Here is a 57,671-nt window from a genome sequence, read left to right as displayed (position 1 = left end):
ACTATTTATAATAGGTAAAATTTTGTCCAAGTCTTCCCCAAAAGCATCTGAAACAAACTGTTTTTCCCTTGCTTTCATCCAGTTAATGTTTCCCAGAATTGTATTAATCTCGCCATTATGAATCAGGTAGCGATTAGGATGCGCCCTCTCCCATGATGGAAATGTATTTGTACTAAACCGTGAGTGAACCAGCGAAAAGGCAGAAACAAAGTCCTCGTCCTGTAAATCCAAATAAAATTTATAGACTTGATCCGATGTTAATAATCCCTTATATACAATAGTGCGACTGGATAAACTAGGGAAGTAAAAACGAATTCCCTGTTCGTTCGCCCAATTCTCTGATTGTTTACGAATAATATATAATTTTCGTTCAAACGCTAAATCATCCATACTATTATCTGATTTCGCGATAAAAACTTGTCGAATATTTGGTAAGGTTTCTATTGCACCTTTACCAATTGGCTGCGAGTTTACCGGAACATCCCGCCAACCTATTAATTTTTGACCAGCATCTGCAATAAATTGATTTATTTTTTCTACAGCTGTTTGCTGTTCCTGCTTATTTTGAGATAAAAATAACATCCCTACACCGTAGTTTCCTGCAGCTGGCAGTTGAAAGTCTTTACATTCTCTTCTAAAATATTTATCAGGGACCTGTACCATTAATCCAGATCCATCACCAGTAAGCGGGTCACTCCCCTGCCCGCCGCGGTGTTCTAATTTACATAACATATCTAAACCTTTGGTAACTATGTCATGTGTCTGTTTCCCTTTTATATGCGCATACAGGCCAATACCACATGCATCATGTTCAAAACTTGGATCATATAACCCTTGTGCGTTTGGCAAATCTTTATATGTCATATAATGTCGCCCCCATTCGTTCAATACTATTTAAAGTGTGTAATACTATTGTAAGTTTTCTTATTGATCTAAACAATATATAATAAGTATGAAATCATTCTAATTTCGATATATATATTAGGCGGTGGAATTTATGGAATTACGGCAACTGCGCTATTTTGTTGAAGTTGCGGAACGTGAACACGTGTCAGATGCAGCAGCAGAATTACACGTAGCACAATCTGCTATCAGTAGGCAAATAGCTAATTTAGAAGCAGAATTAGGTGTTGAACTGTTTGAAAGAGAAGGAAGAAATGTGCGGTTAACTCATATTGGCAGAATTTTTTTAACTCATACCAAAACGGCATTAAAAGCAATTGATCATGCCAAAAAGCAAATTGATGAATATATCGATCCAGAGCGTGGTTCAATAAAAATCGGTTTTCCGACAAGTCTGGCAAGTAATTTGCTGCCAACGGTGGTGTCAGAATTCAAAAAGAAACATCCGAAAATTGGGTTTCAATTAAGACAAGGATCTTACAACTTTTTAATCGAGTCAGTCGAAAACCGTGAAATTGATGTGGCATTTCTAGGGCCTGTTCCTACAGAACACCCTGATATTATTGGAGACATTCTGTTTACGGAGAGCTTTTATGCACTTGTCCCAAATACTCATCCTCTGGCAGAGCAAAGCATTGTTAATCTGCGTGACTTGCATAATGAAGATTTTGTTCTTTTCCCGGAAGGTTATGTATTACATCAATTAGTGATTGATGGATGTAAACAATCAGGTTTTACACCTAAAGTGTCATCACAAGGGGAGGATCTAGATGCGATCAAGGGGCTGGTAGCAGCTGGTATCGGGATAACATTATTACCGGAAAGCGCCTTTAATGATCTGAATCCTTACTACAGCGCAAAAGTAGCAATACAAAATCCTGAATTGAGACGAACTGTAGGAATTATTATACCTAAAAACCGGAAGCTTGCACCATCTGAACAAGTATTCTATGAATTTATTAAAGATTTTTTTACAATTCTGCAAAGATTTCAATAAAGGAAAAAGAGGCTTAAGCAAATGGTCAGCCGCTTAAGCCTCTTCTATTAAAATTGCTGTTTTGTGAACAAAAATAAGCTACGCAAGCTCTTTAGTGAGTTTCTTCAACCACCGGTCTGTATTATGAAACTCTAACTCTTCTTGTAGAAAACGGGTAATCTGCTCAAGATCATTTTTCCAGACAGCTGTATCAGCTGAAAATTCAATAGGTACCTCGGTTAATATCTCTGCAAGTTTTCTGGAAATTTCCAGTTCTTCCTCATATTGCTCCAGCTTCTTTTGCATTCCTTTAGTTAGTGATGACCTCTCTTCAAGCATTCGATCAATTGTTTCAAATTCCTTCAATAATTTGATTGCTGTTTTTTCACCGACCCCTTTTATCCCTGGGTAATTATCTGCACTATCTCCCATTAAACCTTTTAAATCGACAATTTGTTTGGGAGATAATTGTTTTTTCTCATAAAAGTTTTCATTTGAAAACACTTCATAGTTCCCTGTTCCTTTTTTCATAATGGCTACTTCGATTTGTTTGTCGACCAGTTGCAGTAAGTCCTGATCCCCGCTCACAATTGTAACTTTATACTCGTCCTGCAATTGTTTGGCTAATGTACCGATACAGTCATCCGCTTCATAGCCAACCACTCCCACATTCGGTACTTGAAAGGCACTTACCAATTCTTTTGCTAAATCAAATTGAGGAACCAGCTCTACTGGCGCTTCTCCACGATTAGCTTTATAACCTTCATACATTTCGTTGCGAAATGTTTTGCTTCCCATATCCCAGCAGCAAATTACATGAGAGGGCTGGAATGTGTGAATGGCATCAGTAAAGTAGTTAAGAAAACCAAACAATCCGTTGCGTGGCACACCTTTACTATTTAACATAAAATTACCGGTAAAAGATGTTGCAAAGAACCCCCTGAATAATAAAGCCATGCCATCAACAATTAACAATCTATTATCACTCATATTTTTTCACCTTCCTTGAATCTATCTATTTTACATCATAACATATTCAAGGTATATTTAAGTAGACAGTGACAGAAAAGAGGTATGCAACTTATGGGAAAACTAGAAAAAGCCACTTTTGCTGGCGGGTGTTTCTGGTGTATGGTAAAACCGTTTGACCAGTGGGATGGTGTAGATAGTGTAATATCAGGCTACACTGGCGGACAGCAGGAGCATCCAACATACGAACAAGTAAAAACAGGGAAAACAGGACATTATGAAGCTGTTCAAATAACATACGATCCTGATAAAATATCATATCAATTACTATTAGATTTATATTGGCCTCAAATAGATCCGACTGATAATGGAGGACAATTTCATGATAGAGGATCCCAATACCGGACAGCTATTTTTTATCATAATGAGGAACAGAAGAAACTCGCGACTGATTCCAAAGAGGCATTAATAAAATCTGAACGATTCCAAAAAGAGATCGTGACTGAAATTCTCCCTGCAGCTGTTTTTTATCCGGCGGAAGATTATCATCAGGATTTTTACAAAAAGAATATGAAAGAGTATGAAGAAGATCGCCGGGAATCAGGTAGAGATGAATTCATTCATAAAACTTGGAGCTAACGAGGTGAAAAGACTGCACTGTATACTAAAAAATTCCGCTCGAAGCGAATTGACAGTGTGATAACAAGATTTTTAACAATGCTAAAGGTTAGCTATTGCTCAGTTGGCTCTATCACCCTGCTGGGCAAAAGACTTATTTTATAGTTTTTGTTCCCTCCTTTTCGATGATGTCTATAATATGAAGTAAATCCGTTATTTCATAATCAGCTCTAACAGCACTCCAAAAACTATCCTTTATCCATATCCCTTTAATTCCGCACTTCTGAGCTGCTTCGATATCATTTAAAGGATGATCGCCAACAAACACACTTTCATAAGATTTAACTCGCAATTTGTCTAATGCAAGCTGAAAAATCATAGGATCGGGTTTTTTCAGCCCTGCTTCTTCGGAGATAATTATTTGATCAAAAAAATGGGATATGTTCAATGCTTCAATATTGCGCCTCTGAAAATCTGTTTTACCATTGGAAATCATGCCAATTTTTATATTACTGTTTTTTAAGATTTCGAGTGTCGTTAACAAATTTGGATATGGTACACAGCAATGATGAAACTGTTCGACATAGTCCTCTAATAATTCCTGCCAGGTTATATCTGTAAGATGAAATTCTCTTATTAATTGCTGATATACCTTATCTTTCCATACATATCCTTTATTATCCAAACTAATGAACCTATTGGCATATTGGAGCTTAGATATATGAGATAGTTTTCCAGAAAATCTATCATACTGGGTTTCAATAAACCTCTGAACGGATAGATCACGATTAAGTAATGTGCCATCTAAATCAAACAGTGCTGCTTTAATCATTATTCATGCACTCCTTAACGGAAAACCTTAATAATTTCCACAAAAATATATATAGAGGAAAAGGCAGCTCACCATCAAGAATGAAGCCACCTTCTCATAATCACATTTTACCATTTTTTTATTTCCTGCCGGTCACCTTTATTATTGCCTTTCTTCGCAAACCTGTTGGAAAGTTCCTGTTTGACATCTTCTAAAGTGACTCCCTGGTTTGCCATCATAACAAATGTATGATATAACAAGTCACTTACTTCTTTTGTTAATTCTTCATTATCCTCGTTCTTAGCGGCAATCACTACTTCGCCTGCTTCTTCAATTACCTTTTTGCCAATTTTGTCGACACCTTTTTCATATAAGTAGTTCGTATAAGAACCTTCTAAAACTTCTGTCTTACGCTCTTCCACTTCTTTCATCAAATGTTCGATGATGGAAGAGTCATAATTAGAATCTTTTTCAGCAACTTGGTTGAAGAAACAAGATATTTCACCGGTGTGGCATGCAGGTCCTTTAGGGATAACCTGGATTAAAAGTGTATCCTTGTCACAGTCCAGGTCAATTGACTGAACTTCCTGAATGTTTCCAGAGGTCGCTCCTTTATTCCACAATTCATCCCGTGACCTGGAGTAAAACCATGTTTGTTTTGTCTCTAAAGTTTTAATGTATGCTTCTTCGTTCATATATGCCAGCATCAGTACTTCCCTTGTATGAAAGTCTGTCACGATTGCCGGAACGAGTCCTTTTGTAAAATCAGGCTTCACGAATATTCACTCCTTGCTGTTTACATGCATCTTTAACTTCTTTAACAGTAAATGTATTCTCATGGAAAATTGATGCAGCCAATCCTGCTGATACGTCTGTTTCTTTAAATACTTCCGGAAAGTGTTCCGGTTTACCTACACCACCGGAAGCAATAACCGGAATACGCACAGTCGAAACTACCGCTTTTGTTAAGGCTAAGTCGAAGCCGCTTTTCACACCATCAGTATCCACACTAGTCAGTAGGATTTCACCTGCTCCCCGTGCTTCCACTTCTTTCGCCCACTCAATCGCATCAATGCCAGTATCCTTACTGCCTCCATGTGTCATAACATGCCATTTATCTCCAATTCGCTTTGCATCAATTGCTACAACAGTACATTGAGCACCAAAGCGTTCAGATGATTCTGTAATTAAACCAGGATTTGAAACGGCAGCAGAATTCATCCCAACCTTATCAGCACCAGCCTGTAATAAGCGATGGACATCCTCGATTGTTCGGACACCGCCACCTACTGTAAATGGCACAAAGACTTGCTCTGCAGTATGACGTACGATCTCAATCATTGTCTGTCTTCCTTCGTTCGTTGCAGATATATCGAGAAAGATAATTTCATCAGCTCCCGCTCTTGAATAATTGGAAGCCATTTCCACAGGGTCACCCAATTCTCTTAGGCCAACAAAGTTTGTGCCTTTTACTACTTTACCTTCTTTTACATCCAAACAAGGGATAATTCGTTTTGCAATCATTCCATTTGCCCCCCGACTGAAGCAGTTTCTTCTAGGAAAACTTTTAATAGTTCTATTCCTGTTTCTCCACTCTTTTCAGGATGAAATTGCATCCCATAAACATTTCCTTTTTGTACAATTGCTGGTATGGTCGTCCCATAATCGGCTGTCGCTACCAGATATTCTTTGTTTGTCCGCGCCTGAAAGGAATGGACAAAATATACATGTTTATCTTGAAATGTTGCAAAAGAAGGATTGTTATTCTCGATTTGCAGCTGATTCCAGCCTATATGCGGTAAAATGTACTCTGTTTCAATTATGTTCACTTCACCAGGAATTAAGGCTAAACCATTGGAGAGACCATTTTCGTACCCTCTCTCGAATAATAACTGCATCCCTAAACAAATACCGATAAAAGGTTTTTCATTAGCTAACTCCCGTAATGGTTCTAATAATCCCCGCTCGTTAATTTCTTCTACAGCTGCCTTAAAGGAACCGACACCTGGTAAAATAATATGTGTGGCCATTTTCAATCTTTCAACAGAATCGGTAATCTCCACTTCATAACCCAGATTTTGAAAAGCCGTTTTAACATTTGCTACATTTCCCATTCCATAGTCAACAATTGCGATCATTCGATTAGCCCCTTCGTAGAATTAACCCCTTTAATATCAGGATTAATTGTAATAGCTTGCGATAAAGAACGACCAAGTGCTTTAAAAATTGCCTCTATTTTATGGTGTGTATTGTCACCATATAATACTTTAACATGTAATGTAATTCCCGCCTGAAATGCGAAAGCCTGCAAAAACTCCTGAACGAGTTCGGTGTCAAAATTCCCTAGTTTCGGATTAGAAAAGTCAGCATCAAAAACTAAAAATGGTCTACCACTTATATCTAAGGCAACAAATCCAAGAGACTCATCCATTGGGACATAAGCACTTCCGTAACGATTAATTGATTTTTTATCACCTAATGCTTCTTTAATCAATTGTCCAAGCACAATTCCGACATCTTCTACCGTATGGTGACTGTCGATATGCAGATCACCGTCTGCTGTTACATCTAAACCAATTCGGCCATGTCGGGCGAATAACTCCAGCATATGGTCAAAGAAGCCAACCCCCGTATTTATCTTCACATTTTCCGGGTCATCTAAGTTTACCGACACATTAATTTTCGTTTCAAATGTTTCTCTGTTTTTACTAGCTGTTCTCATTGCTTTCCCTCCAAACGCTTTGCAACTGCTCGCCCATGTCCTTCCAGATCTTCTTCTTTTGCTATATTAATGACATGCTCACTCGCCTTTATTAATGCATCCTCAGAATAATATAAGAAAGTTGTTTTCTTTACAAAATCATCGACAGATAAACCTGATGAGAAACGTGCTGTACCAGAGGTGGGTAAAACATGGTTGGGGCCTGCATAATAATCACCCAATGCCTCCGGAGTATAATGACCTAAAAAGACAGACCCAGCATTCTTTACTTTCGATAAATAGGATAGCGGGTCATTCACTTGGATTTCTAAATGTTCAGGAGCCAGTCTATTTGCTATTTCAAATGCAGCATCCAGATTTTTAACCAAAACACTTGCTCCTTTTTCACTTAAAGCGGCAGAGGCAATTGACTGTCTTGGTAATACATTACATTGTTTCACCAGTTCTTCTTCCACCTCAACTATCAGCTCGGATGATGTAGTGATTAAAAATGCGCGCGCATTTGTATCATGCTCCGCCTGTGCTATTAAATCTGCTGCTACAAAAATAGGATTAGCACTGTCATCAGCTATAATTGCTACTTCACTCGGCCCTGCTATCATATCTATCCCAACATCACCATAAACGAGTTGCTTTGCTGCAGCGACATAAGCATTTCCCGGGCCAACAATTTTATCAACAGCCGTAATTGTCTCGGTTCCATATGCCAAAGCAGCTACTGCCTGTGCACCACCAACTCTATATATTTTCGTAACTCCGGCTATATCTGCCGCTACTGCCAGTATTGGTGCAATTTCTTCCCCATTCTTCACAGGAGTTACCATGATAACTTCCTCCACACCAGCAAGTACAGCTGGTATGGCGTTCATTAATACTGATGACGGGTAACACGCCGTTCCTCCGGGTACGTAGATACCAACTTTTTCAATAGGACGATAGAGTTGACCGGAAATAATATCACCGTCTGCCTGCATCATTCGTGAGTTGTTTAATTGCTTTTGATGGAAGGAACGAATATTTTCGGCAGCGCTTTTTAGTGATGTAATGATTGTATCGTCTAACTTTTTCCATGCTTGTTTTCTTTCCTCATCAGTTACACGGAATGATTCCGGAGCTTCCCCATCAAACTTTGCAATATATTTTCTTACTGCCTTGTCGCCATTGTTACGCACATCACTGATAATTTCACTTGCAGCATGAAGAAACTGCTCATTATTATTATCTTTTTTATTATTAGGGAGCGTTTCTTTTATAAAATCTTCAACCTTCAATTTTCTTATCATTTTTTTCTCGCCCCTTCTTTAAATCTTTCAATGACTGGAACTAACTGATCTCGCTTCACTTTAAGAGACGATCTGTTTGCAATCAGCCGTGCACTGAATGATAAAAACTCATCTTCAATTACCAGGCCATTTTCTTTTAAAGTAGTACCGGTTTCCACAATATCAACAATGGCATCAGCTAATCCGAGAATCGGGGCAAGTTCGACGGAACCCTCTAAACGAATGATATCCACTGATTCGCCCTTTTCCTTAAAGTAATCTTTTGTAATATTTGTAAAAGTACTTGCAATCCGCTTCTTTCGATTCGGCCATTCGTAATTTGCCTTTGTCGCTAAAGCCATGCGGCATTGACCGAATGGTAGAGGAAATAGATTATAGACATCCGGTTTATGCTCAATCAAAGTATCACCACCAACGACACCAAGATCTGCAATCCCGTTTTCCACGTATGTAGTAACATCGACACCTTTCGCAAAAAAGAAAGAAAATTGACTTGTTTCAATTTGCAGTTTTCTTCCTTTATCAAGTAATGGTTCGACATCATAATCCAATGACTTAAAAAATTGTAAGAATTGTTTTTCTAACCTTCCTTTTGTCAGGGCTATTACTGGTTTCATTTTCTGACCACCTTATATTGATTGTTCTCCCGGATAACTTCGTAAACCGTATGATACACTGCTTCATTTTCCAGTTTATACTGAATATCAACAATATCTTCTGGCAGTTCACTACGGTATTTTTCCGCAATGGCATGAGTCTCTGGAGCTGCTATAATACACCCTCTCGACAGGGAATTTTCTGTTATCATATGCTGTGCAAGCAGATCCACATCAAAAGCTAAACCTACAGCCGAAGTTTCCTGTTCAAATTGTCTGTACAAGCGGTCATATCTGCCACCAGAGAAACAGGTAGACCCGTCTTTTGTTATAAATCCGCGAAACATAATACCATCATAGTATGGCAAGTTTTTCACACGGCCTAAATCAACTATTATTTCAGATAAGCCAGTTGATTCAAGTAATTCAATAAGTTTTCGGATATGGTCCAGTATGGAAAGCAGCTCAGGCTGATCTGCCCACACAATTTCATATTGAGAAATAACCTCTTTCCCGCCATACGCATCAATCAGACTTACTAAGTCTTGCTTAATTTCGCTTGAATGATTGATTAATAGATCTTCTACCAAATCCATTCGCTTATCATACATAGCTGATCTTAATGCTTCTTCTTCCTTTTGGTTTAATTGCAAAGGAGCGATCATTTGTTCGAATATCCTAGTATGACCTAATTCAATTACATAATTATTAATATCAATATTTTTCAGATAATCAACTGCAGTTAAAAGACATTCACTTTCGCCAAGAAAAGGATCTGCATGCACTATTTCGATACCCGCCTGGCGACTTTCTGTTCCATCTTTATCTATTCGGAAAACTGAACCTTGATAGGCCCATTTTTGAAAAGAGGGATGTTGTTTTGCAATGGCACGTGCCACTGCAGCTGTCCAATCCGGACGTAACACTTCAATTTCTCCTTCAGAGTTAAACCATTTTAACATGCTTTGTAAATCCATTCCTGCAATCTTGTTGGTAAATGTATGCGCATATTCCACTACAGGGGTAGATATTGCTTTAAAATTCCTTTTCTCTGTTACTTTACGAAAAATTTCAGAAGCTTTTAATCTATTGGCTATCTGTACACCGGTTTCATCCTGACTTCCTGCTGGTAAAAACATTTTCGTCACATCCTACATTCACTTTATTATTTTACCACTCTACCGTGGTAAAGCGTTCATTTGTATTTAAACTTTACCATACATTTTTTCCTATTGTCAATAATTACTTTCCATTTATCATAAAACAGATTATGATAGTAACTGTAGCTAAGAAAGGAGACTGACAGCATGGCAATAATTGGCGATTATCATGTACATACTAATTTCTGTCCACACGGTTCAGAGCACACTATTGAACAATATATCGAAAGTGCAATATCACTTGGTTTAAAAGAAATAAGCTTTACAGAACATGCACCGCTTCCCCAAAGTTTTGCCGATCCTACTCCTGAAAAAGATAGTGCAATGAGCTGGGATGATTTATCTAAGTATATTGAGCAAATTACTCGGTATAAAAGAATATATCACAACAAAATAGCCATCAACCTAGGCTTTGAACTGGACTATATTGAGGGGTTTGAGGATGAAATAACTTATTTTCTCAATGATACAGGTTCAGTAATAGATGATTCCATTCTTTCTGTACATATGTTAAAAAACCCTGCTGATAACTATGTCTGTTTAGATTTCAGCAGAGAAATGTTCGCGGAAATCATTAATCAGTTCGGCTCTGTTGATAAAGTTTATGAGGAATATTATCGCACTTTACAACTCGCAATTCAAGCAGACTTAGGCAGGTATAAGCCAAAACGGATCGGTCACATTACTTTAATTGAAAAATTTATAAAGAAATACCCTCCGGAAAATAATTATGACAAAACAATTGATCTGATTCTTGATGAAATAATCAATCAAAATCTATCTCTTGATATAAATACTGCAGGACTATTTAAGGAAGATTGTAAACAGATTTATCCTAGCAAACCAGTCATTCAAAAAGCATATAACAAAGGGATTCCATTAATTCCCGGCTCTGACAGCCATGTATCCTCACAACTTACAACAGGGTTTAATCAATTGCCAGCAGATATTACCTTCTCAACACCACATTCTAAAACACAACACAACTAGTCTTCAGACTAGTTGTGCGTTAATTTTTTCTATGGAATTATCAAGTTCTATTAATATATCTTCATTTTCCAGGTTATCATTTATTCCTTTCTTAATATTTTCATTGAAAGCTGAGACTTCCTTACTATATTGATTCCAGAGATGTTGATCAGCCGTGTGCCACTGTTGTTCGTAATATTCTGTTAAGTACAGCTTTACTTCTTCTATAAGTTTTTCCAGATTGTTATTATAAAACTCTTTTATCTCTTCTTCCAATTGATCTCTGCCTTCTTTGGCAAAAAAAGACGCGGTATCTTTGTAATTCTTCACAAATGATTTCATTAGTTGATCATCTTTTTCTATACTAATTCCAGCATCGGGTGTTGGGAGATCAATGTCTTCTAATTCTGACAATGAGAAAGTTTGATCAATTAGCTTTAATTGGTTATTTATTATCCCTCTGTACTGCTGCCACTCTTTATTCCATAGTGTCTCTACACGAATGTACAAGGCTTCTAATTCATACTTCACTCGTTCATTTGTTTGAGTATGCAACTTGTTGAGTGCTGCATCTAATTCAGCTTTCCCTGTTTTACCATTATTCTGTATTGCCCCTGGATTAATGCAGGAGCGAAATACATCCGTAAACTGAATAGAGAATCGTTGGACAACATGGAAACTCTGTTTATTAACTAATTGTATGACAGAAGCAATATGAGCCTCATTATCCCGCTTTTCGATTAACTGAAGCATTTGCTCTTCATTTTGATTTATTTCTTTCATCATTACATCCCGCTCCGTCTGATTACTGCGGGAAATTTCCAGCCATTTTTTTACTAATGCATGAGCTCTGTTTATATCTGTATAAATGGACTGCATACTTAACTGGGTTAAGTCTTCCTTAATAAATTCATAAAATGATTGCTCAAAACTGTCCAAACCAGACAATATCGGTTGACTTCCAGTTAGTTTTTCTTGTAATGCCATCTTACTGGAAACAGGAAACATTCTTGGCTGCTGTATATCAAAAGTCTGTAACTGTCTTTTCACATAATCTAAAACCATTTGTACTTCTGTCTCATCTTTTGCCAAATCTACTGCATTTACTATGAAAAACATTTTATCTAATTGAAATGCATCTTTTACACTTCCTAATTTCTCAAGGAATGTTTTATCAGGCCTAGAGAATGGGTGATTATAATATGTTACGAACAGAACAGCATCCGCATTTTTAATATAGGAAAAGGATAATTCCGTATGCCGTGCATTGACAGAATCTGCGCCTGGCGTATCAACAAGGGTAACGTTCTGTTCTGTCAGGGGACAATGGTAGTGTAATTCCATCTCTCTGACAAAACAAGCAACATGTTCATTCTGTATATATGTACTAAATTGGTCCATTCCAATTTTGTACGTTGTGCCTATATTGTCTGCCATCTTTTCATATCCGTTTAAAAGTGCAAATAAAAAAGTTTTGTGTTGGTCCGGCACAGTAAGTTTATGAATATTTAATTTCCGTAACCATTTCACTGCATCCTTTAGGGAAATGAAAGTCTTATTCTCTATTATTGCATGGAAATCATCTAACAATTCTCTTTCCTGTTTAAGGGTAACTTTAATCTCTTCATGTTTGTATTCGTCCGTCGGAGGACTGATTTTGTTAATTGCTGCCGTTGTCGGATTCGGAGAAACCGGTAATATATCCTCACCGATCAGTGCATTAGCAAAAGAAGATTTGCCCGCACTAAAAGCACCAAATAATGCAATTGTAAAATGTCTGTTTTTTAGACGGTCCATTTTATCTCCAATGCCTTTATGAAATTTACTAAGTGCTGGTATCTTCTCTACAAGGGATAAAACACGTGTAGCATCATTAAATGTCTGGTCAATGTTATAGCGAAAGACTTCTTTTTCCCTGTTAACGGACTGATCCGGTTCCAATGCAATAGTGTTCTTCTTCCATTCATCTAAAGAACTCTTTGGGATCTTTTGCAGATTGTTAATTTTTTCCTGAAGATGAGTGATGGATGGCGGATTTTCCCATTCACCCTCTAAAACAGAAACCAGTTGATTCTTATAATGTAGAAATGATTGTTTATGTTCATCAATTTGCTGTTCATAATTTAAATTCTGTTCGAATTTTTCTAGCTGTGACTCGATTTTCTTAAGCTGATTTTCCAGCGAATGAAAGATTTCAGTTTTCGCAGAATGCCATTTATCTTTAAAGTATTGCCGGTAGAATTTTTTTACGTGATTTGCCACTAGGTCTGTATAAACTAACACATAATCGCCCGTTACTTTCACATTATCATTCATTAACTGGGTGATGGTTTCTTTGGAAATTTCATTCTCAAACAGGTTTTCTTCAAAAGTCAATGTGGTATATCCTTCGATAAATTCAGTTAACTTATCTTTTAATTTCCATTCCAGATTTACTTCCACTTGCTGATGAAGAGCCTGATAAAAGGTTTCCAGACGCTGTTTCCTTTCATCCGCTGTTTTCTGTCTGGAATTAAAGAATCCTACTTTAAAACCTGGTGCATATGCCTCCAGTAACTCCCTCGCATTTTCGCGGATCTCAAAAGGCATTAATTGAGCGTTCTTTAAAGTCTGGTCAAGTAACTTCTGATAAGTTGCTTCAATCTCTGATTTTTCTTTTTCTATACTAATTTTTTCTACTTTCAGACTCTCAAAATCAACAGACTGATCGATGTTGATCTCATTTATTTTTTCTTCAAGACTGGTGATTGCTCTGTCCATATCTGATTGTTTCTCTTCGATAAAATCCTTTACAAGCTGATGTATTCCATTAAAGAGCGTTTCATCAATCATTATTTCGCTGTCCGACTGAATTTGCCTTCTTACCCTCTCTTTTAAAGACAACCATTGATTCAGCTGTGGATTACTATCCCCTGCTAATGATGTATAATATACTGATAACGGAGATATTCCCCACTGGTCAAAGACAGTATGTAAGCTTTGTTTGAAATCTGCAAAAGATATTTCAGATTCATCATGTTTATCAATTTGATTTATGATAACTATATAAGGTTTATTCATTTCATCTAATTTTTTTAAAAATGATGCATTCACTTCAGATTGGACATGGTTGTAATCGATCACATAAAAAAGCAGATCCACGACATGAAGAGCGGACTCTGTCATTAATCTGTCAGCATCATCAGCTGCATCAATTCCGGGTGTATCCATTAAAGTGACCCCTTTAACAAGTTCATCTGTCTCTTTAAAAATTTCCACCTTTTTGATTTCTTCTCCATCCCTGCATAAAGCATGTATGTCTTCGATTGCAGTTTTACCATCCAGCCTTACAGGTTCACCCTTTTTAAAGTGTATAACATATTCATCTGGTCCGTTCTTTATTTCTACAATATTTGCACTTGTTGGTATTGGACTTTGCGGTAATAATGGCTGATTTAATAACTGGTTTAATAAAGTCGATTTCCCTGCAGAAAAATGACCACAAAAGCAGATATGCTTCATTTCTTCTTGTTTCTTCCGGAAAAAATCCAGCAGTTTCTGTTGTCGATCCAATTCGTTAAAAGTACCAAATCTGCTATACAGGGCAGCTATCTGCTCCACCGATACCGCTTTTAATGTAGTTGTCTCCATGCTTAAAACTCCTTCAAGCTTGATCTAATTATTTATTATACTGGTAACGCTTCATAATCTCCACCTTATTTTGAAAATAAATCGGGGGATGAATTAATTCTAAATAGTATATAGAAAAACCGAACGATCAGCACCTGGTCGCTCGGTTTGTTCTGAGAAGACTTTATCCATTAAAGTACTTCACTTTTAAAAGGCTTTCGCAAGTTCGACTTTAGCCAGATACTCTCGACTTCGCCTTCAAGTTCAGTATCTATCACAAAGGATCCATTACTGTACCTTTCACTAATCGGCAGTTCAATAGTAGCCAGTGTTCTAACATGACCCTTCTTTGTACGAATAACAACATCGTCTTTTTCATGGATATGCTCAAAGCCAACAATTCGGTGAGGCTTTGATTTCAGTTCCCGTAACATTGCGGAACCTTTTTTCGCCCTTGATGACTTTTCAAATTGCTCCAGGCTTATTCTTTTACATGCCCCTCTCTGTGTCATCACAAATAAATATTCCATTGGGGATAACCGATTAAAAGCCAATCCATTAATCACAAATTCATCTTCTTTTAACTGAATGGCCTTAACCCCTGCAGCACGCTGGCCAATTGGCAATACCTCTTTCTCTTCATACCAGAGGCCATACCCTTTATTTGTAGCGATAAAAATATCCGCATTTCCGTCAGTTAAGTACACATTTACAAGTTGATCCTCTTTTTTCAGATTCAGAGCGATTAATGGCCTTGAATATCGTGCAGAAGCATATAAATTCAGTGTACTTTTTTTCACCATTCCATTTCTCGTGAAGAAGAGAAGATTTTTTGCTGCATCAAATTCCCTGATTGGGATAGCTTTAACTATTGTCTCTTCTTTTTCCGTTGATGCAATGTTGGTAATATGCTGCCCCAGCTCCTTCCAGCGTATATCTGGCAACTGGTGAACAGGAATAGGCATATATCTCCCCAGGGAAGTGAATAATAATATATGGTCTGTCGTATTTAATTCATACAACCCAATTAAGTGATCTTCTTCTTTCATCATAAAATCTTCATCAGAAGAAGCGGTATAAGACCTGACACTCGTTCTTTTAACATAACCCTGATTTGTTACAGATACGATAACATCTTCACTTGCAACCAGAACTTCTACATTAATCTTTAACTCTTCTATTTTGTCTTCTATTCTTGTTTTTCTAGGCTCTTCATACTGCTTTTTCATTTTACGCAAGTCTTTTTTTATAACAGAATATAACTTCTTTTCATCATTTAAAATCTGTTGATATTCCCTTATTGCAGCTTGTAATTCCTCTGCTTCCTTCTCAAGTGAGGTTATATCTGTGTTGGTAAGACGATATAATTGCAATGTAACAATAGCTTCAGCTTGTTCTTCTGTAAACTGATATTGCTGTTTAATCCGGTTTTTCGCATCTTGTTTATCGTTGGATGCTCGAATTGTCTGGATCAGTTCATCTAAAATGGAAACAGCTTTAATTAGACCTTCTACAATATGGGCACGTTTTTCCGCTTTTGCTAAATCAAATTGTGTTTGCCTTGTAACAACTTCCTTTTGATGACCAATATATGCGTCAACTAAGTCGACTAAGCCTAATAACTGGGGTGTCTTGTCTTTTATTGCCACCATATTGAAATTATACGTAATTTGCAGATCCGTGTTTTTATACAGATAATTGAGAATGCCCTGGCTGTCAGCATCTTTTTTCAGTTCCACCACTATTCTTAAACCTGTACGATCCGTTTCATCTCTGACTTCAGCAATCCCCTCGACTTTTCGGTCAATTCGCAGTTCGTCCATCCGTTTCACCAGAACAGCTTTATTTACTTCATAAGGAATTTCGTCAATGACAATCTGTTCTCTGTTCGCTTTTAACGGTTCAATCTTTGCCTTCCCTCGAACAACAATCTTCCCTTTTCCAGTCTGATAAGCTTTTTTTAATCCTTCTTTACCTTGAATAATTCCTCCTGTTGGGAAATCCGGCCCTTTTACATATTCCAGAAGATCATCAACAGTAGCATCAGGTTTTTCAAGCTTTTTAATAATAGCATCAATTACTTCACTTAAATTATGAGGAGGAATCTCTGTTGCATAACCTGCAGATATACCTGTCGATCCATTAATTAATAAATTAGGTATCCTGGCAGGTAATACAACAGGTTCATCTATGGTATCATCAAAGTTCGGTATATAATCAACCGTCTCTTTATCAATATCCCGAATCAGTTCAGAAGCTATTGCGGAAAGTCTTGCTTCTGTGTAACGCATCGCAGCTGGTGGATCCCCATCCACACTACCGTTGTTACCATGCATCTCAATAAGTACGTTTCTCACTTTCCATGTCTGGCTTAATCGTACCATTGCTTCATAAACAGATGAATCACCGTGTGGGTGGTAGTTACCTATAACAGTACCAACAGTTTTAGCAGACTTTCTAAAAGGTTTATCATGGGTATTTCTCTCTTCGTGCATTGCATAGAGTATTCGTCGCTGAACCGGTTTTAATCCGTCTCTTGCATCAGGCAATGCGCGATCCTGAATAATATATTTACTGTAACGTCCAAACCGATCTCCCATTACTTCTTCTAAGGGAAGATCGAGAAAATTCTCTTCGATTGCCAACGGGACTCCTCCTATTTCTGAATGTTCTCATTATCAATGATATTATCTTCTTCATCCAAACTGAACTTAACATGTGACTCAATCCATTTACGTCGGGGCTCGACTTTATCCCCCATCAGAGTACTCACACGTTTCTCCGCTCTAGCCAAGTCGTCAATTTTAACCCTTATCAGCGTTCTCGTATCTGGATTCATCGTTGTTTCCCAAAGCTGATCTGCATTCATTTCACCTAGACCTTTATAACGCTGAAGTTGGTATCCTGTCTTATACTGCTTCGTAATTTTCTTCATATCATCTTCATTCCATGCATATTCTACTTTGGCTTTTGCTCCTTTGCCTTTTGTAATCTGGTAAAGTGGGGGTAAAGCAATAAAAACCTTTCCCGCTTCAATTAACGGTCTCATATAGCGGTAGAAAAATGTTAACAGGAGGACTTGAATATGGGCACCGTCCGTATCTGCATCTGTCATAATTACAATTTTCTTATACTGAACATCTTCAAGAGAAAAATCCGCACCAACTCCTGCACCAATAGTATGAATAATTGTTGAGATTTCTTCATTTTTTAACACATCACCTAATTTGGCCTTTTCCGTATTGATGACTTTCCCTCTAAGCGGCAGAACTGCCTGGAATTTACGGTCTCTTCCCTGTTTCGCGGAGCCGCCTGCAGAGTCCCCTTCAACAAGATACAATTCATTTTTATCAGGGTTTCTTGATTGAGCGGGGGTTAATTTTCCACTTAGAAGGGCATCCTTTCTTTTTTTCTTTTTACCACTTCTTGCTTCTTCTCTTGCTTTTCTTGCGGCAAGCCTTGCTTCCTTCGCCCTTACAGCTTTTCTTATTAACATTGATGAAATATCCGGGTTCTCTTCAAGGAAATATAATAAATTTTCCGCTACTACCGCATCAACAGCAGATCTTGCTTCTGCTGTTCCAAGTTTCCCTTTCGTCTGCCCCTCGAATTGTAATTTTTCTTCAGGTATCTTTATAGATATTACTGCAGTAAATCCTTCGCGAATATCATTACCTTCTAAGTTTTTATCTTTTTCTTTTAGTAAATTAACTTTTCTTGCATAATCGTTGAAAATTCTGGTTATAGCAGCTTTTGCCCCTGATTCATGGGTTCCACCATCTTTTGTTCTTACATTATTGACGAACGATAATATACTTTCCGCATAACCATCATTGAATTGAAAAGCAAAGTCCAATTCCATTCCTAGCTGTTCTCCTTCGAAAGCTACGACAGGATGCAAACTGTCTTTATCTTCATTTAAATAACTGACAAATTCTTTTAAGCCGTCCGGATAGTGATATGTCTCTGACTGATTGTCATTTCGCTCATCGATTAATTCAATAGTGATACCTTTTAATAAAAAGGCAGCCTCTCTTAGTCTTTCAGATAGTACTTCAAATTGAAATACGTCTGTGGAAAATATCGACCGGTCAGGCTTAAAGGAAATCGTAGTGCCTGTCTCCTTTGTTTTTCCTTTCTTCTCCAACGTAGTAACAGGCTTTCCACCCGATTCAAATCTTTGTACATACACATGTCCATCACGTTCAATGGTAACCTCTAACCATTCGGAAAGAGCATTCACAACAGAGGCACCCACACCATGAAGTCCCCCACTTGTCTTATATCCTCCTTGACCGAATTTCCCTCCAGCATGCAGCACTGTGAGAATTACTTCGGGAGTAGGCCTGCCAGTCTGGTGCATCCCTGTAGGCATACCTCTCCCTCTGTCTTTTACTGTTATACTATTATCTTCATGTATCACAACTTTTATAAAATCCCCATACCCTGACAGCGCTTCATCTACAGAGTTATCTACGATTTCAAACACTAAGTGATGTAACCCTCTCGTATCTGTACTGCCAATATACATTCCAGGCCTTTTTCTGACTGCATCAAGACCCTCCAGTACTTGTATGCTATCATCTGAATAGGTTGTATTTTTTGCCATTTTACATTTTTACCCCTTCCATTAACCGAACAAAACATTAACATCTAACATTCTAACCCATTATATATACGAAGTGTCAATCTATATTTTCAAATATAGAACAAATGTTCCTAGAAGTAAAGCGTTTATTTGCCTTTTAATACCGCATGAGCGACCTTGATACACCTGTCCATAATTACTGATTTTCCGTGGTTTTGTAAATAATCATACGCTTTTGTATTTACTACACCTTGCTGCATCCAGACATAAGGAGCTTTAGTTTTAGCAATTTCTACAGCTAACTCTTCTAAGTATTCTGGTCTTCTAAAAACATTTACTAATTCAAAATCTTCTTTAACATCAAGTAACGAAGGATAAGCTTTTTCCCCCAGTACTTCATTTACAGTAGGATTAACAGGAATAATCCGATATCCAGCATTTTGCATCGCTTGTGAAATTAGATACGATGTACGCCCTGGATTATCAGATAAACCAACTACAGCGATTGTTTTTGTATTATTTAACATTTCAAGCATTAATTGTTGTTCATTTTGAATACCCATCATTCTACACCTCATTTTAGTTGATTAAACCACGGACAGTTAATTTGTGCAAGTATAGATCCGCAGTTTTGACCGGATTGCTCCATCTATCATTACATGTTCTTTATCGGCATTCTCTTATAATATGTAACATAGTTTTTCCAAAATATAAACAGTGAATATATTCAATTGCTGAAATACATGCTACAATAGATTTATCAAGAAATGTAAGGAGTTTGTAAATGGACTACATAATATTAATCATTATTGCTTATTTACTTGGATCCATTCCTACAGGTTTAATTGTTGGTAAAGTAGGTTTTAAAACAGACATCCGGGAACATGGCAGCGGAAATCTTGGTGCTACAAATACCTTTCGTGTGTTAGGGGTAAAAGCCGGAATCATTGTTACACTGGGGGATATCCTGAAAGGAACCTTAGCAGCATTATTACCGGTACTGCTTAACTTCGATCATATTCATCCATTAATTATTGGTGTATTTGCAGTAGTCGGACACGTATACCCTATTTTCGCAAAATTTAAAGGTGGTAAGGCGGTCGCTACTTCGGCTGGTGTCATACTTGGGGTTAACTGGTTGTTATTTGTTATTATGGTGGTAAGTTTCCTAGTTATATTATACTTAACAAAATATGTTTCACTTTCGTCGATGTTAACTGGAATTATAACCGTTATTGTAACAATTATTCAACAAGAGATTGGATTAATGATTGTTACCGGCCTTCTAACTATTTTTGTTATTTACCGGCATAAAGCAAATATAAAACGAATTATCAATAAAACAGAGCCAAAAATAAAATGGATGGGATAATGAGGGATCTGCAGAGGGATCTCTCATTTCCATGTTAAGTTGTCTAAACAAGCGAAAAAATTGAATATTTTTACGTTATTCAGTATACTTTGAAATAATTGTAATGTAGGAAAGGAGTTTTGGGACATGTTCAGTAAACTGCCAAAACAATTACCCAATAAGCAAGAGCGGCACAAGCTGTTTGGCTCTGTTGAACCAGGGGAGAAAACAAAGCCAACTGAAAAAGAAAAGATGCCTGATCTTCAAAACACGAAAAAAGACTTTCTCTTTGACATAAATCAAGTAGGTATTGCAAATGTGAAACAACCTATTTATATTTCAAGCAATATAAAACCGTACAACCAAACTACTATTGGTAATTTTAAACTGACTTCTGCAATTAACAAAGACAGTAAAGGAACCAATATGAGCCGGTTTACAGAACTGATGTATGAATACAGTAACGGGGAACCTTTAATGGTTTCAATCAGTGAATTAAAGCGATTCACCAAGGAATTAACAGATAAGCTGCAGCAGGAGGATACACAGATAACCGTATCATTTCCATGGTTTTTTGAGAGAAGCGGTCCGAGTTCTGCTATTACGGGAATGAATCATGCAGAAGCCCGTTTAACAGTTATTTATGACAGAATTCACGGCTATCAGGTTGATGTAGCAATAGAAGGAACGGTAACAACACTTTGTCCATGTTCAAAAGAGATAAGTGAGTACAGTGCGCATAACCAGAGAGGAATCGTGAAAATAGGAGCACAATTAACCCCTAATTTCGATGAGGAACAAGTTGATTGGAAAGCAGCTTTATTAGAAGCAGCTGAAAGTAACGCAAGTGCTCGTATACATCCCGTTTTAAAAAGACCTGACGAAAAAATGGTAACAGAACAAGCTTATGAGAATCCTCGCTTTGTAGAGGATATGGTACGACTTGTAGCAGCCGATTTGTACGAAATGCCATTTGTGGAGAAGTTCTCAGTAACTTGTCAAAATGAAGAATCCATTCATCTCCATGATGCAATTGCTACAATATCCTATGATAAAACTTTACACAATTAAGGGATTTTTTTAAGAAAATGAAATGGATATTTATTGGTATTATTCGTTTTTATCAAATTGCGATCAGTCCAATTTTCCCTCCAAGTTGCCGGTTCCAGCCAACTTGTTCACAATACAGCATAGAGTGTTTTCGTCGGTTCAATCTCTTTAAAGCGAGTTATTTAACCATAAAGCGAATAATGAAGTGTCATCCCTTCCATAAAGGCGGGTTTGATCCAGTTCCAGAAAAAGAAAACAATGCATGATCCTGAAAAGTGATCTTGCATTGTTTTTTTCTAGTAATTATTGAAATTCTTGAGCTGTTCCATTTGGTTTTCGGCCAGTAAAATCTCTTTCTGCCGCTCACCAAAAAGGTCGAAATGTGGATATTCTTTATCGAAATGAATCCATTCTGCCTTTAATCCATGCTGCTTACCCCAGCAGATCAGTTTATTTATATCACTGCACCCAACTTTCGTAACAGTTTTACAGCCGGGAAAGCGTTCATCAATCCAATAGTGAGTAAGAAAAGAAATCTGGCCCTCTCTCACACTTTTTTTCCAGTTTGTTAATGTCTTACGATCGATTCCAAATGCCATTACTTATCCTTTCTTATTGCTTTTTCATATGCATGATGCCAGTCAGGAAATTTCTTTTTTAATGATTGGGGCCGGAATGAATGCTTCTGGACAATTACATGCTGCGTTTCTCCTGTTACAGCAACCTCATTATTATTATTTAAAATTCGATATCCATAAGTTGTTCGAATACCATTATATGATTCTAACCATGTTTCCACATAAGCTTCTTCACCATACCGAATTGGCTGTTTAAATTGGATCTTTGCATCGATTACTGGCGAAACTATGCCTTCTGCTTCCATTTCATGATATTTAAATCCTAACTCTTCAATAAAAGCTGTTCTGCCTATCTCGAACCAGATTAAATAATTAGCATGATAAACAACTCCCATTTGATCTGTTTCCTGGTACCTTACCTTTATCGGTGTATTAGTTATCATTGCTTATTAATCCCCCTAGTAGATTTCCATGCTAATTCAAAATCTTCTTTAAGAAGCTCTGTTAAATCCTCAGTATTGCCATTTAATTCGACTCTTAAAGCTTGATATTGGATTGCTTCATTTATTAAATTCACTACAAATCGCCCATTTCCATTGATTTTCACCTGAGCGAATTGTTCCAGTAGAAATGTTTCCACTTCTTCACTTAATGAATAATGAAATTGCTTCGTATGGGATATCACCATTTCCAATAACTCTTCGTCAGTATAATCATCAAAATGGAAGTACTTCTTAAATCTAGATTCCAACCCCGGGTTACTTGAAATGAACCGCTCCATCTCATTTTTGTAACCTGCTAAAATTACTACAAGATTCTCATTATGTCTCGTCATTTCATCAACTAATGTATCAATTGCCTCTTTTCCAAAATCCTTTTCCCCCCTGTACAAGGAGTATGCTTCATCAATAAACAGAACTCCACCTAAAGCTTCGCGAATTTTATTTTTGGTTTTCATTGCTGTTTGGCCGACATAACCTGCCACAAGATCACCTCTTGAACTAATAATAAGGTGTCCTCTCTTTAACAATCCACAGTCTTTTAAAATTTTCGCATAAATTTTTGCAACAGTGGTTTTACCAGTTCCCGGGTTACCCGAAAAAACTGCATGCAATTGTATAGGTACAGCAGGTAGATTCATTGATTTTCTTTTTTGTTGGACTTTGACAAAAGCAGAAAGTTTTTTCACTTCTTCTTTTATATTATTCAGGCCAATTAGCTGGTCTAATTGTTCCAGTGGATGGTCCGAATCGCTATCCTGATTAAGTGATAAAATATCTGATCGGGAAATTCTCATATGGTTTAACCAACTGTTTTTATTAATTAAACTTCTTGTTGCTCCTATATGAAAAATCACTTTTAACACGAGATCTTTTACAGTTCTGGCATTACCAAATGATTCATCAACCTTTGCCTTTTCAATAAGTGAACGAAATGAAGATAGCGCATTTTCCGTAAAAAAATAATCATTGTTCAAAGCAGTTCTCTCAGCAATCTCCAGTAATTCTTCTTCATCAAAGTCAGGTAATTGGATAAAATTCCCCTCCGGAAATCTACTTCTCATTCCGGGATTTGCCCAAAGAAAATGATTCATTTCTTCTGGATATCCTGCGATAATTACCGCAAAATTACTTGCATATTCCTGACTTGTCATACTGGCGACTAATGTATCAATTACAGCTTGTCCATAATCATTACCTGATTGTTCTTCCCGCTTCAGGTTATATGCCTCATCAATAAATAAGACGCCGCCTAATGCTTTTTTCACGTAATTTAAAGTATTTTCTTCACTTTGCCCCATAAATGAACCAACAAGCTGAGACCGGTTAACTTCCACTACTTTATTTGATTCTAATAAGCCCAGTTTGTAATAAATGTTCGCAAGTAACCTGGCAATTGTTGTTTTCCCTGTGCCTGGATTCCCTGTAATTACCATATGCAGCCCTTGTTCATCGATCATCTGGAAACCTGCTTCTTTACGTTTTTGCTGATACTTTAAATAATGGTAATATTGGTTAATATATGATTTCACTTGATCTAAACCAACCATATTGTTTAATTCATCCAAAGGATCTTCTGTCTGCTCATCTTTTAGGAAAGAAGGCAGCTCCTGATAAAACAAATGAATAGCTCTGTTTATTTTATCTACTTCTTCATTGTAAAACGCAATATCCTGGACAGATTTTTTGTGTTCCAGTGCATAAGCAAGCCCTTCAGCAATATCTTCCACTGCTTCCACTTGATCAAATATATAATGGTAAGCATTATTTAGTTTAGAATTCGAATAGACTGCAGTTCCTTTCAGTTCCCCGATCGCTTCTAATTCATTAATTAAAGCTCTTACTTTTTTCAATTTGACTGGATCAAAATCTGTTTCGCGAATAAAATACTGTGAAAAATCCTTTTCTTCTAATGATTGATATACATGAAGATAGTGCTTTAATGTTTGAATTTCTTTTACCATCGGATGATTCACTTTATCCGAATGAACCAATAATTCATTTAAATGGTCATCAGTAACTTGCCTTTTTAGCCTGTAGTAAATTAACATAGCATAAAGAATGGCTTCTGAATCTTTATCTGTTTTTAGTAACTCCTCTTCGTAATGATCAATTATCCTTAATAATTCTATTTCTGTGAAAGGAGGATGATCCTCAAAATTACTCCAGTTATGTAGTTTTTCTTTAATCATATGAATATTATTCATCTGTCAACACTCCTCTGTAAATTTGGAAAAACCTCTTAGAAATACACTAAGAGGAGCATGAACTAATCTATTTTCTTCAATTCATTAACATGTTGTTCCATTTGTTCATATGTCATTATTCCATTTATACGTTTAATTACTTGCTGGTCACTTTGTCTAATAATAAAAGTTGTTGGAATATTGATTACCGTATACTTGTCATAAGCTTCGCCCTCTGTGTCCAGTAAAATTTCTAAATCATATTGTCCACTATCCAGAAATTTCTCGACTGCACTTATCCCGTTGTCCATACTCGTTGCATTTATTGCCAGCACCTGCAATAGATCTGGGTATGATTGTTCTAATCTTTCTAAATCGGGCATCTCTTCTATACATGGCTTGCACCATGTCGCCCAAAAATTAACGAAAACAAAGTCTTTCTCGATTTGAGTTAAATTATACTCCTCACCTTGCAGGTTTTTTAACAGCAGATTAGGTGCTTCCATACCCTCTTTCAATAGTTCCTGATTTGGAGGTGTAATAAATCCGCCTTCCACAGATGTATCTCCTGTTACATCATACTCATTAGGGCCAGTTTTCGTAGCCTGGTCAAAGAGCGTTGGAAAATTAGTATAAATAACTGTGCCTATTAAAGCAATTATTATAATCCCTGCAATAATGTTCTTCGCCATAACTTTTCATCCTCTAATGATATATTAACTGCAGTCTAACATTTCATGCAATATCTCATTTATTATAAGCGATAAACAATACTACGTCTAATATTCCACTTGCCATTTAATATTACCTCTATCAAATAAACATATATTGATCAACGGGCTGTATCACAGGTCTTAAAATATAAAAAAAGAGACAGTTTATCAATAAATAAACTGTCTCTTAATCTATTAATTTGCTAATTTATTTCGTAATACCATTTGAAGAATTCCACCATGACGGTAATAGTCGATTTCCACATCACTATCAAAACGAGCAATTGCTTCAAATTCTGTTGTTTTACCATCTTCACTTGTAGCAACAACTTTAACTAGATCACGTGGTTTAACTGATTCATCAATTTGAACTTCAAAAGTTTCTCTTCCAGTTAGTCCGAGGGAATCAGCCCCTTCTCCATCTTTAAATTGAAGAGGAAGAACACCCATCATTACAAGGTTTGAACGGTGGATACGCTCAAAACTTTGTGCAATAACTGTTTTAATACCTAATAAATTAGTACCTTTAGCTGCCCAGTCACGGGAACTTCCCATTCCGTAATCATTACCTGCAAGAACTACGAGGCCAGTACCATCTTCCTGGTATTTCATTGCCGCATCATAAATCGGCATGATTTCCTCAGTCGGCCAGTAAGTAGTATACCCGCCCTCAGTACCTGGAGCTAGCTGGTTTTTGATACGAATGTTAGCAAATGTTCCACGCATCATCACTTCATGATTCCCCCGGCGAGAACCGTAGGAATTAAAGTTACGTGGTGACACACCATTTTCCTGTAAATATTTACCTGCTGGCATATCCTTTGCAATTGCTCCAGCTGGTGAGATATGGTCAGTTGTTACTGAATCACCGAACTTACCAACTGCACGTAATCCAGATAATTTGTTTACCTTTCCTGCTTCTTTGGAAAGTCCTTCAAAGAAAGTAGGGTTTTGAATGTAAGTAGATTTTTCATTCCATGAATACAATGGCTGATCCGTTGTCTCAATTGCATTCCACTTTTCATTTGATTCGAATACATTTTCATATTCTTTACGGAAAATTTCTGGTGTTACAACACTAGCAACTTGTTCACGAACTTCATCCATTGAAGGCCAGATGTCATCAAAGAATACGTCGTTTCCATCTTTATCTTTTCCTAACGGATCTTTCTTCAGGTCGATATCAACTGTACCTGCAAGAGCATATGCTACAACTAATGGTGGTGATGCCAAATAGTTAGCTTTTACTAATGGATGGATCCGTCCCTCAAAGTTACGGTTACCAGATAATACTGAGGCTACTGTTAAGTCATTATCTGCTATCGCCTGTTCAATTTCTTCACGTAATGGACCAGAGTTACCAATACATGTAGTACAACCATAACCTACCAAGTTAAATCCTAATTGATCCAGGTATGGCATTAATCCAGAATTCTCCAGGTAACTTGTCACAACTTTTGAACCCGGTGCTAAAGAAGTTTTCACATATGAAGGTACTTCAAGCCCTTTTTCTACTGCTTTTTTGGCAAGCAAACCAGCACCAAGCATGACATAAGGGTTTGATGTATTCGTACATGATGTAATTGCAGCTATAGCAACAGCTCCTGTTTTCATTACAGTTTGGTGTCCGTTCGGATGTTTGATTTCTACTTCCTTATCAAATTCAGAAGCATCTAACCCAAATCCCTGGTTACCAGCAGGTGCTGTAATAGCTTTATTGAATTCATCTTTCATATTTGATAATGGTATTAAGTCTTGCGGACGTTTAGGACCAGATAAGTTAGGTTCTAATTCTGATAGATCTATTTCTACCAGATCAGTAAACTCAGGATCCGGCTGGTCCGGAGAATACCATAGATTATTTTCTTTGCAGTATTTTTCTACAAGTGAAATATGCTCTTCACTTCTGCCTGTTAATCTTAAGTAATTTAATGCTTCCGCATCAACAGGGAAGAACCCGCAAGTTGCCCCATATTCCGGTGCCATATTGGAGATTGTTGCACGGTCTGCAAGAGGCATATCTTTAAGGCCAGGACCGAAGTATTCTACAAACTTGCCTACAACTTTCTTCTCACGTAACACTTGTGTAACTTTAAGTGCCAAGTCAGTTGCAGTAGTACCATTAGGGAAACTTCCTGTGAACTTCACACCAATAACTTCAGGTGCCGGGAAGTAGGATGGCTGACCAAGCATACCAGCTTCTGCTTCAATACCACCAACACCCCATCCAAGAACTCCTAAACCGTTTATCATGGTAGTATGAGAGTCAGTTCCAAATAAAGTATCAGGGAATGTATCAAATTCGCCATCATTATTTTCAATTGCATGAACTACATTTGCCAGATATTCCAGGTTTACCTGGTGAACAATACCTGTTGCTGGCGGCACTGCACGGTAATTGTCAAATGCTTTTTGCGCCCAGTTCAAAAATTCATATCTTTCTGCATTACGTTCAAACTCTAACTCCATATTAGCTTGTAATGCTTGTTTAGTTCCATATTCATCTACTTGAACAGAGTGGTCAATAACCAGATCAACTGGAACTTCCGGATTAATATCATCTGGTGAACCGCCCATATCAACCATTGCTTTTCTTAAAGAAGCCAGGTCTACAACAGCAGGAACACCGGTGAAATCTTGTAAAATAACTCGGGAAGGTTTGAAAGGAACGTCTTCCGCATTACCTTTCCCCCAATTTGCTAAACTTTTAACATGTTCATCTTTAATAACATGTCCATCATGTTGACGAACTAATGATTCTAGTAATACGCGAATCGAGAAAGGTAAACGGTCAATTTTACCCAGACCAGCATTTTCTAATGCTTTTAATTCATAGTAATTGTACTTCTTCCCATTTAACTCAAATTGCTTTTTTGCTTGAAATGCATTCTCGCTTGTCATTTTGATTAAGTTACCCCCTTCAAAAATGTTAGACCGAATCTTATTTAATTCATATCTCTAGATACTATTCTTATAGTATGCACCTTACTATTTTAAATGAAATCGGTTTATAAGTAAAATGTTTAAGTGCAAAAAATCAATGAATTTAGTTGTTTTTGAAAATTTATTGTAATTAATTGGCAGAAAAATATATTAAATTGGTAAATGAATGCTAAATGTACTACCAACATTTTTCTCTGATTCTATTTTAAGAAAACCGTGATGATTCTCTATAATTTGATTAGAGATCATTAATCCCAGCCCGGTACCATTCTTTTTTGTAGTGAAAAACGGTTCCTTTAGTTTATGGATGAGATGTTTGGGTATGCCCGGCCCCTGATCGACGATAGAGATCACACAAGTATCGACAGTCTTTTTAATCGTTGTCAAAATTTCCCCGCCTGCTGTCATTTCTTCAATTGCATTTTTTATCAAATTAATAAAAACCTGCTTCAGTTGAGATCTGTCACAATAAATAACTACTTCATCTTGTACATCCAGATACAAATCGATATTATATAAGTTCGCTTGTGTTTTTAACAATGTAATCACATCAGACACCATTTCTGATACACTTTCTTCCGATTTCTCATCAGTCATCGGTTTAGAAATAAACAACAGTTCAGATGTAATAGTATTAATTTTATCTATCTCATCCATCATTATTTTATAGTATGCTTCTTTATTTTCCATCCCTGCTTGCAATAATTGTATAAATCCTCTTAAAGAAGTTAAGGGATTTCTTATTTCATGAGCAATACCTGCTGCCAGCTGCCCCGCAATTGACATCTTTTCAGAACGGATAAATATCTCTTCTGCCTGTTTTTTGTCTGAGATATCCTTGGATACAGCCAATATTTGCTTCTCACCATTCGGGAAATCAACGACAGAAATGTTTGACTCAAAGATAATATACTTACCTAATTGATGTCTTATATGTAGATAATACTTTTGAGGTTCATATGACTGACGGTCAAAATGCTGATCAACATATTTTTGGTCGTCCTGCAAGATATAGCGGAAAACTGATTTTCCAAGCAAGTCGTCTTTGGAATAACCTAATACTTTCTCTACTGACTCTGATACAAATGTTATCTGACCAGAGAAATCACTCAGGGTAATTAAATCAAATCCTGACCTTTCAACAACCTCTAAAACTTCTGGTGGTAATTGGGAAATACATGTATTAACTTTGTTAACCTTTGTTTTTGTACTTTTATTAATTAAGTCAACATGATTTATCAACTAATTCCCCTCCTCTCTGCTATTTTGCCCCTGGATTTCCTTCTGAACGGTTAATAATAAACGTGTAAAATAACTGAATATCTTGCTATAATTTTAATGATCTACTAAAATAATATGAGAAAAATGTAATAACATGACTTTTATTTATAATTCATTGTTATATTACTATAATTTGTATAAATTGAAAATGTTCTTGGTAGTGATTTTATCAAAAAGAAGTGTGAGGGATTTGTATGTCTTTTGGTTTCTCCATGTTTATCGTAGCATGGTCCTTTATATTAATTGGTTTACTGGCGATTGGCGGTTTTTTTATGTTCCGGAAATTTTTAAAAAGTTTGCCAAAACAGGACGGAAAATCAGATCTTGATTGGGAAAAGTATTATATGGAACGGTCCATCCATTTATGGCAACAGCCAGAGAAAGACTTCCTCGAAGACCTTGTTTCGCCTGTACCTGAGTTATTCCGTGATGTTGCCCGTCAGAAAATAGCAGCAAGAGTCGGTCAGCTCGCACTTGAACGCAAACAAAAAACTATAACAGAGAAACTTCTCATAGAAGGATATATACTAGCTACCCCAAAAAGAGATCATAGATTTCTTAAAAAGAAGCTGGCTGAAAAAAACATCGATTTAAAACAATATATTCACTTGTTTGATTTATCTCCTGAAAACTACAGGAATAAAAAATACGCAACGAAAGGGCAAAGAAATTCCTAGAAATTCTGCGCTGTCGTTGCGTTTTTTTATTTATTGATCCTCTGAAATTGTTAGTACAATAGTAAGTGAAATTCCAATAACAGTTAAATATACGCCAATATCAAACAAAGTTGCTGTGGCTAATTCCACTTCACCAAAAACAGGAATATGAAAATAATCAAAAGTCTGACTTAAAAACGGCTGTCCGAAGACGAAAGATCCAATAGCTGTAGCTAAGGCAATGAGTAATCCCACGCCTATTAATATACGGTAATTTATTGGCAATATTTTATTAACCGCTTCATATCCATACGCCATGTACATCAAAACAATGGCAGCGGAGGTCATTAGTCCACCAATAAATCCGCCACCTGGCGCATTATGACCAGCTAAAAAAATATAAACAGAAAACCCCAAAAGAATAAACGAAATGAGAACTGTCATTGTCCTTAAAATTAAATCATTTGTTCTTATCATCATAAATAATGAAACTCCCCTCTAAACTATTCACTTATGTATAATTTAAAACCCTTGAAAACCGAAGAAACTTGCTAAAAATGAGGTTAACTTAGTCATTAAATCGAAGAATAGAAAGAACCCCATAAATATCATAACATATCCTCCGATTTTAACCAATTTATGAGAATTTTTTTTAATCCATTTCATTTTTCCAATAAAGAAAGCCAATATAAAAAACGGCACTGAAAATCCTAGTGAATAGGCAGTCATTAGTGCTATTCCGGCTTCTGTATCTGTTGCAGCAAGTGAGATAACTGCCATTAAAATCGGCCCTGTACATGGAGTCCAGCCTAAAGAAAATGCCATTCCAATAATTATTGAACCGATAAAGCCTGCTGGTCGGTTCTTGAAGTGAAATTTTTTCTCTTTCATTAAAAAAGAAAAGTTAAGTATACCGACAATTACTAAACCGAAGAATATTATTAATATTGCACCAACCTGTCGAATTAAATCATCCCATCTAAATAAAAATTCTCCAATAAAACTTGTAGCAAATCCTAATAATATAAAAATGCTCGAAAAACCAATAAGGAAACATAGTGTATGAATCACACTTTTATAATTAAACATTCCTTGTTCTTCTTTAATATCGTTGACACTCATTCCTGTAATATAGGATAAAAATGCAGGATATAATGGCAGCACACATGGTGAGATAAATGATAAGAAACCAGCCCCAAAGGCTATAAATACATTTAGATCAGTCAATACAGTCACTCCAAATCATAATTGTTCTATAAATAGCATAAAACCCCTGCTTTAAATAAGCAAGGATTCTATTTCAACAATTATGTTACATTATTTATTATCCACCTGGTTATTCATCGCGCGCATCATTTGTTTGATTTTCTTCTGCGATGGTTTTTGTCCCATTTGCATCATTAATGTTCTTAGCATGGATATAATAGGATTTATAAATACTATGCAAACCGCTCTTTCTGTTGAGTAAAATATACCATAAATAGTGCCTCCAATCAAGAAAAGATATAGTTTGCTTATATTTTACTTTTCCTAAAATGGTTGATCTTTCTCTATCAAGTTTCTACCTTATTATATATATTTCTGAAAGAGTCACCTTATCTAAATTAACATATTTTTACTGTAATAACCTTTGACTTATCCTTCCTAACTTCTGGTTCATATATGGCATATCTTCTTTTGTTGCTATGCTATCTAATCTGTTTATTACTTCTGTATGGTATTCCGTGAGGTTTGTTGTCTGTTCTTGTACCATATCTAGTTTCTTTTCCATTCTATCTAATCTACTATTAGTCTGTTTTTGTTCTTCTTTTATCCCTGAAACTTCACCTTTGACCCCTACAATTTCATTTTTCATACTTTTAATTTCATCTAATATCTGCATGAGTAGCTTTTCATTTTCCACTTTCCCCACTCCTTTTTACTTGCTATTATAGCATGAAATTATATACATGCTGTTAGGGGGGATAAATGAGGATTTAGAAATAAATGATTTTTGGGTGATTGTAAAAAGAATGACAGGCAATTTAATCCCCATCCTCTGAGATTAGTCTGATTCATCTTTTTTCTTTGTAGCAATTTCCATTATTTTATCTATGTATAATTTTAAAGCTTGATCTACGGCTTTTTCGTCTTCTAGTTTTGATTCATCTTTTATAATGGTTGTTTTGAATGTGTAATGTTTCCTTTTTTTACTCATATTCATACCTCACTTAATCAACAAAAGGATTCAGTAATCTAACTACTTAATAACATTATTCCCTTATTGAAAAAGGAAATACAAAAAAAGCCACTTATCAAAGTGACTAATAAAAACTATTGATAATTTCCATCTGCGTGCACATCAAATACTAAAAAGTAGCCAACCGTTTCCCCATTTTCCACTCTCGATGTCATGCTAATAAATGGACAGTCGTCTTCAGCATAGGTTTTTATTAGATGGTTTATGTTGTATGTATCTTCTTCTGCATCCTTATCAACTTCTAGATAAACAGTACTGTAATTTAGCATATATCTGCCTCCTAATAATACGATTCAACAATAAAGCGTCCTGTACATAGTTCAATTATATTATATATTTGCAAGAAATAGTAGAATTTTTGGCGATTATAGTCTTTTTTAATCATATATCAGAAAAATATGGTAAAATAGGATTAAAGGAGGGTTTTAATGATTGAGCCTCAAATCAAAAATATACAAGATATTGAGAATATGGAATGATGTGGACGCAATTAGAAAAAGAAAAGTCGGTAAAAGGGTTGGAAAACGTGTGGCAGGGAAAATTACATGTCGAATGATGAGAAAATTATTTAAATGAGAGATTGTTTACTAAAGGAATATCAACTATTAGATTAAGAATTGGAAATAAATTAATATGTAATTTGAATAAAGAGGTGGGATTTATATGTTTAAAACACTCACAGTATCATTATTACTATCTATCGTTTTAATTGGTTGTACAAGTAATAACGAAACAGTAAAAGGTTTGCCAGATGATAAAGAGCTGGAATTAGAGAATTTTAGAAATGTACTTTACAATGAAAAACACTCGAACTATGTGACAGATATTGAGTTTAGTGGAAGAAAAGAAGACTGGGGTTATTCACAAGGTTTTAAAAGAACAGGGTATTTTTTAGATATAACAATTGATTCCACAGAGAAGTTAGATACATTATCAAATGAGGAAAAATTTCATTTACTTAGATCAATGATCGATGATATTAAAGCAAATGATGATTATTCTTATGCAGGTAAATCCGACATTTTTAAACTTGGTAAAATTACTTTAGAAACACAGGGTAATAGCTACTCAATGGATATTCTAGACGAATGGGATGAACACAAATATAGTCTAGTAATTAATGATGTAGAAATTTACAGAACAGATGAACAAAATAACAAATTTATACAAGAAACAAAGAAAAATGAAGAAGAGAAAAGAAGAGAAGATATTTATCGATTTATGGAAAATAAATATTCAGAAATTACAAATCAGGGTGAAGAATACGTACCAGAAATACATGATCCCATAATTGACAAAATGGCAAGTGAGGAATTTGGTATAAGTGAAAGCGAAGCAAATAGAATTTATTTAGAACAAGCAATTGAAAATTAAATTAGATTTACTATCATCTATTGTGGGTGTAGACCAATTTACTTAACGAATGACTAAAATTATGTTAAATGGCAATACTCAAGCTAAAAAGTGAGGATGTCATAAATGAATTTGATTGCATTATTATTGCCTTAATAATAATACTTTACATCTATGTTGTAATTGGAATTAATCCAAAAGACAAAGGAAAACCGATATCTGTTTATGAATTTAATATCACACAATGTGAATCATACATTGAAAGACAGGTATATAAGGGATTAATACAATACGGACTACACCCCACACCACAATATTCTGTAGGTAAATATAGGATTGATTTAGCATTACCTTCTAAAATGATTGCAATTGAATGTGATGGGGAGGCTTACCACTCTTCACCGGAACAAAAGGCACATGACAGGAAAAGAGATAGGTGTTTGAAGCGAAAAGGATGGACAGTATTGAGGTTTTCGGGGAGTAAAATAAATAGGGATTTAAGTGGGATAATTTAAAAAATTAAGGAAAGTCTTGAACAGTAGTAAACTTTTTATTGAGGGAAATAAAACAAAAAACCCCATCCAATGTATGGACAGGGTAAATCACGATTTAGACATCTCTAAAATTCCCCAACAATTACCGTATCGATTAAATTTTCTACCAGCGTGTGGAAGTAGAAGTGCTACAACTTAATTTTAAGATAAATCAACATTCATAAGTTTTTTATCCCCCCCTAGCCTTATAAAATCATTATTTTATCTATACCCCTTCATATACCCTTATATATGCTAAATAGGCTATTCTGGGCTTGTTTGTGGCTTACATGGACAATAAAAAAGAGTAGTCATAAACTACCCTTCTAATTAATCCGCTATTAAATTCAATTCCTTAATTATTTGTGCGCTTGCTCCCACTACCCTATTTGTTGTTCATACTGCTTCACTACTTTGTAAAAACTGTTCTTCTTTAGTTCCAGTAGCTTCATAAACTCTACACCTGTTATCTCTTTTGCCTTCCACTTGTCATAGTTTGCTTTTAATGTTTCCTGTTGGTTCTGGCTTAATGTATCTATGTTTAATTGCGGTCTACCTAAATGCTTACCCTGTGCCTTTGCTAGTGCTATGCCTTCCGCTTGTCGCTTTCCTATATTCTCTCTTTCTCGTTCCGCTACAAACGATAATACTTGTAATACTAAATCACTTACAAATGTTCCTAATGTATCTTTATACTGTGTTGTATCTAATAAAGGCATATCCAAAACTTTAATATCTGCTTTTATATCCTCAGTAATTTCTTTCCACTCGTTCATGATCTCTCTTGAGTTTCTACCAAAACGGTCAATCGAATGGATATAAAGCAAATCACCTTCACGTAAATTATGCTTTAATGACTGATAAGCGGGTCTATTAAAATCTTTTCCGCTTTGCTTGTCAATATAAATATCTCTTTCATCAATTCCTAACTTCTTAACTTCCGCTATTTGTCTACCCTCATTCTGTTCTTTACTTGATACACGTATGTAAGCAAATGTTTTTGTTGTCATATCGTTCAATCCCTTTGTTTTATTTGTTATCTTAATTATACACAAATAGTTTATAAAGGTCAACAATAATTTATAAACGTTTGTAAAATGTTTTATACACCTATAAAAACATAGTAAACACTATAATTAGGATAGTTTGTAAAGGTACACTTAAATAAACGCTATTAAAAACCAATCCGCTTCAACGTAATCAATAATAAACACCTATCGTTATGCACTCGAACAACACTCGACTAAAACCCTTATATATCAATGCTTTCACCCACTTTCCGGCAAATACTATTAAATAGTAAAACATTGTCATATCAACGTTTATAAGGAGTACTAAATGCTATCGTTTCGATAACACCATTCTACACAGAGAACACTTGTTCATAACAAAGAAATAAGACTATATATAAATAAAAAAGGATACAAGCAACCGCTCATATCCTGATATGTTTATATTTTCTTATTTTCTGTTTCTACAACTACATCATCTTCAATATGAATGATATATTTTGCTAGATCGATTGGAATTGTGTTAAACGTAATATATTCCTTATTCTCTACTTTTTCACCAACTGATAATATTAATTCTTTTATAGTGTCATCCATATTTTCATCAAATTCATATAATATATCCATATTTTTCCTTACCCTTAAATTCTCTTCAACAAAAAAACGAGCAATATCTTGCTTAACACGTATCATCTTTACAAGTTGTAAATCTGTCTTTTCAAAAGCAACTATTTTAAATGTTCCATTATCTTTTACTTGTTGTTCATAACAAGGATAAAAAATATCAATGTAATAGCTTATATCATCGGTTAGATAAGTTCTAGGTTTATATGGTACATATTGACGCACACACTTGTTTAGTAACGAAAAAAGCAATTGAACATATTCATTTGTGATGTCTAAATGAAAAGGCAGAAATTTAATGTAATACTTCATTAAAGCCTGCACATGGTTGTAAGCTCCTATTCTGTTATAGTCCATAAAACCTTTTGAGATTGGATAAATTCTATATTTTGCTTGAGGAGTAATACCGTGTTTATTTACATCATCCCAATACTCCGTAAATGTCATGTGATAGATTAAATCTTTATCTTTATTATATTTTTGATCAAATTCATAAATCTGTTCAATATACGGAAAATCTTCCTTGTTGAATATGTAATGAGGATTGTTTGTTGCCATTTACATTTCTCCTAACCTTAGTAATACTTACTTTATTTGTTGAATAGTATTGTTTTAGTGGTACACGCTTTTTCAAGTGGTACACAGAAGGAACACACTTTTTGAAAGTATGTGTCACCTATACCTATACTCTCCCAATGAATAGGACAAAAGTGGTACACAGTTTCATAAAATTCAACAACTCGATATATAATATAATCTTTTATGTATGTATGTTATTATTTCTTAAACTACACTGACTTAGAAAAAAGTATGATACTATGTACCAATACCCTTAAAACCCTTATAGCTCAAGGATAGAGGTGGAACACATTTTTTTGAAAGTATGTGCCAATCCCCCAAAAGTATGTACCATTTATTAAAAGTATGTACCACCTTTAAATAAAACAAATTCCTCTCCATGTCGGCTTTCTATCATTTTTTCTTGGTCTGTAATCGCTTGGATTTTCCAAATCATATGTATTTCTTATTTGTTTATTAAATTTAATTTTCGATAATGGTCTATAACCATTTTCTTCGCAGTATGTTTTATAGGATTTAAATAAAATGTCACCAATAATCTCCGCATCATCTTTCAATTGGCAAATTTCATCAACAAACAACTCAATAGGATTAGATTCTTTCATATGATCGTTTTTCATCTTTTCAGTATGTTCATTTTCTGAAAATCGATAATTGTTTGACCTCAATCTATCCAACCCATTCAACGCTACATTTAACAATGTGGATAGCGATTTTTCAGTTGTCAGCTTTTCAGGTAAATCTTTATCTTCGCCTTTGCCACCTCTAAAACGGTATGGAAGTGGAATCATTATCCATCTATCTAACCATGCAACAGACATATCACTAGAATCAGGTATAGCATTCATGCAAAAGATGTGCTTTGCAATTGGTTTAATGATTTCCTGTGGTTTGCCTTTTTCTTCTACCAATATTTCGCCACCTGTAACAGATGATTTAAACTTACCTGTATCTGCAAAGCGTTGACGTTTCATATCATCTACTATGTTCAACACTTTATCTTTTAAGCGAATTGCACTAAATTTGTCACCGTCAATATCTTGTGCTGGAACAGTAGAATAGTTACCTTTACCAACAAATGCTTGTAACATGCTAACTACTACTGATTTACCACTTCCACCACTACTATGTAATATGAAGGCTTTTTGCGCTTTCGTATCATTTGTTAAAATATATCCAATCATTTCATAGATTAATGGAATTGTTTCATTATGTACGATGCTTCCAATAAAATCACTTACAATTGAATTATTAGCTTTAGGATCATATGTAATCGGCAATTGAACAGTTGATACTCTTTTATGTGTATGTGCTTTTAATTCTCTAGTTTCTAGATTAAGCAAACCATTCTTTACATTAATCCAACCATCATCAGGATTCACTTTAATACTTGAAGTTCTAATATCGTTATTCGTTTTAATCCAATCAATTACTTCTCTTTTTCTATGTGAAGAACTTTCATCTTTCAATATTCTTTGGATAGCATTATTTATCTTAGGTTCACCATTAGGTAAGTAAACACCATTCTCATAAAAATAAAGGGTGCTACCATCAAAGAAAGTATGTTTTTCTTCATTTATTGCTTGACCTAGTTTAGATGGTAGAAATTTATTCTTTTCCTTACTAAAAAAATTCTTTACATCCCATTTATTCCCTTTATAATTTATTTCATTTTTGTTGTTTGAAATTTCATAAGATTCTTTCGTTCCCTTCTCATTATGTATTGATTTTTCAATATTATTATGTAATTCTTTTTCAAGTTTAGGCTTCCATTTTTCAACATATTGCTGAAATACTTGATCTTTATTCTGATAATCTTCTTTAGTTAATATGGTTTCCCATAAAAAATCTTTATTATGTCCATTAGCAATTTGCTTTTCGTATTCTTCTGGATATTTCCTTTTTACGACTTCACTCTTTATTGGAATTTCATAATTATTCCCTTTTATTTCCCATCCTCCAAATGGATTGATTCTAAGATATTCCGTATTTTCCATATATTAAATTGCCCCTTTTTATTTGTAATTATTGATTTTGCACCTTGTAATCTTTTAAAGTTGAAATTAGTTGATTATCCTTTTCAAATAATGTAAAAGTTAATTTATTCTTAGGATTAATTGATTTTGTTATGTAAGATATTCCATTTGCTTTTAAAAAGTTTGATAAATCTTTGCTATAGCAAAAGAAGTAATTATTTTCCTTTTTCATTTTATCCCCTCATTTTTCTTTTTTACTACCTACAACAGCTATCGGACAATCAACGGCATCACCACCTTTCAGTATTATATTGGATTAAACTTCATTATCGAGTAATATTTGCTTGTAAATTTCAGGATATTCATTCTTCACTATGTCATGGATTATTTTGTCATCTGCAAAATTAAGAAAATCGTCAAAAGAAACTATATCAATATAGTCCATATAATCTTTCGCACCATTTGCAACAACCTCAGTTATGTTAATTGTTTTATCGTTCGTACTATTTTCCATTTATGCCATTCTCTGGTTGTAGTATAGATATATGGACACAACTTAGTTAAGTCACTAAAATTGAACTAACGAAAGGTCGTGTCCGTATTATGAGTCAAAAACGTTATAACCAAGAATTCAAACAAACTGTAGTTGAGCTTTATCGCTCAGGTACGCCGGTCAGCCAACTCTCTAGCGAATATGGTGTTTCAGAAGTAACCATCTATAAATGGATTAAGCAGCACTCTCCAATTGAGGGGACACAGGAGTTAACTGCGTCCGACGTGGAGGCTATCCAAAAGGAAAATCTTCGTTTAAAACAGGAGCTTGAAATCTTAAAAAAGGCTATGACCATATTCGCGAGAAAATAGATGAGCAGGAACTAATCGACCACATTACAAGTGAAAGCGAACATCATCCCATTCAAGTGATGTGTCGCGTTTTAGAGATGCCTAGAAGTACGTATTATCAGTCATTTCATAAGAAGCCTAATCGTTATCACGTAGCCAACGAAGAACTACTAGAACGTATTAAAGTCATTCACAAAGAAAGCAAAGGTCGCTATGGCGCACCAAAAATTCATAGAGAACTTTTAAAAGAAGGCTATTCATGTAGCTTGAAAAGGGTTCAACGTCTTATGAAACAAGCAGGTATTCAATCAAACATCACGAAAAAGTTTCGTCCAACACCTACACAAACACCAGTAGAAGAGCGTGAAAACGTACTAGAACAGGACTTTACAACGACATCGATTAATGAAAAATGGGTAGCTGATATTACGTATATCCATACACTTCGAGATAGCTGGTGCTACCTAGCATCCGTACTCGATTTGCATACAAAGAAAATCGTTGGTTATAAATTTTCTCGCACGATGACAACAGAACTCGTTCTTGAGGCTTTGGAAAACGCCGTGCAAGCCCAAAAGCCAGAACCAGGTCTGATTATTCATACCGATTTAGGTACGCAATACACCAGTGAAGCATTTCAAGAACAACTAAAAAACCACGAAATGATTGCGTCATTCAGTCGGAAAGGATGTCCCTATGACAATGCTTGCATTGAATCCTTTCACGCCACCCTGAAAAAAGAAGAAGTCTATCGAACCCAATATGAAAACTTTGAGACTGCGAGAATGGCCCTATTTCAGTACATTGAAGGCTGGTATAATCGCAAACGAATTCATGGCAGCATCGGTTATGTCACACCCGATGAGTATGAAAAAATGTGTCGTGTAGCAGCTTAATATATGGGTGAGGAAGTTATTCCCTTCACATTTTTTTGGCGCAACATCCATGGGTTTCTTTCTCCACGTCCCAATTAGATTGTCAAAGGCTCTTTTCACTTTGACAATCTAATTTGGGACACTCCATGAATGGTTGTTGTGCAAAAAACTTAATCTTTTTGTGTCCAGAAACTTGACGTAGATCCACTCCTTTAATATTTGATTTTTGTTTTCTTACTTAGCCAAAATAAGCGATTAATTTATTTCCGTTAAGTAATCGTACACTGTTCCAAGCATTAATATTTCGGCTTTCAGACGTTTTCTGAGTGTTCTTGTAGCTTAGATGATAAGATCATTGTCCAAGCTGAATGAACCACTAGAAACGCTTAATATTGGCTTATAACCATTATCTAACACCTTCATTCCAATGTATTGGTTGTCTTCTGTTTTAACATGAACTAAAAGCTTGTTTATTCTTTGTCACCTCCTTCTAATTTAGCAAAAAATTTATCTAATATTTCGTTTCTTTCTTCTGGTGTGGTTGCTTCAACTAATCTAGGATTAAACCCAACTACATTTCCATTTTTGAAAACTTGCTTAAATTCCTCATATTCCATTGGATATTCACATTTAAACCACTCTTCGACTTCCCTTGGCTCAATTTCACTAAATCCGAACTCAATTAACACTAGTTTCTTAAAGATTTCATCATTCATAATTTGATCAAATACTGTTTTCAATAGTTAATTCCTCCAAATATTTAAATTTTCGTGGTGCACCAAATGTACCGCAAAATCATCACATCATTCAAAATCCAGAATGATTTGAGCAATGTCGCATTGGTCAAAACCATACTCCTTTTTCTCTCTTAAATAATTTACAAAGTCTTTCCTTTTCCTGTTATCTTTCAAATATTGATTTAATAGTAAGAACAGCCCCTCTTCCTGCATCTGCGTATATTCAAGTTGATCTACTTTTTCATTAAATTTATTCATCTACATTGCTCCTTTTTAGTGATTAAACCAAGTTTCAAAACTTTCTGCAAGCTGAGATTCAATTTATTTTTTTATCTATACTTATATATTGAGCAAAAACTAAACAATAAATCTTACAAGATTAAAAATAGTACCATAAAACCCTGAATTCAACAGGAATTATGGTACTCACAGGCACTCTAATTATAATTTACAAATAGGATTCTAACTTGGTTTTAATATTTATTTCCGATTCTAATATATCCCAATCTTTCACCAACCCAATCATAGTGTGCATTGGATTTTTTATTGATAGATTGTACAATTCTTCCGGAGACTTTCCACTTTCATCACAGGATCTTAAATCATGTCCTGTAATCGGATGATAGAATAATATTTCAAGGGCTGTTTTTTTATCTAATCTGTAGCTAGATAAAAACTCTTCCAACGATATCTCAAAATGGGTGCGTTTATAATACCTAAATTGGTATATGTCAGACACGACATTTTTTGTATGATGAAGAAATTCATTGTTAAAAGTCCACACATCTTCTTCTGATTGTAGGAGATAATCCAATAATTGCAACTGCTTAGTGTGGATATTTTTCAATAAATAGAACAACTTCTGCTTTTGAGTCATTTGCACCATTCCTTCTGTATTCATTTTTATTTTCTCCTCTGTTACTAAATTTTTGAATAGTTGAATAGTTGACAATTAAAAAAATGTCTGTATAATAATAATTAGCGAAAATGTACTAAAAAGCGTATTTTTGAATTTATCACCTAATTCCTTGTTTATTTGGATATAAAATTTTCAAGGTACAAATAGTGTGGAACAAGATGTACGGCAATACAACTTGTTCGGAAACATATATCACTAAGAAAACACGTTACTAATTTAATACTCACAGTAAGGCTTGTTTAAAATTCAACATTTAGCAAGCCTATTTGTTATTTCGTAAAAAATGATACTCATATCTATATTATAAGTAAATTTTCCCACTTCTGCAAGTAAAGTTTAAAATTTATGAAAATATTTTTCCTGAAAAGGATTTAAATAATTGATCTATTTCATCATATAAGCCTAAATTGTATGATATATAAGCACCATATTATTCTATCTCCAATTCTCTAGCTTACTTACCTTTCCAACTTCACTTTGAACATTTCAAGCACAATCTTTTCTAATATTATCGGATGTACTTCATTCACTTTTTCACCTTCTTTCAAATTGATATGGCTGAGACGAATAAGATCAACATCAGATAGTCAGCTAGCGACTTAGACATTGCAATCACCTTTAATGCTTTGTATAATTGCCTGCTCTTCTTCTTTTGTCATAGGGATTAACCCCTTGCCAGCTTTATAGCTAGTGGCAACATTATCTAGATAAAAAATTGTGCGATACTTCTGATTCTCTTGCCGCAAATAATCTTCTTGTTTAGATACTTCATGAATGTCAAATAAAAAATAATCTTGATCACTTGTGAATATGATCCACTTCTCAGATACTTTCATTTATTTTCCTCCCCTTCATTCGCACACCATGTTGTGCATGGTATTATTATTGCACACTATGTTGTGCACGTCAATAAAATATTTTATTTTTGCACAGTATGTTGTATATTTTATATAGGGAGATGATTAAATGATAAAAGTTAAATTAAAAGAACTAATGGATAAGCACGATATGACCACTTCTGATCTTGTCAGAAAATCGAATAATGAATTGCATCGTAATACCATTAGTAATTTATTAAACGATAAAGTAAAAGGTATACAGTTTGAGACATTAGAGCATCTATGCCATATATTTAAGTGCCAAACAGTAGACATAATTGAATTTGTACCTACGGATAATCGGAACCTATAATACACATATCTAATGTCATTAAATCATCAAGCATCTTACTTAAAACTCCATTAAAGTATCCAGCAATGTTCTGGATGCTTTTTCTTTTACTCGCAAGAAATGTTGTCTGTATTGCGGAAATAGCCACTTCAATTAATTCAGCTTGTCCCTCATTGGTGTAATATTCTGTTGCTCTAAGTGACTTTGTTTGCCCTAAATAAACCCCATACAACCGACTTGCTATCTTTTTAGAGTCATAACCTAAAAATATTCTTATAGCCTCTGAGATAGCCTGATATGGCTTTGCATAATACGTATTAATTAATAGATTATTAGTTTTAGAATTATTGCTAGTTTTATGGCGGTTCAATTGCTCATTTATTCGAGTTGTTACAGCCATTGATAAAATAGCATTTTGGTCGTTCTTTGCATTTTCAATCGGTGGTTCAATTGAAGTCCGAAAAGATTCAAATACATAAAGATTGGATGATTGCGATTGATTAGCACGTTTCAACTCATGAACTGATAAGATACCCAATTTCTTCGCTTTTTTTACCATACGTTTAAACGTAGATCGGCTAATACCACCATTATCGTCTTTGGTAGCTTGTACAATAGTATCTATACGCGCATTGGACACACCAAATATTTTTGCGCAAAACTTAGTTAATCTTCTAAAAGCGATATATTCTGATTTAGTAAAATCTTGCTTATGGCAGGCTAAAAACATTTCGACGTTATTGTTAAAGTCTTTTAAAGACTTAAAATTGGAATAAGATTTAAACGATTCTATCTTGGATTGATACATAGTGATCCGCCTCCCTATATAAGAACGTTTGTTCTATAAAATGGGCAGACGTGCAGAATTTTTTAACTATACATTTTGGAAAAGAGTTGTTATAATATAGTTAGTTTAGATGACACGTTTTCTACACGTGTGCCAATGAGGGTTTGGAGCCGCTAACTCCTGCCCTCTATTTTTTATTTGAATTTAGCCAATGGACTTGAGTTATTTGCTTTTATTTTTAATTGTTCATTAGTTAATGATTGTAGATATATCTGGGTAGTAGATACTTGAGAATGCCCCAAAAGTTTGCTAACACTAAATAAATCAATATTTGCCTTTTCGTTGCTGATTACCTCAACCGCATAGAAATGACGAAATTTATGAGGATGTGCGTCCTTAACTCCTGCTCTCGTGGCTGCCTCTTTTACCACATTGTGAACAGTAGCATGAGTAATTGGATCACCCTTATAATTCAGGAAATAATGTGGATCATCGTATCCCTTAACCTCAAGGTATTGTTTTCTCAATCGTTCATATTTCATCATTATTCTTTTTAACTGATAAGAAGCAAACACAACTCTATCTTTGTTACCCTTACCATGGATAAGTATAGTGGTGTCTTTTATATCTTCGATGGTTAATGTTCTAGTCTCCATTGCTCGCAAGCCAAGATCACTCATCATTGCAATAAGCGTTTTATTCCTTGCTTCCAGAAAAGTTTTATCACTCCAACAACGTATCATTCTGTATACTTCATCCTTTGTAAAACCTTCTTTTAACCTCTTCGGTATTTTCGGTAAAGTAACTTTATCCATTGGATTTTCAGTTAAATATTCTTCTTTAATACACCAATTAAAAAAAGCAATAATCTGTTTCGCCATACTTTGAATACTTTGAGGTTGTAAGCCAGCTTTTTGCTTTTGATAGAGGTAGGAACGCATATCATGATATGTAATACTTTCAAGTTCTTGAATTCCTCTCTTCTCTACCAAGTATCTTTTCAATTGCTTGTATTCTTGACCTTTATTCTTCATCGTTTTTTCCGTATAGTTTCTTGCAAGACAGTAGAACTTATATTCGCTTAATGCATCTTCCAACAACAAAAAACCACCCTTTCTGCTTTAATTTTTCTAACAGAAAGAGTGGCTTTGTAAAATTAGCCTATTAAGTTTACATAGTTTTTATAATCCCTAATATGCCCCATAAAACCCCTGCTTTAAATAAGCAAGGATTCTATTTCAACAATTATGTTACATTATTTATTATCCACCTGGTTATTCATCGCGCGCATCATTTGTTTGATTTTCTTCTGCGATGGTTTTTGTCCCATTTGCATCATTAATGTTCTTAGCATTTGCTCATTAATTGGCGGGTTTTTCTTTAAATAGTTCATCATATATTTTCTCGCGATAAAAAAGCCGAGAGCGACTCCGGCCAGAAGTGCAACCACGATGAAAATAATCCATAGAATAGTGCTCATCCGTTTGTTCCTCCTTCAAATTCTCTCTCATACAGTATAGTAAATGTCGAATCATAATACAAGCAATCTTTGTAGGAAAAGAAGAAATCCCTAGCATAGTTGCTAAGGATTTCTACTTCATTAAAATAAGTCATTTACGTGTTTTACTACATTCTCCACTGTAAATCCATATTCTTCGATAACTTTATCTCCATTAGCAGAAGCACCAAAAGTATCGATAGCAAGAATTTTCCCTTCTATACCAACATAGCGTTCCCAACCTAGAGATGAAGCCATTTCAATTCCAACACGTTTCTTAACAGCACTTGGCAGCACTTGTTCTTTGTATGACGCATCTTGTTTATCAAAACGGTCCCATGAAGGAATACTTACTACACTTACATCTTTGCCCTCTTCTTTCAGCTTTTCCTGTGCCTTAACAGCTAACTGTACTTCAGAACCAGTAGCAACAAGAATTGCATCAGGGGTTTCTTTCGATGACGGACTAACAACGTAACCACCTTTTTTAACACCTTCATAAGCATTTTCAGCTGTTCCTTCAAGTGTAGGAAGGTTTTGACGAGTTAATACAAGTGCTGTTGGCTGATTAGTTGATTCAATTGCTAAGCGCCAAGCAGCCTGAACTTCGTTACCGTCAGCAGGGCGAATTACAGAAAGATTCGGCATTGCACGGAAAGCCGCTAATTGTTCAACAGGTTCGTGTGTCGGACCATCTTCCCCAACAGCGATAGAATCATGTGTTAGCACATAAGTTACTGGTAAGTTTTGGATAGCAGACAGACGCACAGCAGGACGTAAGTAATCACTAAATACGAAGAAAGTTCCTCCGAATACTTTCAATCCACCATGAAGCGCCATTCCGTTTAATGCAGCAGCCATAGCAAATTCACGAACACCGAACCAAATATTACGTTTATCAGGCTCAGCTGCTGAGAAATCTCCTGCATCCTTTAAGTTAGTTTTGTTGGAACCAGCTAAATCGGCACTTCCTCCAAATAAAGAAGGAACAGTTTTAGCAATGGCATTCAATACTTCTCCAGAAGTTGCACGAGTCGCCGCACTGCTACCTGTCTCATAAACAGGTAAGTCTTTATCCCATCCTTCTGGTAATTTATTATCAATTGCTGCTGATAATTCATTAGCAAGTTCAGGATGTGCATTTTTATATGCATCAAATAGTTCGTTCCATTCTTTTTCTGCTGACTGACCTCTCTCTACGACTTTTGTGTTAAAATCAGCATATACATCTTCAGGTACTTCAAATGGCTCATGTCCCCATTTATAAGCTTCTTTAGTTAAAGTAACTTCGTCAGCTCCAAGTGGTGCACCATGTGATGCTGCAGAACCAGATTTGTTAGGTGAACCATAACCAATTACCGTTTTCACTTCAATCAGTGTCGGCTGATCTGTATTTTGTTTCGCTTCTGCAATTGCTTTAGAGATTGCTTTTGTATCGTTTCCATCTTCTACACGAATTACTTGCCAACCATAGGCTTTGAATCGGTTTTCTACATTTTCAGAAAATGCTTTATTTAACTCGCCGTCTAATGAAATATCATTAGAGTCATAAAGCGCAACTAATTTACCTAATTTTAAGTGGCCAGCAAGAGATGCAGCCTCATGAGAGACACCTTCCATTAAATCACCGTCACTTACAAGGGCAAAAGTATAATGATCGACAACATTGAAATCATCTTTATTATATTTTGCTGATAAGTGTTTTTCAGCCATAGCCATACCAACACTCATAGCGATCCCCTGGCCTAAAGGTCCAGTTGTCGCTTCTACTCCGTCAGTGTGGTGTACTTCTGGGTGACCTGGTGTTTTAGATCCCCACTGACGGAAATTTTTAAGTTCATCGATTGACAGATCGTACCCTGCAAGGTGCAATAAACTGTAAAGTAACATGGAACCATGACCTGCAGAAAGGACAAAACGGTCGCGATTAAACCACTTAGAGTTTTTAGGGTTTTGATTCATATGCTCAGTCCATAATGTGTATGCCATAGGTGCAGCACCCATCGGTAAACCCGGATGACCTGAGTTAGCTTTTTCAATTGCGTCTATTGACAATGTACGAATTGTATTTATAGACATTTGTTCAATTTGAGTTGACATTTTAGTTCCCCTTTCAAAAAACAATATATGTACGCACATCTATAATCCTATAACGAAAATGAAGATTAGACAAGTATCTCTATCAAAAAAAGCTAATTTTTTATATTAATTGCACAATAATGTATGAAAATCGAAGAAATAGTGTGCACTATTTCTTCGATTTAAGTTGCTTTAATTTATCAGGGGTTACATCATTCCCATTTGGATCAATAACTGTCATTCCTTTCATATGGTTTTTAAATGACTTTCTCACATTTTTCAAATATTCCTGCCTTAATGTCTGCTGTTCCTTCTTCTCTTCCTGACTAAGTTCCTCTATTTTCGCCTTTTTTGCCAGTTCATTAATCCTTGCTATTTTATCTTTAGAAAGCATTATTATACTCCTTTACGTTAACTAAATAAAAAAAGTATACATATTAATTTGTATACTTTCTTTATTGTAAATCACTCATTTTGTTTTTTTCAAGCAATTCGTGTTCCTGGTACCGCCTGTGAACAGTTGCTTTCGAAACATCATATCCCATTCCTCGCAAAATGGAAGCAATTTCTGCAAATGTTAAGTTGTTTTTTCTTAATCTTACTACCTCTTCTATTGGAAATGACTTCCGCTCTCTCCCTTGTGCAAGATGCTGATTAGACAGGTTTTTGGCAGGATTAAACCCATTATTTACTGCCTTCTGCATACCGCGTTTAATCTTTGCATTATGTAATTTTCGCTGATATTCTTCTACTATAGAGACGATCTGCAATACCATGGAATCCCCTTCAGAAAGCTCTAATTTTCCGTTATGGGTAATTGTCAATATATTAATATTCATTTTACCCAATTGATGCAATAAAGCAATTTTAGCGTTCCCTCTCCCTATTCTTGTCTCATCCTGGATTAACAGAACATCAGCTTTTTTTTCCTGAAAAAGCTCCAGCAGTTCAAAGACACCTTCTCTCTCAATCTCATAACCACTTTGCTTCTCTTTTATTAATTTAACAACATGATAGCCTTTGTTCTCAGCAAATCGAGTAAGTTCTTCAGCTTGTCTGCTTAATGAACTTGTTTGTGTCTCTTTCTCTGTACTTACCCGGCAATAAATGATGGCATTCAATGGATCAACTACTCCTTGTTTTCATTTTATACATTAAAAATAAATGAGCTGTATAAAAAGATTATACCAGCTACAAAAGAAATCAAATAGAATAGATCAATTTTAGACATTTTTTTTAACATTATTACCCCTCCATAGAACCTTTGTTCGTACCTCTATTATATACGAACAAAGGTTCTTGTCAAGTGTTTTTCGAACGAGTGTTTGTTATTCTGGCGAACATATGTTATAATATTTCTAACAAATCATACGTTAAAGGAGTAACGATTATGACAAATCTTTCAAAAAGACAGGAACAGATCCTTGCTTATATTAAAGAACAAGTAGATTTAAAAGGATATCCCCCTTCTGTTCGGGAAATTGGGCAAGCAGTAGGTCTAGCTTCCAGTTCGACAGTGCACGGTCACCTTGCTAGACTGGAGAAAAAGGGATACATTCGAAGAGATCCTACGAAACCTAGAGCAATTGAAGTATTGACACAGGACAATGAAATCGATATCCCTAAGCCTGAAGCTGCTTTTGCACCTGTTATCGGGAAAGTTACTGCAGGACTGCCAATAACAGCAGTGGAAAACATTGAAGAATATATACCTATTCCCAGCACAGATGTACATAGCGGCGATCAGCTATTCGTACTGGTAATTGAAGGAAGCAGTATGATAGAAGCAGGCATTTTTGATGGAGACAAAGTTATTGTAAAACAGCAGAATACTGCAGTGAATGGAGATATTGTAGTGGCAATGACAGAAGATAGTGAGGCTACTGTTAAACGCTTCTTTAAAGAGAAAGATCATATCAGACTGCAGCCGGAAAACGCGACGATGGAACCCCTAATTTATGATAATGTAAGTATTTTAGGAAAAGTAGTAGGGTTATACCGTCATTTATAGATTGATAGTGAAATTCTACATAGAAATATGTAGAATTTTTTAACTGAATGTAGTGAGAATATCATTCATTGCTTTAGAAACAGGATGCCATTTGTAAACTATTTCCTCATTCAAATAAAACACATTCTTTGAAATGAAAAATCACAATTTAAATGCAAAAGTTTCTGTGGGGAAGACAGTAACCCGTTACTCCTATAAAATTATTTCTACTTACACGGTTATCCTTTTTGTATTCAACAAAAATATTAGCAGTTTTGTAAATTCATAAAGCGATAGATTTTATTACTCTATTGAAATATAAAAACCCCCTCACTTCGTGAAGGGGTTTTTATCAATTAATATGTCTGAATATATTGTTCTCTTTCCCATGGGTGAACTTGTGTTCTAAACATGTCCCACTCAATTTCTTTTGATTCAACAAAATGTTCAAATAAATGTTCACCAAGTGCTTCTATCACTATTTCGTCTTTCTTCAATTCTTCCAGTGCATCTGCTAAGGTTGCCGGTAAATCAACAATTCCGTTTGCTTCTCTCTCTTCTTTATCCATAATATAAATATTACGGTCAACCGCTTTAGGAGCTTCTAATTTATTTTCAATTCCATCTAAACCAGATGCAAGCAATACGGATAAAGCTAAATATGGATTGGCAGCAGGGTCAACACTACGCACCTCAACACGAGTACTTAATCCGCGTGAAGCCGGTACACGGATTAACGGACTTCGGTTAGCACCAGACCATGCAACATAACATGGTGCTTCATACCCAGGTACAAGTCGTTTATAAGAGTTTACTGTCGGATTTGTCACTGCAGTAAATGATAATGCGTGTTTAATAATACCTGCAATAAACTGATAAGCTGTCTCACTTAATTCTAATGGTCCATTTTCATCTAAGAATGTATTAGTCTTCCCTTTGAATAATGACATATTACAATGCATTCCAGAGCCGTTAACACCGAATAATGGTTTTGGCATAAATGTTGCATGCAGACCATGTTTACGAGCGATAGTTTTAACAACCAGTTTGAATGTTTGAATATCATCTGCGTGTTTAACAGCTTCAGAATATTTAAAATCAATCTCATGCTGCCCTGGAGCAACCTCATGGTGCGATGCTTCGATTTCAAATCCCATTTCCTCTAACTCTAATACAATATCACGACGGCAGTTTTCACCTAAATCGGTAGGTGCAAGATCAAAATAACCGCCTTTATCATTCAACTCTAAACTTGGCTCACCTTTTTCATCAAGTTTGAATAAGAAAAATTCCGGCTCTGTACCAATATTAAATGTAGTAAAACCTAATTCTTCCGCCTTTTTCAAATTGCGTTTTAAGTTATAACGCGGGCAACCTTCAAAAGGTGTACCATCTGTATTATAGATATCACAAATGAAACGAGCAACCTTCCCTTTTTCAGATGTCCAAGGGAATACTACGAATGTATCTAAATCCGGATACAACTTCATATCAGATTCTTCGATACGCACAAAACCTTCAATAGATGAACCGTCAAAAACCATCTGGTTGTCCAGCGCTTTATCTAACTGACTTAATGGAATCTCGACGTTCTTTATAGTTCCCAGAAGATCTGTGAACTGCAGACGTATAAATTTAACATTTTCTTCTTCAATTCTTTTTTTAATTTCTTCTTTTGTAAATCCCATGATCATTACCTCTCCTTTATATTTTAATGGAAGAATCGTGATAATTCTCCCTGTCTTAACGATGTTTTACCTAACCTGCCAGCATCGAATAATTCCTTATGCAGCATTTTACGCAATTCCTTTTCAGATAATTCAGGAGTTTCTACTGCTTCTTTCTCTACTGTTTTAGGCATTTCTTTCATTAATAATACTTGTTTTATGCCTGCTAAGTTAATACCTTTTTCGATCAACTCTTTTATTTCCAGAAGTCGATCAACATCATTAAAGGAAAAAAGTCTTTGATTTCCTTCAGTACGTGAAGGATGAATGAGTTGATGCTGCTCATAATAGCGAATTTGTCTTGCAGTTAAATCTGTTAATGATTTTACAACCCCAATAGAGAATAGTGGCATTGAACGTCTATCTATGTCGCTCACATCCTCACCTCTTTCTATTAACTTATAGTTATATTATAACCGGGATGCAACTTAGTTGTCAAGGGATGTTAGGAAAACTTACATCAGGTCTTATATCTAAACTAATTTATTTATTTAATGCTTCACAGGCGTTCATTACTGCCAGTTTTACATGCGCATAAGTCAAGCCGCCCTGCACGTATACGGTGTATGGCGGCCTTACCGGTCCGTCTGCTGTCAGCTCTAGGCTTGCACCTTGCATAAATGTCCCTGCCGCCATTATGACCTGATCATTATATCCGGGCATTGGTGCAGGATATGGTGTTACATGGGCATTAACCGGAGATTGTGTCTGAATAGCCTGACAGAAAGCAATCATTTGATCTGCTGCAGGGAAAGTCACAGACTGGATTAAATCAGTTCTCTTTTCTTTATAATGCGGTGTAGTTTCATAGCCTTGGTCTGATAAGTATTTAGATGTGAATATCGCTCCCCGAAGAGCTTCGCTAACAATATGCGGTGCAAGAAAAAGTCCTTGAAACATTTCCTGAAGCATCCCCAAACTTGCTCCTATCTCTTTTCCTATCCCGGGCGCGGTTAACCGATTTGCAGCCCTTTCAACAAGCAGCTTATTCCCTGCAACATATCCACCTGTTCTGGCGATCCCGCCGCCGGGATTCTTAATTAGTGATCCTGCAATAAGGTCTGCACCAATTTCAATTGGTTCCCTTTTCTCTACAAACTCTCCATAACAATTATCCACAAATATTACGACATCACTGCTTAATTCACGGACTTCCGAAATAATTGTCTGCATTTCATTTATGGAGATGGACGGGCGGTTATCATAACCCTTTGAACGTTGTAATGCAACAACCTTGGTGTTGTTACTCATAGTTGCTCTCACCATCTCCATATCCACTTTTCCGTTCTTTAAAGGAACTGATTGATATTCTATCCCGAAATCCGTCAGTGATCCCATATCATCTCCATTTGACTGGATAACACTTTCCAAAGTATCATAAGGCTTACCCGTTATATATAATAACTGGTCGCCTGGTCGGAGTATTCCGAAGAGTGCTGTAGTAATTGCATGTGTACCTGAAGCTATCTGGGGTCTGACTAACGCATCCTCAGCTTTAAATACTGTGGAATATACTGCTTCTAACTTATCTCTTCCATAGTCATCATATCCGTAACCGGTTGTTGGATTAAAATCACTGTCACTTACCTTGTTCTCCCGAAAAGCTTTCAGAACTTTTTCCTGATTATATATTTCTGTTTCAGCGATTTCACTAAAGATTGGAGAAATCGCCTTTTCTGTTTCTCGCAATTTATTTACTGATATCATTCTTGATGGTACTCCTTTATCTCTTTCATTATCGGATGATTAGGATCAACAAAGCCGCTAACCTCATAACCCAATAAATGATCCTGGTATGTTTCTTTATCCATAATCGTATATTGTTTCAGCTTTGACAAAACTTTGCCATTACCTTCAGGAATAACACAATGGTAAGATTCCCATAAATTCTGGATCACCTTTTCAATATCGCATTTAAGCTGCATTAGATCCTTTTCCTCCAATGCACTCAACAGCATATATGGATGGCTGTTCGGCACAAAATTTTCCCCATTAATTAAATCTTTCTTATTATATAAAGTAATTACTGGAATACTACTTGCATCCAATTCATCCAGTAAGTTCAATACAGTTGATTCATGATTATCTCTGTCAGGTGCGGCAACATCAATAACATGCAATATTAAATCCGCTTCTTTCACTTCCTCTAATGTGGACCTGAATGCTGCAATTAATGCTGTCGGTAAATCCTGTATAAATCCTACTGTATCTGTAATAATTACCTCTAACCCACTCGGCAGGTGCATTTTGCGAGTTAACGGGTCTAATGTCGCAAATAATTTGTCTTCCTGTAATGATTCACTTTTTGTTAAGTTATTAAACATCGTTGATTTACCTGCATTTGTATAACCTACCACTGCAATTTGAAACAATTGGTTTTTTCTTCGGTTATCTCTATATTGTTCTCTTTGATTAACGACAGATTTTAATCTTTGCTTAATTTCATCCATTCTCCGCTGGATATGACGCCGATCCGTTTCCAACTTCGTTTCCCCTGGTCCTCTGGTTCCTATACCACCGCCCAACCGGGATAATTCAGTACCTTGCCCATGAAGTCTTGGTAACATATAGGCATACTGCGCTAATTCTACTTGTAATTTTCCTTCCTTTGTTCTTGCTCTGCTTGCAAAGATATCCAGGATAAGCTGACTTCGATCTATTACACGTACTTGTAATTCTTCCTGCAGATTTCTAATTTGACTGCCCGATAATTCTTCGTTGGCGATAACAACATCGATATCTTCATCTTCTGTCAGCTCTTTAACTTCCTGTAATTTTCCTTCACCGAGGTATGTTGCTCTATGAGGTGTAAGTCGTTTTTGAATAATCGATTCAACTATCGTTCCATTAGCTGTATTAGCCAATGCCTCTAATTCACTAATAGAGTAGTGAAATCTTTCTTCATCTGATTTATCTTTCATTACTGCAATGATTAATACCCTCTCTATTTGGATCACCTTCTTTTTTTATTTGGTTTAGCTTCTGTTAAAAGTACATTGATTATGAATCCATAATTACAGTATAAGAAAATGGCGCTATTAGATGGTAATAGCGCCATTGTTCTATTCTTTATCTAAATTAACATTTTTAGCTGGAACAAATGTAGATATCGCATGTTTGAAAATGAGTTGTTGTTTTCCTTCCACTTCAATAAGTACAGTGAAATTATCAAATGCTTTCACAATTCCTCGTACCTGAAATCCATTAACAAGGAAAACCGTAACAGGAATTCTTTCTTTTCTAAGCTGGTTTAAATACTGGTCTTGAATATTTACTGATTGAGACATTATGTATCCTCCTCATTTTTTCTCTATAGAATACTAATTCTATTTTTTTCTTAAGAATCCTTCTAAATCTTTTAAAATATTTTCAAAAACTTGATCCTTAGTCTCTGGCAGTATTCCATACCAGTGTACTGACATTTTATTACGGAACCAAGTGTATTGCCGTTTTGCAAATCTCCTGGAATTCCTCTTTAATAACTCTACGGCCTGGTCAAGTGAGATTTCCCCTTTAATATAGGGTAAAAGTTCCTTATAACCAATTCCCCGCATTGCCTGGGAGTACTCCAGCCCTTGATCAACCATCCGCCTTACTTCCTCAAGTAATCCTTGTTCCAGCATTGCTTCTACCCTGCGATTAATTCTGTTGTAAAGTATGGTTCTTTCCATTTCAAGTCCAACAATATAAGGATCATAACGTGACTCATGTTGCCGCTGTTGCTGTTCAGTCATTGTAAACCCAGTACGGTCGTAAACTTCTAACGCCCTTATCAGTCTTCTTTCATTGTTGGGGTGAATCTTGGCTGCCTGATCAGGATCAACCGTTTTAAGTCTGTTATACGCTGACTCTATTCCCTTTTCTTTGATTTCCTTTTCTATTTCTTCTTGATAGTCCATACTTCTGGCTTGGTCACTAAAGTTATAATCATAGAGAACTGACTGAATATATAACCCTGTCCCTCCGGCTATAATGACCGTTTTGTTACGTGAGTAAATGTCATCGATGCACTCTCGCACTCGATGCTGAAAATCTGCAACAGAAAAATTATCTCCCGGATGTAAAATATCAATTAAATGATGTGGGATTCCTTTCATCTCTTCCTTTGTTACTTTAGCAGTCCCAATGTTCAGGTGACGGTATACCTGCATCGAGTCACCACTGATTACTTCACCATCAAATTTCTTTGCTGCTTCAATACTTAATGCTGTTTTGCCGACTGCTGTCGGTCCAACAATAACAATGATCTTTTTTCTCATACTTAAGTCCTTTCACGTGTTGGAAGCTTCATCCTTAAGTATACATGAATGAGCGTTTAAATTCATCTGTCACATAATGCGTTTAAACATCTTCTCCATTTCATATTTCGTAAATTGTATGATAACCGGTCTGCCATGAGGACATGTGAAAGGTTCTTCACATTTTCGTAAATCATCCAGTAATCGTTCCATATCGTTGTTATTTAAATAGTGATTCGCTTTAATTGATTTTTTACATGACATGAGAATGGCAGCGTCTTCCCTCAGTTTATGAATATTGATCTTTTGTTCTCTTATAAGTTGATCAACCATGATACGAATGATTTCTTCCTCATCACCTTTAGGGAACCATGCAGGGTGTGTTCTTACAATATAAGCATTTTGGCCAAAGTTTTCAAAAAATAATCCTACCTTTTTCAGTTCATCTTCATACTGGCTGATAATTAATGCTTCCTGTGAGGTAAATTCAAATGTTATTGGCACTAATAAGTCCTGCAAAATACTATCCACATCGCCAATTTTCTCTTTGAAATATTCATATTTTATTCTTTCCTGAGCAGCATGCTGGTCTATTATATATAGACCTTCTTCATTTTGGGCAATTATATATGTGCCATGATGCTGACCAATCGGATAGAGAATTGGAATTCGTTCTTTTTCGAGAGTATGTTCTGGTATATTTATTTCTTCAGAATTACTAAGTGCTTCAACAGTGTTCATAGAATTAACTGCGCCTTCACCAGTAGGCTCATTAACCTCATTTACATTTGCCAACACTATATCCTGTTCATAAAACCGGTTTTCTTTCTTATTAGTATCTTCAACGGCATTTTTTTCTGCTGTCGGCTCCCAGGTGGTTTGCTCAAAATTAAAGCTGTGTTGGGCAGACTTTTGCTTCTCCACTTTTGGCTGACTACCTGAAGGTATGAGGGTCTCCTTGTGAAATGCTTTTTTTATCATTTGTTCAATTGCTGAAAATAGTTCTTTTTCTTTACTGAATCTTACTTCAAGCTTAGTCGGATGAACATTCACATCAATCAGTATCGGGTCCATTTCAATATTCAGTATAACAATAGGTTGCCGTCCAATTGGCAATAATGTGTGATAACCATCAGCAATTGCCCTTGCAAGTCCAAGATTTCTAATTATTCTCCCATTGACTACTGTGGTTATATAATTCCTGGAAGAACGGTTTATCTCCGGTTTGGCTATAAAGCCGTGAATCGAGTAATCTGTTGTTTGTGCTGAAACTGGGATCATTTTTTTTGCCACAGACATACCATAGATTGCTGCAGCAATTTGTCTTAGATCCCCTTTTCCAGTAGTTTGGAATATTTTCCTCCCGTTATGAATTAATTCAAATCTTATTTTTGGATGAGAAAGTGAGATTCGATTAATAATATCAGTTATGTGGCCTAATTCTGTATGCACTGTTTTTAGATATTTCAATCTGGCGGGTGTATTAAAAAAGATATCCTGAACATGAATCTCCGTCCCTTTTCTCGCATCACTTCTGCTCTCCGATTGTAAATGCCCACCTTCAAATTCTAAAACAGTTCCAGCTTCTTCTCCTGTTGAGGTTTGTATTCGCAAACGGCTGACGGCAGCGATACTAGCTAATGCTTCCCCGCGAAATCCTAGTGTTCTTACATGGAAAAGGTCAGACTCATTCTTTATTTTACTTGTTGCATGACGCAGAAAAGCCTTTTTACATTCACTATGGGGAATGCCGCTCCCATTATCTGTTATTTTAATCGACTGCAGCCCTGCTTCTTCAATTTCGACTTTAATCCAGTCACTTTTCGCATCAACACTATTTTCGACAAGCTCCTTTACTACAGAGGCTGGTCGCTCGACAACTTCACCTGCAGCTATTTTATTTGCTAAGTAATCAGGCAGTTCGATTATATTCATCTAATTTCGCCCCTTCATTCCTTTCACTTTTTTCTGCAGTTCGTATAGTTTATTCATTGCTTCCATTGGAGTCATTTCAAGGATGTTCCATTGATTT

General features: G+C 35.7%; 61 protein-coding genes (2 of these 61 only partly in view). 12 read left to right on the top strand and 49 right to left on the bottom strand.

Features of this window, described 5'->3' with window-relative positions; genetic code table 11:
• A protein-coding gene (gene gltB / locus BMW36_RS01165) for a glutamate synthase large subunit (RefSeq protein ID WP_089738154.1) crosses the window boundary here: on the bottom strand, window positions 1-864 show its beginning. Its footprint begins 3,690 nt before the window's first position; the window shows 864 of its 4,554 coding nt (coding positions 1-864); the start codon lies at window positions 862-864; the stop codon falls past the left edge of the window.
• Window positions 865-997: 133 nt separating this feature from the next.
• On the opposite strand from gltB, the gene gltC reads away from it, so the two are divergent.
• On the top strand, window positions 998-1,900 hold the full coding sequence (gene gltC, locus BMW36_RS01160; protein WP_089738152.1) for a glutamate biosynthesis transcriptional regulator GltC: 903 nt from the start codon (window positions 998-1,000) through the stop codon (window positions 1,898-1,900).
• 78 nt (window positions 1,901-1,978) lie between these two features.
• Here gltC and BMW36_RS01155 read toward each other — a convergent pair whose 3' ends face one another.
• Window positions 1,979-2,869, bottom strand: coding sequence for a 5'-3' exonuclease (locus BMW36_RS01155; RefSeq protein WP_089738150.1), 891 nt, complete (start codon window positions 2,867-2,869; stop codon window positions 1,979-1,981).
• A 93-nt stretch (window positions 2,870-2,962) separates the two neighbouring features.
• Between BMW36_RS01155 and msrA the strand changes: the two genes are divergently transcribed.
• On the top strand, window positions 2,963-3,487 hold the full coding sequence (gene msrA, locus BMW36_RS01150; RefSeq protein ID WP_089738148.1) for a peptide-methionine (S)-S-oxide reductase MsrA: 525 nt from the start codon (window positions 2,963-2,965) through the stop codon (window positions 3,485-3,487).
• A gap of 133 nt (window positions 3,488-3,620) precedes the next feature.
• Here the strand turns inward: msrA and BMW36_RS01145 are convergent, their stop codons facing one another.
• From BMW36_RS01145 to BMW36_RS01110, 8 genes are all read right to left on the bottom strand, one after another.
• Window positions 3,621-4,298 (bottom strand): HAD family hydrolase, encoded by a 678-nt coding sequence (locus tag BMW36_RS01145; protein ID WP_089738144.1) that lies wholly within the window; start codon window positions 4,296-4,298, stop codon window positions 3,621-3,623.
• Window positions 4,299-4,405: 107 nt separating this feature from the next.
• A complete protein-coding gene (gene hisIE, locus BMW36_RS01140; RefSeq protein ID WP_089738142.1) occupies window positions 4,406-5,053 on the bottom strand; it encodes a bifunctional phosphoribosyl-AMP cyclohydrolase/phosphoribosyl-ATP diphosphatase HisIE in 648 nt (215 codons plus the stop codon).
• Entirely contained in the window at window positions 5,043-5,801 is a 759-nt protein-coding gene (gene hisF, locus BMW36_RS01135) for an imidazole glycerol phosphate synthase subunit HisF (protein ID WP_089738139.1), read from the bottom strand. The genes hisIE and hisF overlap by 11 nt, the downstream gene beginning before the upstream one ends.
• Window positions 5,798-6,415 carry an imidazole glycerol phosphate synthase subunit HisH gene (gene hisH / locus BMW36_RS01130; RefSeq protein ID WP_089738137.1) on the bottom strand — a complete coding sequence of 206 codons (618 nt, stop codon included), beginning with the start codon at window positions 6,413-6,415 and terminating at the stop codon, window positions 5,798-5,800. The genes hisF and hisH overlap by 4 nt, the downstream gene beginning before the upstream one ends.
• Entirely contained in the window at window positions 6,412-6,999 is a 588-nt protein-coding gene (hisB, locus tag BMW36_RS01125; RefSeq protein WP_089738135.1) for an imidazoleglycerol-phosphate dehydratase HisB, read from the bottom strand. Before hisB ends, hisH begins: the two co-directional genes overlap by 4 nt.
• Window positions 6,996-8,282 (bottom strand): histidinol dehydrogenase, encoded by a 1,287-nt coding sequence (gene hisD, locus BMW36_RS01120; RefSeq protein ID WP_089738134.1) that lies wholly within the window; start codon window positions 8,280-8,282, stop codon window positions 6,996-6,998. The genes hisB and hisD overlap by 4 nt, the downstream gene beginning before the upstream one ends.
• Window positions 8,279-8,899 (bottom strand): ATP phosphoribosyltransferase, encoded by a 621-nt coding sequence (hisG, locus tag BMW36_RS01115; protein ID WP_089738133.1) that lies wholly within the window; start codon window positions 8,897-8,899, stop codon window positions 8,279-8,281. Before hisG ends, hisD begins: the two co-directional genes overlap by 4 nt.
• The gene (locus BMW36_RS01110) at window positions 8,896-10,017 is read right to left on the bottom strand and encodes an ATP phosphoribosyltransferase regulatory subunit (RefSeq protein WP_089738132.1); all 1,122 of its coding nucleotides are present in this window, start codon (window positions 10,015-10,017) and stop codon (window positions 8,896-8,898) included. Before BMW36_RS01110 ends, hisG begins: the two co-directional genes overlap by 4 nt.
• A gap of 168 nt (window positions 10,018-10,185) precedes the next feature.
• On the opposite strand from BMW36_RS01110, the gene hisJ reads away from it, so the two are divergent.
• Entirely contained in the window at window positions 10,186-11,028 is an 843-nt protein-coding gene (gene hisJ / locus BMW36_RS01105; RefSeq protein ID WP_175480314.1) for a histidinol-phosphatase HisJ, read from the top strand.
• Between the two features lie 3 nt (window positions 11,029-11,031).
• Here the strand turns inward: hisJ and BMW36_RS01100 are convergent, their stop codons facing one another.
• The 4 genes from BMW36_RS01100 to BMW36_RS01085 form a co-directional block, all read right to left on the bottom strand.
• Window positions 11,032-14,637, bottom strand: coding sequence for a dynamin family protein (locus BMW36_RS01100; protein WP_089738127.1), 3,606 nt, complete (start codon window positions 14,635-14,637; stop codon window positions 11,032-11,034).
• 170 nt (window positions 14,638-14,807) lie between these two features.
• Window positions 14,808-17,261 carry a DNA topoisomerase IV subunit A gene (gene parC / locus BMW36_RS01095; RefSeq protein WP_089738126.1) on the bottom strand — a complete coding sequence of 818 codons (2,454 nt, stop codon included), beginning with the start codon at window positions 17,259-17,261 and terminating at the stop codon, window positions 14,808-14,810.
• Between the two features lie 11 nt (window positions 17,262-17,272).
• Window positions 17,273-19,225: a DNA topoisomerase IV subunit B gene (gene parE / locus BMW36_RS01090; RefSeq protein ID WP_089738124.1), complete on the bottom strand. Its 1,953-nt coding sequence runs from the start codon at window positions 19,223-19,225 to the stop codon at window positions 17,273-17,275.
• A gap of 125 nt (window positions 19,226-19,350) precedes the next feature.
• On the bottom strand, window positions 19,351-19,767 hold the full coding sequence (locus tag BMW36_RS01085; protein ID WP_089738122.1) for a CoA-binding protein: 417 nt from the start codon (window positions 19,765-19,767) through the stop codon (window positions 19,351-19,353).
• 221 nt (window positions 19,768-19,988) lie between these two features.
• Here BMW36_RS01085 and plsY point away from each other — a divergent pair, with 221 nt between their 5' ends.
• The 3 genes from plsY (at window position 19,989) to yidD (ending at window position 21,871) form a co-directional block, all read left to right on the top strand.
• Window positions 19,989-20,576, top strand: a complete 588-nt coding sequence (plsY, locus tag BMW36_RS01080; RefSeq protein WP_089738121.1) for a glycerol-3-phosphate 1-O-acyltransferase PlsY — start codon at window positions 19,989-19,991, stop codon at window positions 20,574-20,576.
• A gap of 126 nt (window positions 20,577-20,702) precedes the next feature.
• A complete protein-coding gene (folE2, locus tag BMW36_RS01075) occupies window positions 20,703-21,626 on the top strand; it encodes a GTP cyclohydrolase FolE2 (RefSeq protein ID WP_089738119.1) in 924 nt (307 codons plus the stop codon).
• 17 nt (window positions 21,627-21,643) lie between these two features.
• Entirely contained in the window at window positions 21,644-21,871 is a 228-nt protein-coding gene (gene yidD / locus BMW36_RS01070) for a membrane protein insertion efficiency factor YidD (protein WP_089738118.1), read from the top strand.
• Window positions 21,872-21,901: 30 nt separating this feature from the next.
• On the opposite strand, the gene BMW36_RS01065 is transcribed toward yidD, so the two are convergent.
• From BMW36_RS01065 to BMW36_RS01040, 6 genes are all read right to left on the bottom strand, one after another.
• Window positions 21,902-22,204: a hypothetical protein gene (locus BMW36_RS01065; protein WP_089738116.1), complete on the bottom strand. Its 303-nt coding sequence runs from the start codon at window positions 22,202-22,204 to the stop codon at window positions 21,902-21,904.
• Window positions 22,204-22,626, bottom strand: coding sequence for an acyl-CoA thioesterase (locus BMW36_RS01060; RefSeq protein WP_089738114.1), 423 nt, complete (start codon window positions 22,624-22,626; stop codon window positions 22,204-22,206). Before BMW36_RS01060 ends, BMW36_RS01065 begins: the two co-directional genes overlap by 1 nt.
• Window positions 22,623-24,890 carry an AAA family ATPase gene (locus BMW36_RS01055; RefSeq protein WP_089738112.1) on the bottom strand — a complete coding sequence of 756 codons (2,268 nt, stop codon included), beginning with the start codon at window positions 24,888-24,890 and terminating at the stop codon, window positions 22,623-22,625. Before BMW36_RS01055 ends, BMW36_RS01060 begins: the two co-directional genes overlap by 4 nt.
• A 62-nt stretch (window positions 24,891-24,952) precedes the next feature.
• Window positions 24,953-25,561: a TlpA family protein disulfide reductase gene (locus tag BMW36_RS01050; RefSeq protein WP_089738110.1), complete on the bottom strand. Its 609-nt coding sequence runs from the start codon at window positions 25,559-25,561 to the stop codon at window positions 24,953-24,955.
• A gap of 216 nt (window positions 25,562-25,777) precedes the next feature.
• Window positions 25,778-28,483 (bottom strand): aconitate hydratase AcnA, encoded by a 2,706-nt coding sequence (acnA, locus tag BMW36_RS01045; RefSeq protein WP_089738108.1) that lies wholly within the window; start codon window positions 28,481-28,483, stop codon window positions 25,778-25,780.
• A 192-nt stretch (window positions 28,484-28,675) separates the two neighbouring features.
• A complete protein-coding gene (locus BMW36_RS01040) occupies window positions 28,676-29,767 on the bottom strand; it encodes an ATP-binding protein (protein ID WP_089738106.1) in 1,092 nt (363 codons plus the stop codon).
• 233 nt (window positions 29,768-30,000) lie between these two features.
• Here BMW36_RS01040 and BMW36_RS01035 point away from each other — a divergent pair, with 233 nt between their 5' ends.
• Entirely contained in the window at window positions 30,001-30,483 is a 483-nt protein-coding gene (locus BMW36_RS01035; protein ID WP_089738102.1) for a DUF2621 family protein, read from the top strand.
• A gap of 30 nt (window positions 30,484-30,513) precedes the next feature.
• Here the strand turns inward: BMW36_RS01035 and BMW36_RS01030 are convergent, their stop codons facing one another.
• The 6 genes from BMW36_RS01030 to BMW36_RS01010 form a co-directional block, all read right to left on the bottom strand.
• Window positions 30,514-30,939: a Na(+)/H(+) antiporter subunit B gene (locus tag BMW36_RS01030; protein WP_089738830.1), complete on the bottom strand. Its 426-nt coding sequence runs from the start codon at window positions 30,937-30,939 to the stop codon at window positions 30,514-30,516.
• A 45-nt stretch (window positions 30,940-30,984) separates the two neighbouring features.
• On the bottom strand, window positions 30,985-31,689 hold the full coding sequence (locus tag BMW36_RS01025; protein ID WP_089738100.1) for a cytochrome c biogenesis CcdA family protein: 705 nt from the start codon (window positions 31,687-31,689) through the stop codon (window positions 30,985-30,987).
• Window positions 31,690-31,779: 90 nt separating this feature from the next.
• Complete coding sequence (locus tag BMW36_RS01020; protein WP_089738098.1) at window positions 31,780-31,980, bottom strand: YneF family protein; 201 nt, start codon at window positions 31,978-31,980, stop codon at window positions 31,780-31,782.
• Window positions 31,981-32,077: 97 nt separating this feature from the next.
• Window positions 32,078-32,365, bottom strand: a complete 288-nt coding sequence (locus tag BMW36_RS01015) for a hypothetical protein (RefSeq protein WP_089738096.1) — start codon at window positions 32,363-32,365, stop codon at window positions 32,078-32,080.
• Between the two features lie 141 nt (window positions 32,366-32,506).
• On the bottom strand, window positions 32,507-32,659 hold the full coding sequence (locus BMW36_RS20235) for a hypothetical protein (RefSeq protein ID WP_175480313.1): 153 nt from the start codon (window positions 32,657-32,659) through the stop codon (window positions 32,507-32,509).
• A gap of 116 nt (window positions 32,660-32,775) precedes the next feature.
• On the bottom strand, window positions 32,776-32,970 hold the full coding sequence (locus tag BMW36_RS01010; RefSeq protein WP_089738094.1) for a hypothetical protein: 195 nt from the start codon (window positions 32,968-32,970) through the stop codon (window positions 32,776-32,778).
• A gap of 394 nt (window positions 32,971-33,364) precedes the next feature.
• Here BMW36_RS01010 and BMW36_RS01005 point away from each other — a divergent pair, with 394 nt between their 5' ends.
• Together BMW36_RS01005 and BMW36_RS01000 are read left to right on the top strand one after the other, a co-directional pair.
• Entirely contained in the window at window positions 33,365-34,075 is a 711-nt protein-coding gene (locus BMW36_RS01005) for a hypothetical protein (protein ID WP_089738091.1), read from the top strand.
• Between the two features lie 68 nt (window positions 34,076-34,143).
• Window positions 34,144-34,569, top strand: a complete 426-nt coding sequence (locus tag BMW36_RS01000; protein ID WP_089738089.1) for an endonuclease domain-containing protein — start codon at window positions 34,144-34,146, stop codon at window positions 34,567-34,569.
• Window positions 34,570-34,967: 398 nt separating this feature from the next.
• On the opposite strand, the gene BMW36_RS00995 is transcribed toward BMW36_RS01000, so the two are convergent.
• From BMW36_RS00995 to BMW36_RS00975, 5 genes are all read right to left on the bottom strand, one after another.
• Window positions 34,968-35,597: a recombinase family protein gene (locus BMW36_RS00995; RefSeq protein ID WP_089738087.1), complete on the bottom strand. Its 630-nt coding sequence runs from the start codon at window positions 35,595-35,597 to the stop codon at window positions 34,968-34,970.
• A gap of 441 nt (window positions 35,598-36,038) precedes the next feature.
• Window positions 36,039-36,779 (bottom strand): hypothetical protein, encoded by a 741-nt coding sequence (locus tag BMW36_RS00990; RefSeq protein ID WP_089738085.1) that lies wholly within the window; start codon window positions 36,777-36,779, stop codon window positions 36,039-36,041.
• A 377-nt stretch (window positions 36,780-37,156) separates the two neighbouring features.
• On the bottom strand, window positions 37,157-38,797 hold the full coding sequence (locus BMW36_RS00985; RefSeq protein WP_089738083.1) for a DNA primase family protein: 1,641 nt from the start codon (window positions 38,795-38,797) through the stop codon (window positions 37,157-37,159).
• Between the two features lie 28 nt (window positions 38,798-38,825).
• A complete protein-coding gene (locus BMW36_RS00980) occupies window positions 38,826-39,008 on the bottom strand; it encodes a hypothetical protein (protein WP_089738080.1) in 183 nt (60 codons plus the stop codon).
• A gap of 84 nt (window positions 39,009-39,092) precedes the next feature.
• Window positions 39,093-39,290 carry a hypothetical protein gene (locus BMW36_RS00975; protein WP_089738077.1) on the bottom strand — a complete coding sequence of 66 codons (198 nt, stop codon included), beginning with the start codon at window positions 39,288-39,290 and terminating at the stop codon, window positions 39,093-39,095.
• A gap of 89 nt (window positions 39,291-39,379) precedes the next feature.
• Between BMW36_RS00975 and BMW36_RS00970 the strand changes: the two genes are divergently transcribed.
• Window positions 39,380-40,515 (top strand): IS3 family transposase gene (locus BMW36_RS00970; RefSeq protein WP_425431906.1). Its coding sequence is split into 2 segments (ribosomal slippage): window positions 39,380-39,614 and window positions 39,614-40,515, totalling 1,137 coding nucleotides; the frame shifts between segments, so codons are not numbered across the junction.
• A gap of 449 nt (window positions 40,516-40,964) precedes the next feature.
• Here the strand turns inward: BMW36_RS00970 and BMW36_RS00965 are convergent.
• The 4 genes from BMW36_RS00965 to BMW36_RS00950 form a co-directional block, all read right to left on the bottom strand.
• Entirely contained in the window at window positions 40,965-41,234 is a 270-nt protein-coding gene (locus tag BMW36_RS00965) for a hypothetical protein (protein WP_089738073.1), read from the bottom strand.
• Window positions 41,235-41,297: 63 nt separating this feature from the next.
• Window positions 41,298-41,489, bottom strand: coding sequence for a hypothetical protein (locus tag BMW36_RS00960; protein ID WP_089738071.1), 192 nt, complete (start codon window positions 41,487-41,489; stop codon window positions 41,298-41,300).
• 190 nt (window positions 41,490-41,679) lie between these two features.
• Entirely contained in the window at window positions 41,680-42,132 is a 453-nt protein-coding gene (locus BMW36_RS00955; RefSeq protein ID WP_089738070.1) for a hypothetical protein, read from the bottom strand.
• Between the two features lie 617 nt (window positions 42,133-42,749).
• The gene (locus BMW36_RS00950; RefSeq protein ID WP_089738068.1) at window positions 42,750-42,986 is read right to left on the bottom strand and encodes a hypothetical protein; all 237 of its coding nucleotides are present in this window, start codon (window positions 42,984-42,986) and stop codon (window positions 42,750-42,752) included.
• A gap of 130 nt (window positions 42,987-43,116) precedes the next feature.
• Here BMW36_RS00950 and BMW36_RS20830 point away from each other — a divergent pair, with 130 nt between their 5' ends.
• Window positions 43,117-43,341, top strand: coding sequence for a helix-turn-helix domain-containing protein (locus BMW36_RS20830; RefSeq protein WP_089738067.1), 225 nt, complete (start codon window positions 43,117-43,119; stop codon window positions 43,339-43,341).
• Here the strand turns inward: BMW36_RS20830 and BMW36_RS00940 are convergent.
• The 6 genes from BMW36_RS00940 to BMW36_RS00915 form a co-directional block, all read right to left on the bottom strand.
• Complete coding sequence (locus tag BMW36_RS00940; RefSeq protein WP_089738065.1) at window positions 43,319-44,128, bottom strand: hypothetical protein; 810 nt, start codon at window positions 44,126-44,128, stop codon at window positions 43,319-43,321. The genes BMW36_RS20830 and BMW36_RS00940 overlap by 23 nt on opposite strands.
• Before the next feature lie 173 nt (window positions 44,129-44,301).
• The gene (locus BMW36_RS00935) at window positions 44,302-45,207 is read right to left on the bottom strand and encodes a tyrosine-type recombinase/integrase (RefSeq protein ID WP_245711545.1); all 906 of its coding nucleotides are present in this window, start codon (window positions 45,205-45,207) and stop codon (window positions 44,302-44,304) included.
• Between the two features lie 155 nt (window positions 45,208-45,362).
• The gene (locus BMW36_RS00930; protein ID WP_089738060.1) at window positions 45,363-45,587 is read right to left on the bottom strand and encodes a YneF family protein; all 225 of its coding nucleotides are present in this window, start codon (window positions 45,585-45,587) and stop codon (window positions 45,363-45,365) included.
• 120 nt (window positions 45,588-45,707) lie between these two features.
• The gene (tkt, locus tag BMW36_RS00925) at window positions 45,708-47,705 is read right to left on the bottom strand and encodes a transketolase (RefSeq protein ID WP_089738059.1); all 1,998 of its coding nucleotides are present in this window, start codon (window positions 47,703-47,705) and stop codon (window positions 45,708-45,710) included.
• Between the two features lie 148 nt (window positions 47,706-47,853).
• Entirely contained in the window at window positions 47,854-48,078 is a 225-nt protein-coding gene (locus tag BMW36_RS00920) for a DUF896 domain-containing protein (protein WP_089738057.1), read from the bottom strand.
• 61 nt (window positions 48,079-48,139) lie between these two features.
• A complete protein-coding gene (locus tag BMW36_RS00915; RefSeq protein WP_089738055.1) occupies window positions 48,140-48,805 on the bottom strand; it encodes a YneB family resolvase-like protein in 666 nt (221 codons plus the stop codon).
• Between the two features lie 269 nt (window positions 48,806-49,074).
• Between BMW36_RS00915 and lexA the strand changes: the two genes are divergently transcribed.
• Window positions 49,075-49,695: a transcriptional repressor LexA gene (gene lexA, locus BMW36_RS00910; protein WP_089738053.1), complete on the top strand. Its 621-nt coding sequence runs from the start codon at window positions 49,075-49,077 to the stop codon at window positions 49,693-49,695.
• A 335-nt stretch (window positions 49,696-50,030) separates the two neighbouring features.
• On the opposite strand, the gene glnA is transcribed toward lexA, so the two are convergent.
• The 8 genes from glnA to mutS all read right to left on the bottom strand — a co-directional run.
• On the bottom strand, window positions 50,031-51,362 hold the full coding sequence (glnA, locus tag BMW36_RS00905; protein ID WP_425431905.1) for a type I glutamate--ammonia ligase: 1,332 nt from the start codon (window positions 51,360-51,362) through the stop codon (window positions 50,031-50,033).
• A gap of 23 nt (window positions 51,363-51,385) precedes the next feature.
• Window positions 51,386-51,754 (bottom strand): MerR family transcriptional regulator, encoded by a 369-nt coding sequence (locus tag BMW36_RS00900; protein ID WP_139180282.1) that lies wholly within the window; start codon window positions 51,752-51,754, stop codon window positions 51,386-51,388.
• A gap of 130 nt (window positions 51,755-51,884) precedes the next feature.
• A complete protein-coding gene (locus tag BMW36_RS00895) occupies window positions 51,885-53,108 on the bottom strand; it encodes a methionine gamma-lyase family protein (protein ID WP_089738050.1) in 1,224 nt (407 codons plus the stop codon).
• Window positions 53,105-54,355 (bottom strand): GTPase HflX, encoded by a 1,251-nt coding sequence (gene hflX / locus BMW36_RS00890; RefSeq protein WP_089738824.1) that lies wholly within the window; start codon window positions 54,353-54,355, stop codon window positions 53,105-53,107. The genes BMW36_RS00895 and hflX overlap by 4 nt, the downstream gene beginning before the upstream one ends.
• A 108-nt stretch (window positions 54,356-54,463) precedes the next feature.
• Entirely contained in the window at window positions 54,464-54,688 is a 225-nt protein-coding gene (gene hfq, locus BMW36_RS00885; RefSeq protein ID WP_089738049.1) for an RNA chaperone Hfq, read from the bottom strand.
• 39 nt (window positions 54,689-54,727) lie between these two features.
• A complete protein-coding gene (gene miaA / locus BMW36_RS00880) occupies window positions 54,728-55,660 on the bottom strand; it encodes a tRNA (adenosine(37)-N6)-dimethylallyltransferase MiaA (protein ID WP_089738047.1) in 933 nt (310 codons plus the stop codon).
• Window positions 55,661-55,729: 69 nt separating this feature from the next.
• Window positions 55,730-57,574, bottom strand: coding sequence for a DNA mismatch repair endonuclease MutL (gene mutL / locus BMW36_RS00875; protein ID WP_089738045.1), 1,845 nt, complete (start codon window positions 57,572-57,574; stop codon window positions 55,730-55,732).
• Window positions 57,575-57,671 carry the final stretch of a DNA mismatch repair protein MutS gene (gene mutS / locus BMW36_RS00870; protein WP_089738043.1) on the bottom strand. 2,507 nt of this gene lie beyond the right edge of the window, so the window shows 97 of its 2,604 coding nt (coding positions 2,508-2,604); its start codon lies beyond the right edge, outside the window; the stop codon is at window positions 57,575-57,577. It abuts the gene before it with no gap.

The organism is Gracilibacillus ureilyticus (assembly GCF_900111195.1).
Taxonomy (GTDB): Bacteria; Bacillota; Bacilli; order Bacillales; family Amphibacillaceae; genus Gracilibacillus; species Gracilibacillus ureilyticus.
This window is presented reverse-complemented; position numbering and strand designations above follow the sequence as displayed.

Coding starts and splice junctions, on each gene's coding strand:
- mutL (WP_089738045.1), bottom strand. CDS start 57,574: ATGAATATAATCGAACTGCCTGATTACTTAGCAAATAAAATAGCTGCA.
- hisH (WP_089738137.1), bottom strand. CDS start 6,415: ATGATCGCAATTGTTGACTATGGAATGGGAAATGTAGCAAATGTTAAA.
- BMW36_RS00985 (WP_089738083.1), bottom strand. CDS start 38,797: ATGGAAAATACGGAATATCTTAGAATCAATCCATTTGGAGGATGGGAA.
- BMW36_RS01060 (WP_089738114.1), bottom strand. CDS start 22,626: ATGATAACTAATACACCGATAAAGGTAAGGTACCAGGAAACAGATCAA.
- BMW36_RS01100 (WP_089738127.1), bottom strand. CDS start 14,637: ATGGAGACAACTACATTAAAAGCGGTATCGGTGGAGCAGATAGCTGCC.
- BMW36_RS01000 (WP_089738089.1), top strand. CDS start 34,144: ATGGCAATACTCAAGCTAAAAAGTGAGGATGTCATAAATGAATTTGAT.
- tkt (WP_089738059.1), bottom strand. CDS start 47,705: ATGTCAACTCAAATTGAACAAATGTCTATAAATACAATTCGTACATTG.
- BMW36_RS01065 (WP_089738116.1), bottom strand. CDS start 22,204: ATGGCATTTGGAATCGATCGTAAGACATTAACAAACTGGAAAAAAAGT.
- msrA (WP_089738148.1), top strand. CDS start 2,963: ATGGGAAAACTAGAAAAAGCCACTTTTGCTGGCGGGTGTTTCTGGTGT.
- miaA (WP_089738047.1), bottom strand. CDS start 55,660: ATGAGAAAAAAGATCATTGTTATTGTTGGACCGACAGCAGTCGGCAAA.
- BMW36_RS20830 (WP_089738067.1), top strand. CDS start 43,117: ATGATAAAAGTTAAATTAAAAGAACTAATGGATAAGCACGATATGACC.
- BMW36_RS00940 (WP_089738065.1), bottom strand. CDS start 44,128: ATGTATCAATCCAAGATAGAATCGTTTAAATCTTATTCCAATTTTAAG.
- BMW36_RS00950 (WP_089738068.1), bottom strand. CDS start 42,986: ATGAAAGTATCTGAGAAGTGGATCATATTCACAAGTGATCAAGATTAT.
- BMW36_RS01055 (WP_089738112.1), bottom strand. CDS start 24,890: ATGAATAATATTCATATGATTAAAGAAAAACTACATAACTGGAGTAAT.
- BMW36_RS01145 (WP_089738144.1), bottom strand. CDS start 4,298: ATGATTAAAGCAGCACTGTTTGATTTAGATGGCACATTACTTAATCGT.
- hisF (WP_089738139.1), bottom strand. CDS start 5,801: ATGATTGCAAAACGAATTATCCCTTGTTTGGATGTAAAAGAAGGTAAA.
- plsY (WP_089738121.1), top strand. CDS start 19,989: ATGGACTACATAATATTAATCATTATTGCTTATTTACTTGGATCCATT.
- hisG (WP_089738133.1), bottom strand. CDS start 8,899: ATGAAACCAGTAATAGCCCTGACAAAAGGAAGGTTAGAAAAACAATTC.
- BMW36_RS01110 (WP_089738132.1), bottom strand. CDS start 10,017: ATGTTTTTACCAGCAGGAAGTCAGGATGAAACCGGTGTACAGATAGCC.
- BMW36_RS01050 (WP_089738110.1), bottom strand. CDS start 25,561: ATGGCGAAGAACATTATTGCAGGGATTATAATAATTGCTTTAATAGGC.
- hisB (WP_089738135.1), bottom strand. CDS start 6,999: ATGAGAACAGCTAGTAAAAACAGAGAAACATTTGAAACGAAAATTAAT.
- BMW36_RS00980 (WP_089738080.1), bottom strand. CDS start 39,008: ATGAAAAAGGAAAATAATTACTTCTTTTGCTATAGCAAAGATTTATCA.
- BMW36_RS00995 (WP_089738087.1), bottom strand. CDS start 35,597: ATGACAACAAAAACATTTGCTTACATACGTGTATCAAGTAAAGAACAG.
- BMW36_RS01030 (WP_089738830.1), bottom strand. CDS start 30,939: ATGATAAGAACAAATGATTTAATTTTAAGGACAATGACAGTTCTCATT.
- BMW36_RS00960 (WP_089738071.1), bottom strand. CDS start 41,489: ATGAATAAATTTAATGAAAAAGTAGATCAACTTGAATATACGCAGATG.
- BMW36_RS00900 (WP_139180282.1), bottom strand. CDS start 51,754: ATGCCACTATTCTCTATTGGGGTTGTAAAATCATTAACAGATTTAACT.
- BMW36_RS01035 (WP_089738102.1), top strand. CDS start 30,001: ATGTCTTTTGGTTTCTCCATGTTTATCGTAGCATGGTCCTTTATATTA.
- gltC (WP_089738152.1), top strand. CDS start 998: ATGGAATTACGGCAACTGCGCTATTTTGTTGAAGTTGCGGAACGTGAA.
- BMW36_RS00990 (WP_089738085.1), bottom strand. CDS start 36,779: ATGGCAACAAACAATCCTCATTACATATTCAACAAGGAAGATTTTCCG.
- lexA (WP_089738053.1), top strand. CDS start 49,075: ATGACAAATCTTTCAAAAAGACAGGAACAGATCCTTGCTTATATTAAA.
- BMW36_RS00920 (WP_089738057.1), bottom strand. CDS start 48,078: ATGCTTTCTAAAGATAAAATAGCAAGGATTAATGAACTGGCAAAAAAG.
- folE2 (WP_089738119.1), top strand. CDS start 20,703: ATGTTCAGTAAACTGCCAAAACAATTACCCAATAAGCAAGAGCGGCAC.
- BMW36_RS00955 (WP_089738070.1), bottom strand. CDS start 42,132: ATGAATACAGAAGGAATGGTGCAAATGACTCAAAAGCAGAAGTTGTTC.
- hisJ (WP_175480314.1), top strand. CDS start 10,186: ATGGCAATAATTGGCGATTATCATGTACATACTAATTTCTGTCCACAC.
- parE (WP_089738124.1), bottom strand. CDS start 19,225: ATGGCAAAAAATACAACCTATTCAGATGATAGCATACAAGTACTGGAG.
- BMW36_RS01085 (WP_089738122.1), bottom strand. CDS start 19,767: ATGGGTATTCAAAATGAACAACAATTAATGCTTGAAATGTTAAATAAT.
- BMW36_RS00930 (WP_089738060.1), bottom strand. CDS start 45,587: ATGAGCACTATTCTATGGATTATTTTCATCGTGGTTGCACTTCTGGCC.
- glnA (WP_425431905.1), bottom strand. CDS start 51,362: ATGGGATTTACAAAAGAAGAAATTAAAAAAAGAATTGAAGAAGAAAAT.
- yidD (WP_089738118.1), top strand. CDS start 21,644: ATGAAATGGATATTTATTGGTATTATTCGTTTTTATCAAATTGCGATC.
- hfq (WP_089738049.1), bottom strand. CDS start 54,688: ATGTCTCAATCAGTAAATATTCAAGACCAGTATTTAAACCAGCTTAGA.
- BMW36_RS00895 (WP_089738050.1), bottom strand. CDS start 53,108: ATGATATCAGTAAATAAATTGCGAGAAACAGAAAAGGCGATTTCTCCA.
- BMW36_RS20235 (WP_175480313.1), bottom strand. CDS start 32,659: ATGAGTAAAAAAAGGAAACATTACACATTCAAAACAACCATTATAAAA.
- BMW36_RS01155 (WP_089738150.1), bottom strand. CDS start 2,869: ATGAGTGATAATAGATTGTTAATTGTTGATGGCATGGCTTTATTATTC.
- hisD (WP_089738134.1), bottom strand. CDS start 8,282: ATGATAAGAAAATTGAAGGTTGAAGATTTTATAAAAGAAACGCTCCCT.
- BMW36_RS01005 (WP_089738091.1), top strand. CDS start 33,365: ATGTTTAAAACACTCACAGTATCATTATTACTATCTATCGTTTTAATT.
- BMW36_RS00975 (WP_089738077.1), bottom strand. CDS start 39,290: ATGGAAAATAGTACGAACGATAAAACAATTAACATAACTGAGGTTGTT.
- BMW36_RS01010 (WP_089738094.1), bottom strand. CDS start 32,970: ATGCTAAATTACAGTACTGTTTATCTAGAAGTTGATAAGGATGCAGAA.
- acnA (WP_089738108.1), bottom strand. CDS start 28,483: ATGACAAGCGAGAATGCATTTCAAGCAAAAAAGCAATTTGAGTTAAAT.